The 55,471-nt window shown below is 60.2% G+C and carries 58 protein-coding genes (2 of these 58 only partly in view); 29 read left to right on the top strand and 29 right to left on the bottom strand.

The window, feature by feature from the left end:
- Both garD and KGB07_RS29395 read left to right on the top strand, forming a co-directional pair.
- A protein-coding gene (gene garD / locus KGB07_RS29400; protein ID WP_046040015.1) for a galactarate dehydratase crosses the window boundary here: on the top strand, nt 1–494 show its final stretch. The gene continues 1,060 nt to the left of window position 1, outside the view; the window shows 494 of its 1,554 coding nt (coding positions 1,061–1,554); the start codon falls outside the window, past its left edge; its stop codon occupies nt 492–494.
- Between the two features lie 160 nt (nt 495–654).
- A complete protein-coding gene (locus tag KGB07_RS29395; protein WP_046040017.1) occupies nt 655–1,596 on the top strand; it encodes an AEC family transporter in 942 nt (313 codons plus the stop codon).
- Between the two features lie 84 nt (nt 1,597–1,680).
- On the opposite strand, the gene KGB07_RS29390 is transcribed toward KGB07_RS29395, so the two are convergent.
- The 6 genes from KGB07_RS29390 to gatC form a co-directional block, all read right to left on the bottom strand.
- Nucleotides 1,681–2,061, bottom strand: a complete 381-nt coding sequence (locus KGB07_RS29390) for a carboxymuconolactone decarboxylase family protein (RefSeq protein WP_046040018.1) — start codon at nt 2,059–2,061, stop codon at nt 1,681–1,683.
- The gene (locus tag KGB07_RS29385; protein WP_046040020.1) at nt 2,058–3,119 is read right to left on the bottom strand and encodes a calcium/sodium antiporter; all 1,062 of its coding nucleotides are present in this window, start codon (nt 3,117–3,119) and stop codon (nt 2,058–2,060) included. Before KGB07_RS29385 ends, KGB07_RS29390 begins: the two co-directional genes overlap by 4 nt.
- 50 nt (nt 3,120–3,169) lie before the next feature.
- Nucleotides 3,170–3,544: a septal ring lytic transglycosylase RlpA family protein gene (locus KGB07_RS29380; RefSeq protein WP_046040022.1), complete on the bottom strand. Its 375-nt coding sequence runs from the start codon at nt 3,542–3,544 to the stop codon at nt 3,170–3,172.
- A 238-nt stretch (nt 3,545–3,782) separates the two neighbouring features.
- Entirely contained in the window at nt 3,783–5,228 is a 1,446-nt protein-coding gene (gatB, locus tag KGB07_RS29375) for an Asp-tRNA(Asn)/Glu-tRNA(Gln) amidotransferase subunit GatB (protein ID WP_223467494.1), read from the bottom strand.
- Nucleotides 5,229–5,238: 10 nt separating this feature from the next.
- Complete coding sequence (gene gatA / locus KGB07_RS29370) at nt 5,239–6,690, bottom strand: Asp-tRNA(Asn)/Glu-tRNA(Gln) amidotransferase subunit GatA (protein WP_223467492.1); 1,452 nt, start codon at nt 6,688–6,690, stop codon at nt 5,239–5,241.
- A 17-nt stretch (nt 6,691–6,707) separates the two neighbouring features.
- Nucleotides 6,708–6,995 (bottom strand): Asp-tRNA(Asn)/Glu-tRNA(Gln) amidotransferase subunit GatC, encoded by a 288-nt coding sequence (gatC, locus tag KGB07_RS29365; RefSeq protein WP_046040026.1) that lies wholly within the window; start codon nt 6,993–6,995, stop codon nt 6,708–6,710.
- A 211-nt stretch (nt 6,996–7,206) separates the two neighbouring features.
- On the opposite strand from gatC, the gene mreB reads away from it, so the two are divergent.
- From mreB to tldD, 8 genes are all read left to right on the top strand, one after another.
- Complete coding sequence (mreB, locus tag KGB07_RS29360) at nt 7,207–8,244, top strand: rod shape-determining protein MreB (protein ID WP_002555108.1); 1,038 nt, start codon at nt 7,207–7,209, stop codon at nt 8,242–8,244.
- A gap of 143 nt (nt 8,245–8,387) precedes the next feature.
- A complete protein-coding gene (gene mreC, locus KGB07_RS29355) occupies nt 8,388–9,518 on the top strand; it encodes a rod shape-determining protein MreC (RefSeq protein WP_223467505.1) in 1,131 nt (376 codons plus the stop codon).
- Nucleotides 9,518–10,009 carry a rod shape-determining protein MreD gene (gene mreD, locus KGB07_RS29350; protein ID WP_007970244.1) on the top strand — a complete coding sequence of 164 codons (492 nt, stop codon included), beginning with the start codon at nt 9,518–9,520 and terminating at the stop codon, nt 10,007–10,009. Before mreC ends, mreD begins: the two co-directional genes overlap by 1 nt.
- Nucleotides 10,010–10,041: 32 nt before the next feature.
- A complete protein-coding gene (locus KGB07_RS29345; protein WP_223467490.1) occupies nt 10,042–10,638 on the top strand; it encodes a Maf family protein in 597 nt (198 codons plus the stop codon).
- A gap of 57 nt (nt 10,639–10,695) precedes the next feature.
- Nucleotides 10,696–12,153 (top strand): ribonuclease G, encoded by a 1,458-nt coding sequence (rng, locus tag KGB07_RS29340; protein ID WP_008018726.1) that lies wholly within the window; start codon nt 10,696–10,698, stop codon nt 12,151–12,153.
- 75 nt (nt 12,154–12,228) lie between these two features.
- A complete protein-coding gene (locus tag KGB07_RS29335; RefSeq protein WP_223467488.1) occupies nt 12,229–16,032 on the top strand; it encodes a YhdP family protein in 3,804 nt (1,267 codons plus the stop codon).
- 69 nt (nt 16,033–16,101) lie between these two features.
- Entirely contained in the window at nt 16,102–16,956 is an 855-nt protein-coding gene (locus KGB07_RS29330) for a carbon-nitrogen hydrolase family protein (RefSeq protein ID WP_046040034.1), read from the top strand.
- A gap of 12 nt (nt 16,957–16,968) precedes the next feature.
- On the top strand, nt 16,969–18,411 hold the full coding sequence (gene tldD / locus KGB07_RS29325) for a metalloprotease TldD (protein WP_046040036.1): 1,443 nt from the start codon (nt 16,969–16,971) through the stop codon (nt 18,409–18,411).
- A gap of 48 nt (nt 18,412–18,459) precedes the next feature.
- Here tldD and yjgA read toward each other — a convergent pair whose 3' ends face one another.
- Nucleotides 18,460–18,984: a ribosome biogenesis factor YjgA gene (gene yjgA / locus KGB07_RS29320; RefSeq protein ID WP_008046139.1), complete on the bottom strand. Its 525-nt coding sequence runs from the start codon at nt 18,982–18,984 to the stop codon at nt 18,460–18,462.
- Between the two features lie 108 nt (nt 18,985–19,092).
- Between yjgA and pmbA the strand changes: the two genes are divergently transcribed.
- Nucleotides 19,093–20,439 carry a metalloprotease PmbA gene (gene pmbA, locus KGB07_RS29315; RefSeq protein WP_046040040.1) on the top strand — a complete coding sequence of 449 codons (1,347 nt, stop codon included), beginning with the start codon at nt 19,093–19,095 and terminating at the stop codon, nt 20,437–20,439.
- A 381-nt stretch (nt 20,440–20,820) separates the two neighbouring features.
- On the opposite strand, the gene KGB07_RS29305 is transcribed toward pmbA, so the two are convergent.
- The 10 genes from KGB07_RS29305 to KGB07_RS29260 form a co-directional block, all read right to left on the bottom strand.
- Nucleotides 20,821–21,093 (bottom strand): HPr family phosphocarrier protein, encoded by a 273-nt coding sequence (locus tag KGB07_RS29305; protein WP_046040042.1) that lies wholly within the window; start codon nt 21,091–21,093, stop codon nt 20,821–20,823.
- Nucleotides 21,094–21,108: 15 nt separating this feature from the next.
- The gene (gene rapZ / locus KGB07_RS29300; RefSeq protein ID WP_046040044.1) at nt 21,109–21,966 is read right to left on the bottom strand and encodes an RNase adapter RapZ; all 858 of its coding nucleotides are present in this window, start codon (nt 21,964–21,966) and stop codon (nt 21,109–21,111) included.
- Between the two features lie 2 nt (nt 21,967–21,968).
- Entirely contained in the window at nt 21,969–22,433 is a 465-nt protein-coding gene (gene ptsN / locus KGB07_RS29295; protein ID WP_008046148.1) for a PTS IIA-like nitrogen regulatory protein PtsN, read from the bottom strand.
- 12 nt (nt 22,434–22,445) lie between these two features.
- The gene (gene hpf / locus KGB07_RS29290) at nt 22,446–22,754 is read right to left on the bottom strand and encodes a ribosome hibernation-promoting factor, HPF/YfiA family (protein ID WP_007941242.1); all 309 of its coding nucleotides are present in this window, start codon (nt 22,752–22,754) and stop codon (nt 22,446–22,448) included.
- A 74-nt stretch (nt 22,755–22,828) separates the two neighbouring features.
- Nucleotides 22,829–24,322, bottom strand: coding sequence for an RNA polymerase factor sigma-54 (locus KGB07_RS29285; protein WP_015093497.1), 1,494 nt, complete (start codon nt 24,320–24,322; stop codon nt 22,829–22,831).
- A 245-nt stretch (nt 24,323–24,567) separates the two neighbouring features.
- Entirely contained in the window at nt 24,568–25,293 is a 726-nt protein-coding gene (lptB, locus tag KGB07_RS29280; protein WP_046040048.1) for an LPS export ABC transporter ATP-binding protein, read from the bottom strand.
- The gene (gene lptA / locus KGB07_RS29275; protein WP_046040049.1) at nt 25,293–25,841 is read right to left on the bottom strand and encodes a lipopolysaccharide transport periplasmic protein LptA; all 549 of its coding nucleotides are present in this window, start codon (nt 25,839–25,841) and stop codon (nt 25,293–25,295) included. Before lptA ends, lptB begins: the two co-directional genes overlap by 1 nt.
- Nucleotides 25,828–26,400 carry an LPS export ABC transporter periplasmic protein LptC gene (lptC, locus tag KGB07_RS29270; protein WP_046040050.1) on the bottom strand — a complete coding sequence of 191 codons (573 nt, stop codon included), beginning with the start codon at nt 26,398–26,400 and terminating at the stop codon, nt 25,828–25,830. The genes lptA and lptC overlap by 14 nt, the downstream gene beginning before the upstream one ends.
- Before the next feature lie 7 nt (nt 26,401–26,407).
- Entirely contained in the window at nt 26,408–26,932 is a 525-nt protein-coding gene (locus KGB07_RS29265; protein ID WP_007970265.1) for a KdsC family phosphatase, read from the bottom strand.
- Nucleotides 26,932–27,906, bottom strand: a complete 975-nt coding sequence (locus tag KGB07_RS29260; RefSeq protein ID WP_008046161.1) for a KpsF/GutQ family sugar-phosphate isomerase — start codon at nt 27,904–27,906, stop codon at nt 26,932–26,934. Before KGB07_RS29260 ends, KGB07_RS29265 begins: the two co-directional genes overlap by 1 nt.
- 275 nt (nt 27,907–28,181) lie before the next feature.
- On the opposite strand from KGB07_RS29260, the gene KGB07_RS29255 reads away from it, so the two are divergent.
- The 10 genes from KGB07_RS29255 (at nt 28,182) to hisC (ending at nt 36,144) form a co-directional block, all read left to right on the top strand.
- Nucleotides 28,182–28,991, top strand: a complete 810-nt coding sequence (locus KGB07_RS29255; protein ID WP_008001295.1) for an ATP-binding cassette domain-containing protein — start codon at nt 28,182–28,184, stop codon at nt 28,989–28,991.
- On the top strand, nt 28,991–29,788 hold the full coding sequence (gene mlaE / locus KGB07_RS29250) for a lipid asymmetry maintenance ABC transporter permease subunit MlaE (protein ID WP_046040051.1): 798 nt from the start codon (nt 28,991–28,993) through the stop codon (nt 29,786–29,788). Before KGB07_RS29255 ends, mlaE begins: the two co-directional genes overlap by 1 nt.
- Nucleotides 29,788–30,255 carry an outer membrane lipid asymmetry maintenance protein MlaD gene (gene mlaD / locus KGB07_RS29245; protein WP_007970271.1) on the top strand — a complete coding sequence of 156 codons (468 nt, stop codon included), beginning with the start codon at nt 29,788–29,790 and terminating at the stop codon, nt 30,253–30,255. The genes mlaE and mlaD overlap by 1 nt, the downstream gene beginning before the upstream one ends.
- 11 nt (nt 30,256–30,266) lie before the next feature.
- A complete protein-coding gene (locus KGB07_RS29240; protein WP_046040052.1) occupies nt 30,267–30,920 on the top strand; it encodes a phospholipid-binding protein MlaC in 654 nt (217 codons plus the stop codon).
- Nucleotides 30,917–31,222, top strand: coding sequence for a lipid asymmetry maintenance protein MlaB (locus KGB07_RS29235; RefSeq protein ID WP_046040055.1), 306 nt, complete (start codon nt 30,917–30,919; stop codon nt 31,220–31,222). Before KGB07_RS29240 ends, KGB07_RS29235 begins: the two co-directional genes overlap by 4 nt.
- Nucleotides 31,223–31,336: 114 nt before the next feature.
- Nucleotides 31,337–31,576 carry a BolA family protein gene (locus KGB07_RS29230; RefSeq protein ID WP_020796650.1) on the top strand — a complete coding sequence of 80 codons (240 nt, stop codon included), beginning with the start codon at nt 31,337–31,339 and terminating at the stop codon, nt 31,574–31,576.
- Nucleotides 31,577–31,598: 22 nt separating this feature from the next.
- A complete protein-coding gene (gene murA, locus KGB07_RS29225; protein ID WP_046040062.1) occupies nt 31,599–32,864 on the top strand; it encodes a UDP-N-acetylglucosamine 1-carboxyvinyltransferase in 1,266 nt (421 codons plus the stop codon).
- Nucleotides 32,865–32,989: 125 nt separating this feature from the next.
- Nucleotides 32,990–33,625, top strand: coding sequence for an ATP phosphoribosyltransferase (gene hisG / locus KGB07_RS29220; protein ID WP_008018703.1), 636 nt, complete (start codon nt 32,990–32,992; stop codon nt 33,623–33,625).
- Nucleotides 33,626–33,751: 126 nt separating this feature from the next.
- Nucleotides 33,752–35,089: a histidinol dehydrogenase gene (gene hisD / locus KGB07_RS29215; protein ID WP_046040064.1), complete on the top strand. Its 1,338-nt coding sequence runs from the start codon at nt 33,752–33,754 to the stop codon at nt 35,087–35,089.
- A gap of 2 nt (nt 35,090–35,091) precedes the next feature.
- Nucleotides 35,092–36,144 (top strand): histidinol-phosphate transaminase, encoded by a 1,053-nt coding sequence (gene hisC / locus KGB07_RS29210; protein WP_046040066.1) that lies wholly within the window; start codon nt 35,092–35,094, stop codon nt 36,142–36,144.
- A gap of 61 nt (nt 36,145–36,205) precedes the next feature.
- On the opposite strand, the gene algW is transcribed toward hisC, so the two are convergent.
- On the bottom strand, nt 36,206–37,366 hold the full coding sequence (algW, locus tag KGB07_RS29205) for a Do family serine endopeptidase AlgW (RefSeq protein WP_046040068.1): 1,161 nt from the start codon (nt 37,364–37,366) through the stop codon (nt 36,206–36,208).
- Between the two features lie 103 nt (nt 37,367–37,469).
- Between algW and KGB07_RS29200 the strand changes: the two genes are divergently transcribed.
- The 4 genes from KGB07_RS29200 to cysN all read left to right on the top strand — a co-directional run bounded on the left by KGB07_RS29200 (nt 37,470) and on the right by cysN (nt 41,748).
- Complete coding sequence (locus KGB07_RS29200; protein WP_046040070.1) at nt 37,470–38,228, top strand: Nif3-like dinuclear metal center hexameric protein; 759 nt, start codon at nt 37,470–37,472, stop codon at nt 38,226–38,228.
- A gap of 251 nt (nt 38,229–38,479) precedes the next feature.
- Nucleotides 38,480–39,397, top strand: a complete 918-nt coding sequence (gene cysD / locus KGB07_RS29195) for a sulfate adenylyltransferase subunit CysD (RefSeq protein WP_008046199.1) — start codon at nt 38,480–38,482, stop codon at nt 39,395–39,397.
- 57 nt (nt 39,398–39,454) lie between these two features.
- Nucleotides 39,455–39,796, top strand: coding sequence for a four helix bundle protein (locus tag KGB07_RS29190; RefSeq protein ID WP_046040072.1), 342 nt, complete (start codon nt 39,455–39,457; stop codon nt 39,794–39,796).
- 53 nt (nt 39,797–39,849) lie between these two features.
- Entirely contained in the window at nt 39,850–41,748 is a 1,899-nt protein-coding gene (cysN, locus tag KGB07_RS29185; RefSeq protein WP_046040073.1) for a sulfate adenylyltransferase subunit CysN, read from the top strand.
- 217 nt (nt 41,749–41,965) lie between these two features.
- Here cysN and KGB07_RS29180 read toward each other — a convergent pair whose 3' ends face one another.
- From KGB07_RS29180 to KGB07_RS29170, 3 genes are read right to left on the bottom strand one after another with little or no spacing between them, the layout of a single operon-like run.
- A complete protein-coding gene (locus KGB07_RS29180) occupies nt 41,966–42,871 on the bottom strand; it encodes an acyltransferase (protein WP_223467486.1) in 906 nt (301 codons plus the stop codon).
- Nucleotides 42,872–44,971 carry a phosphate acetyltransferase gene (gene pta / locus KGB07_RS29175; RefSeq protein ID WP_223467484.1) on the bottom strand — a complete coding sequence of 700 codons (2,100 nt, stop codon included), beginning with the start codon at nt 44,969–44,971 and terminating at the stop codon, nt 42,872–42,874. It lies immediately after the preceding gene.
- A gap of 60 nt (nt 44,972–45,031) precedes the next feature.
- Nucleotides 45,032–45,358 (bottom strand): DUF3565 domain-containing protein, encoded by a 327-nt coding sequence (locus tag KGB07_RS29170; RefSeq protein WP_116260359.1) that lies wholly within the window; start codon nt 45,356–45,358, stop codon nt 45,032–45,034.
- Here KGB07_RS29170 and KGB07_RS29165 point away from each other — a divergent pair.
- The 3 genes from KGB07_RS29165 to KGB07_RS29155 all read left to right on the top strand — a co-directional run bounded on the left by KGB07_RS29165 (nt 45,327) and on the right by KGB07_RS29155 (nt 47,748).
- A complete protein-coding gene (locus KGB07_RS29165; protein ID WP_007901600.1) occupies nt 45,327–45,812 on the top strand; it encodes a peptidylprolyl isomerase in 486 nt (161 codons plus the stop codon). The two genes, KGB07_RS29170 and KGB07_RS29165, sit on opposite strands and share 32 nt — an antisense overlap.
- A gap of 122 nt (nt 45,813–45,934) precedes the next feature.
- Nucleotides 45,935–46,417, top strand: a complete 483-nt coding sequence (locus KGB07_RS29160) for a glutathione peroxidase (protein WP_046040079.1) — start codon at nt 45,935–45,937, stop codon at nt 46,415–46,417.
- A gap of 227 nt (nt 46,418–46,644) precedes the next feature.
- On the top strand, nt 46,645–47,748 hold the full coding sequence (locus KGB07_RS29155) for an NADH:flavin oxidoreductase (RefSeq protein WP_223467482.1): 1,104 nt from the start codon (nt 46,645–46,647) through the stop codon (nt 47,746–47,748).
- A 64-nt stretch (nt 47,749–47,812) separates the two neighbouring features.
- On the opposite strand, the gene KGB07_RS29150 is transcribed toward KGB07_RS29155, so the two are convergent.
- Nucleotides 47,813–49,012: a glycosyltransferase family 4 protein gene (locus tag KGB07_RS29150; RefSeq protein ID WP_223467480.1), complete on the bottom strand. Its 1,200-nt coding sequence runs from the start codon at nt 49,010–49,012 to the stop codon at nt 47,813–47,815.
- Nucleotides 49,013–49,048: 36 nt separating this feature from the next.
- Nucleotides 49,049–49,801, bottom strand: coding sequence for a sulfate transporter CysZ (gene cysZ, locus KGB07_RS29145; protein WP_223467478.1), 753 nt, complete (start codon nt 49,799–49,801; stop codon nt 49,049–49,051).
- Nucleotides 49,802–50,116: 315 nt separating this feature from the next.
- Between cysZ and trxB the strand changes: the two genes are divergently transcribed.
- A complete protein-coding gene (trxB, locus tag KGB07_RS29140; protein WP_218429324.1) occupies nt 50,117–51,073 on the top strand; it encodes a thioredoxin-disulfide reductase in 957 nt (318 codons plus the stop codon).
- 173 nt (nt 51,074–51,246) lie between these two features.
- On the opposite strand, the gene KGB07_RS29135 is transcribed toward trxB, so the two are convergent.
- From KGB07_RS29135 to KGB07_RS29110, 6 genes are all read right to left on the bottom strand, one after another.
- Nucleotides 51,247–52,497 carry an aspartate aminotransferase family protein gene (locus tag KGB07_RS29135; RefSeq protein WP_223467477.1) on the bottom strand — a complete coding sequence of 417 codons (1,251 nt, stop codon included), beginning with the start codon at nt 52,495–52,497 and terminating at the stop codon, nt 51,247–51,249.
- A gap of 247 nt (nt 52,498–52,744) precedes the next feature.
- Nucleotides 52,745–53,083 (bottom strand): HopJ type III effector protein, encoded by a 339-nt coding sequence (locus tag KGB07_RS29130; protein WP_223467475.1) that lies wholly within the window; start codon nt 53,081–53,083, stop codon nt 52,745–52,747.
- Nucleotides 53,076–53,372: a DUF1244 domain-containing protein gene (locus tag KGB07_RS29125; protein WP_046040093.1), complete on the bottom strand. Its 297-nt coding sequence runs from the start codon at nt 53,370–53,372 to the stop codon at nt 53,076–53,078. The genes KGB07_RS29130 and KGB07_RS29125 overlap by 8 nt, the downstream gene beginning before the upstream one ends.
- A gap of 45 nt (nt 53,373–53,417) precedes the next feature.
- Nucleotides 53,418–54,164: a hypothetical protein gene (locus KGB07_RS29120; RefSeq protein ID WP_223467473.1), complete on the bottom strand. Its 747-nt coding sequence runs from the start codon at nt 54,162–54,164 to the stop codon at nt 53,418–53,420.
- Nucleotides 54,157–54,855: a dihydromonapterin reductase gene (gene folM / locus KGB07_RS29115; RefSeq protein WP_223467471.1), complete on the bottom strand. Its 699-nt coding sequence runs from the start codon at nt 54,853–54,855 to the stop codon at nt 54,157–54,159. Before folM ends, KGB07_RS29120 begins: the two co-directional genes overlap by 8 nt.
- A gap of 141 nt (nt 54,856–54,996) precedes the next feature.
- A protein-coding gene (locus KGB07_RS29110) for an antibiotic biosynthesis monooxygenase (protein ID WP_223467469.1) crosses the window boundary here: on the bottom strand, nt 54,997–55,471 show its 3' portion. It continues 95 nt past the right edge of the window; the window shows 475 of its 570 coding nt (coding positions 96–570); the start codon falls outside the window, past its right edge — the gene reads right to left on this strand; its stop codon occupies nt 54,997–54,999.

Genomic DNA, 55,471 nt, shown 5'->3' with positions numbered 1-55,471 from the left:
AGGCGGATCGCAGTGCCAACACCACGCCGGGCAACAAGAAGGGCGGGTTGTCGAACATTGTCGAGAAATCCCTGGGATCGATCGTCAAGTCCGGCAGCAGCGCGATCAACGGCGTGCTTGGCCCTGGCGAGCGTTTCAAGCGCAAAGGCCTGATCTTCTGTGCGACCCCGGCCAGTGACTTTGTCTGCGGGACGCTGCAACTGGCGGCGGGGATGAACCTGCATGTGTTCACTACCGGTCGCGGCACGCCTTACGGGCTGGCCATGGCGCCGGTCGTGAAGGTTTCGACCCGGACCGAACTGGCGCAACGCTGGCCGGACCTGATCGACATTGACGCCGGGCGCATTGCCACCGGCCGTGCATCGATCGAGGAGCTGGGCTGGGAGCTGTTCCACTACTACCTGGACGTGGCCAGCGGCAAGAAACAGACCTGGGCCGAGCAGCACAAGCTGCATAACGACATCACCCTGTTCAACCCGGCGCCGATTACCTGATACCGCGTTATCGTTCATCGCGAGCAATCTCGCTCCCATATTTGGAATGCATTCCCCTGTGGGAGCGAGCTTGCTCGCGATGGCGGTCGACCAGACGCCAACGTCCTTGGTGGCTTATCATTAGCCCCCTAACGACGCTCACCCCCAAGGTCCTCCCGGCATGCTGGCAATTTTCCTCGAAACCCTGAACATCACCGCGCCGGTGTTTGCCATGCTGTTTCTGGGTGTGCTGCTCAAGCGCATCGACTGGATCAACGACAACTTCATCCATACGGCGTCGGCCCTGGTGTTCAACGTCACCATGCCGGCGTTGCTGTTTCTAGGCATCCTGCATGCCGACCTGCACGCGGCATTGCAGCCGGCGCTGCTGATCTATTTCTCCCTCGCGACCCTGGTGTGTTTTGCCATCGCCTGGGGCTGGGCGATCTGGAAGTGCCCGCGGGAAGATCGGGGGATCTACACCCAAGGTGCCTTTCGCGGTAACAACGGGGTTATCGGCCTGGCGCTGGCGGCAAGCATGTATGGCGACTACGGGATTTCCCTCGGGGCGATCCTCGCGGCGCTGGTGATCCTGTTCTACAACACCCTCTCGACCATCGTGCTGGCGGTGTACAGCCCGGTGATCAAGTCCGATCCGTGGAGCATCTGCAAAAGCGTGTTCAGCAATCCGCTGATCATCAGTGTGATTGCGGCTGCACCCTTCGCCTATTTCAAGATCGGCTTGCCGGGCTGGCTGGAAACCTCAGGCCAGTACCTGGCGCAAACCACCTTGCCGCTAGCGCTGATCTGCATCGGCGGCACGCTGTCCCTGGCAGCACTGCGCAAAAGCGGCAGCATGGCGCTCAGTTCAAGCCTGGTGAAGATGATCAGCTTGCCGGTACTGGCGACACTGGGGGCGTGGTTGTGGGGCTTTCGTGGGGCGGAGTTGGGAATTCTGTTCCTGTACTTCGGCAGCCCGACCGCCGCAGCCAGTTTCGTCATGGCCCGGGCGGCGGATGGCAATCACGAGCTGGCGGCGGCGATTATCGTGATCACCACGCTGATGGCGGCGGTCACCACCAATGTCGGGATCTTCTTTTTGCAGTGGGGTGGGTGGATCTGACCCTGGAATTCGTGGAGTTCTTCAGGGCGCCATCGCGAACAAGCTCGCGATGGCGCCAGATCAGGCAGCCTGAATTTCAATGACTCACTCCGGCTTCTGGTAACTGTCGATCACTTCCTGCGCCGCCCGAAACGCATCGATCGCCGCCGGCACACCGGCATACACCGCGCAATGCAGCAGCGCCTCGCGAATCTCATCCACAGTGCAGCCGTTGTTCAGCGCACCGCGCACATGTCCTTTCAATTCCTGCGGGCACTTGAGTGCAGTCAGGGCGGCAAGGGTGATCAGGCTGCGGGTTTTCAGCGGCAGGCCTTCGCGATTCCACACGCCGCCCCAGGCGTGTTCATTGACGAAATCCTGCAGCGGCTGGGTGAATTCGGTGGCATTGCCCAGTGCGCGGTCGACAAAGGCGTCGCCCATCACTTGGCGGCGGACTTCAACGCCGGGTTTTTTATTCTCGGTCATGGGGCTTCCCTCTTATGGTGTTGGCGATGCCAGGCGCGTAGCGACGTAAACAGCAAAAACGCCACCAACGCCGGCAGGACGAAAAACAGCATCAAGTGTTCCAGCTTGCCGGCCAGTGGCATGCCGGTGGTGAACGACACCACGTGCAGCCCATACGCCAGGTACAAACCCAGAAACAGCAGGCCTTCGGCGCGGGTCACCCGGTAGCCGGAGTAGAACACCGGCAGGCACAGCGCCGCGACGCCGAGCATCACCGGCAGGTCGAAATCCAGGGCGTTGGGCGACACCGACAGCGGCGACGGCGCCACCAGCGCGGTAAAGCCGAGCACGCCCAGGAGGTTGAACAGGTTGCTGCCAATCACGTTGCCCACGGCAATCTCGCGCTCACCGCGCATTGCCGCGATCAACGAAGTGGCCAGCTCAGGCAGTGATGTGCTGACGGCGACGATGGTCAGGCCGATGATCCGCTCCGACAACCCAAGATCGGTGGCGACCGCAACCGCTGCACCCAGCAGCAAGTGCCCGGCGTACACCAGCATCGCCAGCCCGGCGATGATCATCAGCACGCTGCTCAGCCATGACGCTTGCACGGCGTGATCATGGCTCGATACCGGGCGTGCCGAGTGTCGTGACTGGCGCAGCAACAAGCCCAGGTAAATCGCCAGTGCTGTCAGCAACATCACGCCGTCGGCACGGGTCAGTTCTTCATTCCAGGCGAGTACGAACACCAACAGGCTGGCGCCGATCATCAATGGAATATCCAGGCGCACCAATTGCCGGGAAACCCGCAAAGGAATGATCAGCGCGGACAACCCGAGGGTGACGAGGATGTTGAAAATGCTGCTGCCGATCACACTGCCGACGGCGATGTCGGCATTGTGCGCCAGGGTCGCTTGCAGGCTGATCGCCATCTGCGGTGCGCTGCTGCCGAGGGCGACGATGGTCAGGCCGATGATCAGTGGTCGTACGTGCAACCGCGCGGCGATGCGTACGGCGGCGCGCACCATCAATTCGGCGCCGACAATCAGCAGGAACAATCCGCTGACTAATTCGATCACACTGATCAGGGGTAAATCGGCTAGTCCGAAAATGGTCGGGGCTCCATCGGTCAGTCGTCGAGGGCTTGCACGCGAACCCGTGCGGTGCCGCTGCTCAGCATGCCCAGGCGCTCGGCGGCTTCCCGGGACAGGTCGATCAGGCGGCCACGGGTGTGCGGCCCGCGATCATTGATGCGTACCACGCAGGATTTGTCGTTATTCAGATTGGTGACCTTCACCCGTGTACCAAAGGGTAGCTGGCGATGGGCGGCGGTCATGGAATTCATGTTGAAACGCTCGCCGTTGGCGGTGCGTTTGCCTTGGTGTTTGGCGCCGTAGTACGAAGCCACGCCGGTTTTATCGTAGCCGTGCGGATCGACGGTGTCGGTGCTGGCGCAACCGGCCAACAGAGAGAGCAGGGCGCAGGCGCCGAACAGACGTTTCATTCAAGGTTTTCCCGAAACAATTGTGGGATTAGAGCCAATGTGGCGAGGGGCTTGCCCCCGTTGGACTGCGCAGCAGTCCCAAAATTTCGAACACGATTTGTCAGATACAAACCGAATCCGGAAATTGGGGCCGCTTCGCGACCCAACGGGGCGATGCGGCGTTCCGACAAGCCCTCTCGCCACAAAAACTCGCTCCCACAGGGAATAGAGCCAGATTTTAGAGCTGGCTCCATTCCGGTCAGCCTTCGAGCTTGCTTTTGAGCAGTTCGTTGACCTGTTGCGGGTTGGCCTTGCCTTTGGAGGCTTTCATGGCCTGGCCGACGAAGAAGCCGAACATCTTGCCGCGCTTGACTTCGTCTGCCGCGCGGTATTGTTCGACCTGCTCGGCGTTGGCCGCGAGCATTTCGTCCAGCACCGCCGAGATGGCACCGGTGTCGGTCACTTGCTTGAGGCCGCGCTTGTCGATGATCTCGTCCGCGCTGCCTTCGCCGTTGGCCATCGCTTCAAACACTACCTTGGCGATCTTGCCGGAGATGGTGTTGTCCTTGATGCGCAACAGCATGCCGCCCAGAAGCTCTGCGGAAACCGGCGACTCTTCGATGTCCAGGCCTTGCTTGTTGAGCAGGCTGCCCAACTCGACCATCACCCAGTTCGCCGCCAGTTTGGCGTCGCCGCCGATGCTCGCGACTTTCTCGAAGTAGTCGGCTTGCTCGCGGCTGGTGGCCAGGACGCTGGCGTCATAGACCGACAGACCAAATTGCTCCTGGAAACGCTCGCGTTTTTGCGGTGGCAATTCCGGTAGGGTGGCGCGCACGTCGTCGAGGAACGAGTTCTCGATGACCACCGGCAGCAGGTCCGGATCGGGGAAGTAACGGTAGTCGTTGGCTTCCTCTTTGCTGCGCATCGGACGGGTTTCGTCCTTGTTCGGATCGTACAGGCGCGTCTGCTGGATCACCTTGCCGCCGTCTTCGATCAATTCGATCTGACGCTGGATTTCGCTGTTGATCGCCTTCTCGATGAAGCGGAACGAGTTGACGTTCTTGATCTCGCAGCGGGTGCCGAATTCGACCTGGCCTTTCGGGCGGATCGACACGTTGCAGTCGCAACGCAGCGAGCCTTCGGCCATGTTGCCGTCGCAGATGCCCAGGTAGCGCACCAGCGCGTGGATCGCCTTGACGTAGGCCACGGCTTCCTTGGCGCTGCGCATGTCCGGCTCGGAAACGATTTCCAGCAACGGCGTGCCGGCACGGTTCAGGTCGATGCCGCTGGCGCCGCTGAATTCTTCGTGCAGGCTCTTGCCGGCGTCTTCTTCCAGGTGCGCGCGGGTGATGCCGACACGTTTGACCGTGCCGTCTTCCAGGGCGATGTCCAGATGGCCCTTGCCGACGATCGGCAACTCCATCTGGCTGATCTGGTAGCCCTTGGGCAGGTCCGGGTAGAAGTAGTTCTTGCGGGCGAACACGTTGTGCTGGCCGATCTCGGCGTCAATCGCCAGACCGAACATCACCGCCATGCGCACTGCTTCCTGGTTCAGTACCGGCAGAACGCCAGGCATGCCCAGATCGATCAGGCTGGCCTGGGTGTTCGGCTCGGAACCGAACGTGGTGGAACTACCGGAAAAGATTTTCGACCGGGTGGTGAGCTGGGTGTGAATCTCCAGCCCGATCACGACTTCCCATTGCATGTGTGTCTCCTCAGAAGCCGGTTGGGGTGCGGGTGTGCCAGTCAGTGTTCAACTGGTACTGGTGCGCAACGTTGAGCAAGCGGCCTTCCTGGAAATACGGGGCGAGCAGTTGCACGCCGACCGGCAGACCGTCGACAAAACCTGCTGGCATGGACAGGCCCGGCAAACCCGCGAGGTTGGCGGTGATGGTGTAGACGTCTTCCAGGTACGCAGCGACCGGGTCGCTGTTCTTGGCGCCAAGCTTCCAGGCCGGGTTCGGCGTGGTTGGGCCGAGGATGATGTCGACCTCATTGAAGGCCGCCATGAAGTCGTTCTTGATCAAACGACGAATCTTCTGCGCCTTCAGGTAGTAGGCGTCGTAGTAACCGGCGGACAGCGCGTAGGCACCGACCATGATCCGGCGCTGTACTTCCGGGCCGAAGCCTTCGCCACGCGAGCGTTTGTACAGGTCTTCGAGGTTTTTCGGGTCTTCGCAGCGATAGCCAAAGCGCACGCCGTCAAAACGCGACAGGTTGGACGAGGCTTCCGCCGGGGCGATCACGTAGTACGCAGGGATCGCGTGCTGCATGTTCGGCAGGCTGATTTCCTTGATTACGGCGCCGAGCTTTTCCAGCTCCTTGACGCTGTTGTGGATCAGCTCGGCGATGCGCGGGTCGAGACCGGCGCTGAAGTATTCCTTCGGCACGCCGATGCGCAGGCCTTGCAGCGAACCGTTGAGGCTGGCGCCGTAGTCCGGCACGGGCTCATCGATGCTGGTTGAGTCGTTCGGATCGAAGCCGGCCATACCTTGCAACAATATTGCGCAGTCTTCGGCGGTGCGTGCCATCGGGCCGCCCTGGTCGAGGCTGGACGCGTAGGCAATCATGCCCCAGCGCGAAACACGACCGTAGGTCGGTTTCAGGCCGGTGAGGTTGGTCAGGGCCGCAGGCTGACGGATCGAACCGCCAGTGTCGGTGCCGGTGGCTGCCGGCAACAGACGAGCGGCAACCGCCGCAGCGGAGCCGCCGGACGAACCGCCCGGCACGTGTTCCAGGTTCCACGGGTTTTTCACCGCGCCGTAGTAGCTCGACTCGTTGGCCGAACCCATGGCGAATTCGTCCATGTTGGTCTTGCCCAGGGTCACGGCCCCGGCAGCGGCCAGCTTGGCGACGACGGTGGCGTCGTACGGTGCCTTGAAGTTGTCGAGCATCTTCGAGCCGCAGCTGGTGCGAATGCCCTGGGTGCAGAACAGGTCTTTGTGGGCGATCGGCGCGCCGAGCAGGGCGCCGCTCTCACCATTGGCCCGGCGGGCGTCAGCGGCTTTCGCCTGCGTCAGCGCCAGGTCTTCGGTGAGGCTGATGAAACTGTTGAGCTGTGGATCGAGCTGGACGATGCGCGCCAGCAGGACCTTGGTCAGCTCTTCGGAGGAAAACTTTTTATCGGCGAGTCCGCGGGCGATCTCGGCCAGAGTCAATTGATGCATTGCAGGCTCTTTCCCTATTAGTCGATGACTTTCGGAACCAGGTACAGGCCGTTTTCGACCGCTGGTGCGATGGACTGGTAGGCCTCGCGGTGATTGGTCTCGGTCACGACGTCTGCGCGCAGGCGCTGGTTGGCTTCCAGTGGGTGGGCCAGCGGTTCGATACCGTCGGTATTGACCGCCTGCATTTCGTCGACCAGCCCGAGAATGCTGTTGAGGGCCGAAGTGATGTGTGGAAGATCGGCATCATTGAGGCCAAGGCAGGCCAGATGAGCGATTTTTTCCACGTCGGAGCGTTCAAGCGCCATAGGGATTCTCCAGTGGAAAACAAAACGGACGGCGTCCGTGTGTTAGATTGTCGGAACACTACCGCACTTCTACGGTCATAAGGCCGCGATTGTGGGGCTTGGTGCACAGAAAAGCGGCCAATTTAACATATTGGCGCCTTGCCCAAAATCCCTGTCGTTGTTAGAGTTTGCCGCACTTTTTTACCCACGCGTTGCCTAGGGTCCCTTTCCCATGTTCAAGAAACTGCGTGGCATGTTTTCCAGCGATCTTTCCATTGACCTGGGCACTGCCAACACCCTTATTTACGTGCGCGAGCGCGGTATCGTCCTGAATGAGCCCTCCGTTGTGGCCATTCGGACACACGGTAACCAGAAAAGTGTCGTTGCTGTCGGCACCGAAGCCAAGCGCATGCTGGGCCGTACGCCGGGCAACATTGCTGCCATTCGTCCGATGAAGGACGGCGTGATCGCCGACTTCAGCGTTTGCGAAAAAATGCTGCAGTACTTTATCAACAAGGTTCACGAAAACAGCTTCCTGCAGCCTAGCCCTCGCGTGTTGATCTGCGTTCCGTGCAAATCCACCCAGGTTGAGCGTCGTGCCATCCGTGAATCGGCCCTTGGTGCCGGTGCCCGTGAAGTATTCCTGATCGAAGAGCCAATGGCCGCTGCGATCGGTGCCGGCCTGCCGGTAGAAGAAGCTCGCGGTTCGATGGTCGTGGATATCGGTGGCGGTACCACTGAAATCGCGCTGATCTCCCTGAACGGTGTGGTTTACGCCGAATCCGTCCGCGTTGGCGGCGACCGCTTCGACGAAGCGATCATCACCTACGTGCGTCGCAACTACGGCAGCCTGATCGGTGAGTCCACCGCCGAGCGCATCAAGCAGGAAATCGGTACCGCCTACCCGGGCGGCGAAGTTCGCGAAGTCGACGTTCGTGGCCGTAACCTGGCCGAAGGCGTTCCACGTGCATTCACCCTGAACTCCAACGAAGTGCTGGAAGCTCTGCAAGAGTCCCTGGCTACCATCGTTCAGGCCGTGAAAAGCGCCCTGGAGCAATCGCCGCCAGAACTGGCTTCCGACATCGCCGAGCGTGGCCTGGTACTGACCGGTGGTGGCGCCTTGCTGCGTGACCTGGACAAATTGCTGGCCCAGGAGACTGGTCTGCCGGTGATCGTTGCCGAAGACCCGCTGACCTGCGTTGCTCGCGGCGGTGGCCGTGCATTGGAAATGATGGATAAACACACCATGGACCTGCTTTCCAGCGAGTAAGTCGCCGGATTGCCTCTATGCTGTTGAGCGCGCAGGCGGCACTTTGCAGTGCTGCCTGTTCGCGTTTATCTTCTGTCAGTCTGCATCCAGGCCGGATTGCCGCCGTATGAATAAACAGAACATTTGCCTGGGAGGAGCGGCTTATTAAACCGCTTTTCACCAAGGGCCCTTCACTGGGCGTGCGCCTGTTGGTGCTGGTCGTGCTATCGGTCGCGCTGATGGTGGTCGATGCCCGTTTCAGTCTGCTCAAGCCTGCACGCAGCCAGATGTCGCTGGTGCTGATGGACGCTTACTGGATCACCGACCTGCCTGGACGATTGTGGGAAGGCGTTGCCAGTCAGTTTGGCAGCCGGACCGAACTCGTCGCCGAAAACGAAAAACTCAAGACCGAGAACCTGCTGTTGCAGGGGCGCATGCAGAAGCTGGCCGCCCTGACCGAGCAGAACGTTCGGCTGCGCGAGTTGCTCAACTCTTCGGCCCTGGTCAACGAGAAGGTCGAAGTGGCCGAGTTGATCGGCATGGACCCCAACCCCTTCACCCATCGCATCATCATCAATAAAGGTGAGCGCGACGGCGTGGTCCTCGGTCAGCCGGTACTCGATGCCCGTGGCCTGATGGGCCAGGTGGTCGAGTTGATGCCTTACACCTCCCGCGTCTTGCTGCTGACCGATACCACCCACAGCATTCCGGTGCAGGTGAACCGTAACGGTTTGCGGGCGATTGCCAGCGGCACCGGCAACCCGGAGCGTCTCGAGTTGCGGCATGTGGCCGATACCGCCGACATCAAGGAGGGCGACTTGCTGGTCAGCTCCGGCCTCGGTCAGCGTTTCCCGGCCGGTTATCCGGTGGCGACGGTCAAGGAAGTGATTCACGATTCCGGCCAGCCGTTTGCCATTGTCCGCGCCGTTCCGACCGCCGCCTTGAACCGTAGCCGTTACCTGCTGCTGGTGTTCAGCGACAACCGGACTGCCGAGGAGCGCGTCAACGCTGCCGCCCAGGCCCAGGAAAGCCTGGATGCACAGGGTGGTGGACCGATCATTCCGGCGACGGTTCCGAAACTGGTCAGCCCTGCGGTCCCCGCTGCACCGGCCGCCGCACCGGCGATTCCTGCCACGGCGGTGCCTGCGGCCACCGCGCCAGCCAAGCCAGCCAAGCCAGTCACCACGCCAGCCAAGCCTGCGGCAGCTAAACCGCCGGCGGCGCAACCCGCTGCCGCGAAGCCTGCCGCCAAACCGCCAGTCTCCGCGCCGGCCACTCCAGTGGGGAGAGAATAATGGGCGGTGTAAAAGCATCCCGAAACGGCTGGATAGTCTGGCTGACGTTTGCCGTCGGCCTGCTGCTGAGTGTTTCGCCTCTGCCGCAATTCATGGAAATCCTGCGCCCGCTGTGGCTGGCCTTGTTGCTGGCATTCTGGGCGTTGAACCTGCCGCAGACCGTCGGGATGGTGACGGCGTTTTGCCTGGGGCTGGCCGAAGACGTGCTCTACGGTACCTTGCTGGGTCAGAATGCCTTGATCCTGACGCTCATCACCTATCTGGTGCTGGCGCTGCAGCAACGTCTGCGGATGTTCCCGATGTGGCAGCAGAGCCTGGTGATCCTGGTGATCTTCGGCCTCGCCCAGCTGGTACAACTGTGGCTCAGTGCCTTGACCGGCAATCGTCAGCCGACGCTGGCGCTGGTGCTGCCGGCACTGGTCAGCGCATTGCTCTGGCCCTGGATCAGTTTCGGTTTGCGCGGACTGCGTCGACGCTACAAAATCAATTAATTCGCTCAGGCATTGGACAGGGAGAGGTCTTGATGAAACGGTTGTACCTCGCCTCTGGTTCGCCGCGTCGACGTGAACTGCTCACGCAGATCGGTGTTCCGTTCTCCGCCATCAGTGCGGATATCGATGAAACTCCTTTAGCTCAAGAATCCCCGTCGGCCTACGCCGAGCGCCTGGCGCGTGGCAAGGCCGAGATTGGGCGCGACAGCATCGTGTCTGACGAACCGTTCTGCGTGCTCGGCGCCGATACCGCCGTGGTGCTCGATGGAAAAATTCTCGGCAAACCAGTTGATCAAGCGGATGCGTGCGCCATGCTGATGATGCTGTCAGGGTGTGAGCATGAAGTCCTGACCGCGATTGCCGTGCTCGATGGCGAACGTTGCGAATCCCGGGTTGTCACCAGTCGCGTGCGTTTTCGGGATATCGGCCGTGAAGAAGCCGTGGCCTACTGGGCCAGCGGTGAACCGCGGGACAAGGCGGGCGGTTATGGCATTCAAGGACTGGGTGCGGTGTTTGTCGCCGGGCTCGATGGAAGTTATTCAGCGGTGGTCGGACTGCCGCTTTGCGAAACCGCGGAACTGCTCGGCCATTTCGGCATACCCTGTTGGCAACCCCGGAACGCGCTTTAAGCGTCTTCCTGAACAGATGCGGCCATTATCGTGAACATGCCTGAACGAGACCCTGCCATGAGTGAAGAGATCCTGATCAACATCACGCCGATGGAGTCGCGCGTGGCGGTGGTCGAAAACGGTGTCCTGCAAGAGGTCCACGTCGAGCGTACGCAAAAGCGCGGGATCGTCGGCAACATCTATAAAGGCAAAGTCGTGCGGGTATTGCCGGGAATGCAGGCGGCATTCGTCGATATCGGCCTGGACCGTGCCGCGTTCATTCATGCGTCGGAAATTTCCCTGCGTGAAGGCCCCGCGGTCGAGAGCATCAGTGCACTGGTGCACGAAGGCCAGAGCCTGGTGGTGCAAGTGACCAAGGACCCGATTGGTTCCAAAGGCGCACGCCTGACCACCCAGCTTTCGATTCCTTCGCGTTACCTGGTGTACATGCCGCGCACCGCTCACGTCGGCATTTCCCTGAAGATCGAAGACGAAGCCGAGCGCGAACGCCTCAAGCAAGTGGTCACCGACTGCGTGGCCAAGGAAGGGATCAAGGAGGCCGGCGGTTTCATCCTGCGCACGGCAGCCGAAGGTGCCGGTGCGGATGAAATCCTCATGGACATCCGTTACCTGCGCCGTCTTTGGGATCAGATCAACGCCCAGATCAAAACCATCAGTGCGCCTAGCGTGATCTACGAAGACCTCGGTCTGGCGCTGCGCACCCTGCGTGACCTGGTGAGCCCGAAAATCGAGAAGATCCGCATCGACTCCCGGGAAACTTTCCAGAAAACCACGCAATTCGTCGCCGAACTGATGCCCGAGATTGCCGACCGCCTGGAGCATTACCCGGGCGAGCGGCCGATTTTCGACCTGTATGGCGTCGAAGACGAAATCCAGAAGGCACTCGAGCGCAAGGTCCCGCTCAAGTCCGGCGGTTATCTGGTGGTCGATCCGGCAGAAGCCATGAGCACCATCGACGTCAATACCGGGGCATTTGTCGGCCATCGCAATCTCGAAGAGACCATCTTCAAGACCAACCTCGAAGCCGCGACGGCCATCGCCCGTCAATTGCGCCTGCGTAACCTGGGCGGAATCATCATCATCGACTTCATCGACATGGAAGATGAAGAACACCAGCGCCAGGTGTTGCGCACCCTCGAAAAGCAACTGGAACGCGATCACGCCAAGACCAACATCATCGGTATCACCGAGTTGGGCCTGGTGCAGATGACCCGCAAGCGCACCCGCGAAAGCCTTGAACAAGTGCTGTGCGAGCCGTGCAATGCCTGTCAGGGGCGGGGCAAACTCAAGACCCCGGAAACCGTCTGCTACGAAATCTTCCGTGAAATCCTGCGCGAGGCTCGCGCCTATCAGGCGGAAGGCTATCGTGTATTGGCAAACCAGAAAGTGGTGGACCGCCTGCTCGACGAAGAGTCGGGCAACGTCGCGGAGCTCGAAGGGTTTATCGGGCGTACCATCCGTTTTCAGGTCGAAACCATGTATTCCCAGGAACAATACGACGTGGTGTTGCTCTGAAGCATTTCGTTTTGATTGTTCGAGAAGGGCTGGCCTCAGCTTTTTGCAAAACTTTTGCCATGGGAGCCACCTGACATGGATCGTCTGACACGCATTTTGGCCGCACTGACCCGCTGGGGTCTGGGCCTGTGCGCGTTGGTTTTGGTGTTGATGGCGCTCTACGTCAGCCTGGGCCGGGAGCTGACGCCCTTAGTCGCCGAGTACCGTGCCGACATCGAAACCAAAGCCAGCGATGCCTTGGGCATGCCGTTGCAGATCGGCGAGCTCGAAGGCAACTGGAGTGGATTCGCCCCTATTTTGATTGCCCGCGACGTGACGGTCGGCGAGGGCGCCAATTCCTTGCGCCTGGATCAGGTGCGCGCGGTACCGGACCTTTGGGCCAGCCTGTTGGCCCGTCAGGTACGCATCGCTCATCTGGAATTCAGCGGCCTGAAGATCAACCTCAAGCAAGCTGAGGACGGTCAGTGGGCGCTGGAAGGTTTGCCGGTGCAGCAGGACCAGCCAACCGATCCGGAACAACTGCTCAATCGCATGCAGATGATCCAGCAACTGTCGGTGCTCGACAGCCAGGTGACCTTGCAGCCGTTTGGCGAATCGCCGCTGACCCTGACTTATGTCGGCCTGAATCTGAAAACCGGGGCGTCGCGGCAGCGGCTCGACGCGCGGCTGACCCTGCCTGACGGGCAACCGGTGGCCATGAGCCTGCGTACCCGTATTCGAGCCAGCGAATGGAAGGACGGTGAAGCCGAGGGCTACCTGAGCCTGCCGCAAAGCGACTGGTCGAAGTGGTTGCCTGAACGTCTGACCCAAGAGTGGAGTTTTTCCGAGATCAAGGCCGGCGGCGAGCTGTGGGTGACCTGGGGCAAAGGCACCTTGCAAAGCGCTGCAGTGCGATTGAACGCGCCACAACTCAAGGGCGCGTACGATGAGCGCAAGCCGATCCAGATCGATAACCTGGCGCTCAATGGATACTTCCAGCGCAGTGCCAAAGGCGCGTCGGTGACTCTGGACTCCCTGGCGATGAACCTTGGCGAGACCCGCTGGGAGACGCATTTGCAGCTCACGCAAAGCGCCGCCACTGATAAAACCGTAGAGCTCTGGCAGCTGCAAGCCGACCGGGTTGATCTCACTCCACTTACCCCGCTGCTCAACGCCCTGGCGCCGTTGCCAGAAGGTTTGGCCACGGTCGTCGAGCGGCTCAAAGTCACGGGTAGCCTGCGTAACGTGCTGGTCGACTTCCGCCCCAATGCCACTGACGACAGCAAGTTCGGGTTCGCCGCCAACCTTGATCAGGTAGGCTTCGACGCCTATCACGGTGCTCCGGCGGCGCGGAATGTCAGCGGCAGCATCAGCGGTGACCTGGGGCAAGGCGAGCTGCGCATGGACAGCAAGGATTTCATGCTGCACCTGGACCCAATTTTCGCCAAGCCGTGGCAGTACATTCAGGCCAATGCGCGGCTGACCTGGAAACTCGATAAAGAAAGTTTCACCCTGATCGCGCCGTATCTGAAAGTGCTGGGCGAGGAAGGCAAGATCGCCGGCGACTTCCTGATTCGCCTGCATTTCGATCACACCCAGGAAGACTACATGGACCTGCGGGTCGGCATGGTGGACGGCGACGGTCGCTACACCGCCAAGTACTTGCCGACGGTCCTCAGCCCGGCGCTGGACGAATGGCTGCGCACGGCGATTCTCAAGGGCGCGGTGGATCAGGGTTTCTTCCAGTATCAGGGGTCGCTCAACCACGGTGCCGCGGATGTCGATCGCAGCATCAGCCTGTTCTTCAAGGTTCACGATGCCGAACTGGCCTTCCAGCCGGGCTGGCCCCATGTCAGCAAGGTCAGCGGCGATGTGTTTGTCGAAGACAGCGGCGTGCGGATTCTGGCCAGCAAGGGCCAGTTGCTCGACACCCAAGTCAACGATATCTACGTCAATATTCCCCATGTGCCGGCCGGGCAGAACTCTCATTTGTTCCTCGATGGCGGATTTGCCGGCGGTTTGGGCGATGGCCTGAAAATCCTCCAGGAAGCGCCGATCGGCACCGGGGCAACCTTTGCCGGCTGGGAAGGCGAGGGTGACCTGCAGGGTAAGTTGAAGCTGGATATTCCCCTGGCAAAAGGCGAGGAGCCGAAGATCCTCGTCGATTTCAAGACCGCTAAGGCACGCTTGAAACTGGCAGAACCTGTGCTGGAATTGAGCCAGCTCAAAGGTGATTTCCGCTTCGATAGCGGCAAAGGCCTGAGCGGGCAGAACATCAGCGCCCGGGCGTTCGACAAGCCGGTCACTGCACAGATTTTTGCCGATGGCAGCCCGGGCAAGCTCAATACCCGGGTGGCCGCGTCAGGGCAGGTCGAGGTCAAGAAACTGACCGACTGGCTGAAGGTGACCCAGCCTCTGCCGGTGAGTGGCGTAATCCCTTATCAACTGCAACTGACCCTGGACGGCGCCGACAGCCAGTTGAGGGTCAATTCCAACCTCAAGGGAGTGGCCGTCGATTTACCTGCACCGTTCGGCATGACCTCCGAGGCTGGGCGCGACACGACGTTCCGCATGACCTTGCAGGGCGACGAGCGGCGCTATTGGCTCAACTACGGGGACCTGGCGAGTTTCATGTTCGCGGCCCCGGCCAACAATTTATCCGACGGTCGCGGGGACTTGTTCCTCGGTGGCGGCGAGGCCGTGTTGCCTGGCACCAAAGGCCTGCGGATACGGGGCGTGCTGTCGGAGCTGGACGTTGGCCCGTGGAAGGACCTGGTGGATAAATACGCCGGACAGGACCCCGGCGGCAGTGCCAAGCAATTGCTCAGCGGCGCGGATTTCAAGGTGGGCAAGCTCAGCGGTATCGGTACCACACTCGATCAGGCTTCGATCCAGCTGACGCGCAAGCCTTCCGCCTGGGCGCTGCAACTCGACAGCCAGCAGATCAAGGGCAGCGCCAGCCTTCCCGATTCGAAGGCCACGCCAATCACGATCAATCTGCAAACCGTGCGCCTGCCTGCACCGGACCCGACCGTGCTGGCCGATGAAAACTCGCCGGATCCACTGGCGTCGGTGGACCCGACGAAAATCCCCGCGATGGACATCATCATCAATCGGCTATTCCAGGGCCAGGATCTGGTGGGGGGCTGGTCGCTGAAGATTCGTCCGACGTCCAAGGGCATCGTGTTCAACTCCCTGGATTTGGGCCTCAAGGGCATGCTGTTGGTGGGCAGCGGTGGCTGGGAGGGTGTGCCGGGTGCCAGCAACAGCTGGTACAAGGGCCGCATCAGCGGCAAGAACCTGGCCGACGTGCTCAAGGGCTGGGGTTTTGCACCGAGCGTCACCAGCCAGGACTTCTATATGGATGTCGATGGCCGCTGGCCCGGCTCGCCGGCCTGGGTGGCGACCAAGCGTTTCTCCGGCTCGCTCGATGCGACGCTCAATCAGGGCCAGTTCGTCGAAGTTGAGGGCAGTGCCCAGGCGTTGCGGGTATTTGGCTTGCTCAACTTCAACTCCATCGGCCGGCGCCTGCGCCTGGACTTCTCCGACCTGTTCGGCAAAGGTCTGAGTTATGACCGGGTGAAGGGGCTGCTGGTCGGGACCAATGGTGTGTACGTCACCCGTGAGCCAATTCGGCTGACGGGTCCGTCGAGCACTATTGAACTCGACGGCACCCTGGACATGGTGGCCGATCAGATCGATGCGAAACTGATGGTGACCTTGCCGGTGACCAACAACCTGCCGATTGCCGCACTGATCGTCGGTGCACCCGCGGTCGGCGGGGCGCTGTTCCTGATCGACAAGCTGATCGGTGACCGCGTCTCCCGTTTCGCCAGTGTGAAGTACACCGTCCAGGGGCCGTGGAAAGAACCGAAAATCATCTTTGACAAGGCTTTTTGAGATCCTTTTGAAAAGGCGCTCGGCAAGTCTATGGAGTAGCATGGCCGCATACGATTCCAGGAGTGCGCCATGTCTGTAGCGGTGATTCAAATGGTCAGCCAGAGCGATGTGCTGGCCAACCTGGCCCAGGCCCGTCGGCTGCTCGAGCAAGCGGCCGTCGGTGGCGCGAAACTGGCCGTATTGCCGGAAAACTTCGCCGCCATGGGCCGGCGTGACATTGCCGACATCGGGCGCGCCGAAGCACTGGGCGAAGGCCCGATCCTGCCGTGGTTGAAACAGACCGCACGCGACCTCAAGTTATGGATTGTGGCCGGCACATTGCCGTTGCCGCCGGTGGATCAGCCAACGGCCAAAGTGCATGCCTGTTCGTTGCTGGTCGATGACCAGGGCGAAACGGTGGCGCGCTACGACAAGCTGCACCTGTTCGACGTCGACGTGGCCGACAATCGCGGCCGTTATCGGGAATCCGATGACTATGCTTATGGCAGTGGGGTCGTGGTGGCGGACACACCGGTTGGGCGGGTTGGCCTGACGGTCTGTTACGACTTGCGCTTCCCGGAACTGTACAGTGAATTGCGCGCGGCCGGCGCGGAGCTGATTACTGCCCCTTCGGCCTTCACGGCGGTTACCGGCGCGGCGCATTGGGATGTGCTGATTCGTGCGCGAGCCATAGAGACGCAATGTTACGTGCTCGCGGCTGCCCAGGGCGGGACGCATCCGGGGCCGCGGGAAACCTTCGGGCATGCCGCCATCGTCGACCCGTGGGGGCGTGTGCTGGCACAACAGGATCAAGGCGAGGCCGTGCTGCTGGCCGAACGCGACAGCAGCGAACAGGCGTCCATCAGGGCGCGGATGCCGGTGTCCAGTCACCGGCGCTTTTTCTCGCAGGGCGCCCAGCGACCTGCATCAGAACGACGAATTTAAGGCGTAAAGCATATGAGCGAGTTGTTGTCCTCAGTCAGTGAACACCTGCTGGCGCCCGGTGGCGTCACGATCGAGAGCCTGCAAGGCGTGCTCGGCGATCTGGCCGGGCCGGGCATCGATGCGGCCGACCTGTATTTCCAGGGGCAGATTTCCGAGTCCTGGGCGCTGGAAGACGGCATCGTCAAGGAAGGCAGCTTCAACCTTGACCAAGGTGTGGGCGTGCGCGCGCAATCGGGCGAAAAAACCGGCTTTGCCTACAGCAATGCCATCACCCTGGAAGCCCTTGGCGCGGCGGCGCGTGCCGCCCGTTCGATTTCCCGGGCCGGACAACACGGCACCGTACAGGCATTCACCAGCCAGGATGTCGCGCAGTTGTATGCGCCGGACAATCCCCTGGAAGTGCTGACCCGTGCCGAGAAGGTCGATTTGCTCAAGCGAGTCGACGCCGCGACCCGCGCCCTCGACCCGCGCATCCAGCAGGTCACCGTGAGCATGGCCGGTGTCTGGGAGCGGATTCTGGTGGCTTCCACCGACGGCGGCCTGGCGGCGGATGTGCGCCCGCTGGTGCGTTTCAACGTCAGCGTGATCGTCGAGCAGAACGGTCGCCGCGAGCGTGGCGGTCATGGCGGTGGTGGTCGGACCGATTACCGTTATTTCCTCGGCGAAGACCGCGCCATGGGCTATGCCCGTGAAGCGTTGCGCCAGGCGCTGGTCAATCTCGAAGCCATCCCGGCACCGGCCGGTACCTTGCCGGTGGTGCTCGGTTCCGGTTGGTCGGGCGTGCTGTTGCACGAAGCCGTTGGTCATGGTCTGGAGGGCGACTTCAACCGCAAGGGCAGTTCGGCCTACAGCGGGCGCATGGGTGAGATGGTTGCGTCGAAGCTTTGCACCATTGTCGATGACGGCACCCTGGCCGGTCGCCGTGGCTCGTTGAGCGTCGATGACGAAGGCACGCCGACCGAGTGCACCACGCTGATCGAAAACGGCGTGCTCAAAGGCTATATGCAGGACAAGCTCAACGCCCGCCTGATGGGCGTGGCGCGCACCGGTAACGGTCGTCGCGAATCCTACGCGCACTTGCCGATGCCGCGCATGACCAACACCTACATGCTAGCCGGCGAAAGCGACCCGGCGGAAATCATCGCCTCGGTGAAGCGCGGCATCTACTGCGCCAACCTGGGTGGCGGTCAGGTGGACATCACCAGCGGCAAGTTCGTGTTCTCCACCAGCGAGGCGTACCTGATCGAGGACGGCAAGATCACTGCTCCGGTCAAAGGCGCGACGCTGATCGGCAACGGGCCGGAAGCCATGAGCAAGGTGTCTATGGTTGGTAATGATCTGTCGCTGGACAGCGGCGTGGGCACGTGTGGCAAGGATGGGCAGTCGGTGCCGGTGGGTGTCGGCCAGCCAACGCTGAAGATTGATGCGATCACCGTGGGTGGCACGGGCTCGTAAGAGGTGAGGCTGCGGGTGAGCTGCGAGGCAGCTCACCCGATTCGAGAATTAACGCAGACCGCGTTGAGTCTCGTCCAGCTCACGGATGTACTTGAAGATTTTACGGCTGGAAGCAGGAGGCTTGTTTTGCGCAAGCTCATGCTGGGCCTGACGGATCAGGGAACGCAATTGCTGGCGGTCCGCGTCCGGGTAGTCGACGACGAATTTTTCCAGAACGGCATCGTCGCCGGCGATCAGACGATCGCGCCAGCGCTCCAGGTTATGGAAGCGTTCGTTGTATTGACGGGTGGAGGCATCGAGTTGATCGAGCAGAACCAGAATGGCGGCAGTGTCCTGATCGCGCATCAGTTTGCCGATGAACTGAAGGTGCCGTTTACGCGCGATGTTCGCGGTGTGCTTGGGCGCATCGGCCAGAGCCCGACGCATTCCGTCGGTCAAGGGCAGTTTTGCCAGCAAGTCAGGCTTGAGTGTTGTAAGGCGCTCGCCAAGGTCAACCAGAGCATGCAGCTCGCGTTTAACCTGGGATTTGCTTTTTTCTCCCGTATCGAGGGAGTCGTCGTAAGAATCAACCATGGTGGCCGTCCGCAAAGAAACGCCGCCATGATAACCAGTCGGGGGCCGCTTGTCCGGCCCGGTCGCTCGATGACCGTTACCGAAAGCAGAATTTGAGTGGAGAACAGCATGAGTGCAGTTGAAAGCGTCGGCCCACAAGCGTTGCCGGCACTGCAGGAACAAGTCGAGCAGATCATCGCTGAAGCCAAACGCCAGGGCGCCAGTGCCTGTGAAGTGGCAGTGTCCCTGGAGCAGGGCTTGTCGACCACGGTGCGCCAGCGTGAAGTCGAAACCGTTGAATTCAACCGCGATCAGGGTTTCGGCATCACCTTGTACGTTGGCCAGCGCAAAGGCTCCGCCAGCACCTCGGCCAGTGGACCGGAGGCGATTCGCGAAACAGTCGCCGCTGCACTGGCCATCGCCAAGCACACCTCGGAAGACGAAGCCTCGGGCCTTGCGGATGCCGCGCTGATGGCGCGGGATATTCAGGATTTCGACCTGTTCCACCAATGGGACATCACTCCGGAACAAGCCATCGAACAGGCCCTGGCCTGCGAAGCCGCGGCGTTTGCCGCCGACAGCCGGATCAAGAACGCCGACGGCACCACCCTTAGCACCCATCAGGGCTGCCGCGTTTATGGCAATAGCCACGGGTTTATCGGCGGTTACGCGTCGACTCGTCACAGCTTGAGCTGCGTGATGATCGCCGAGGCCGATGGCCAGATGCAGCGCGATTACTGGTACGACGTGAACCGCCAGGGCAATCTGCTGGCCGACCCGGTCAGCATCGGCCAGCGCGCTGCTCAACGGGCGGCAAGCCGTCTGGGCGCACGTCCGGTGCCGACTTGCGAGGTGCCGGTGCTGTTTTCCGCAGAGTTGGCCGGGGGGCTGTTCGGCAGTTTCCTGTCGGCGATTTCCGGCGGCAGCCTGTATCGCAAGTCTTCGTTCCTTGAGGGCACACTCGGGCAGAAGCTGTTTCCGGAGTGGCTGACCATCGACGAGCGTCCGCATCTGATGCAGGCATTGGGCAGTGCGGCGTTCGATGGCGATGGCCTGGCAACCTACGCCAAACCGTTCGTCGAAAAAGGCGAGTTGGTGTCGTACATCCTCGGCACCTATTCCGGCCGCAAGCTCGGCATGCCGAGCACGGCCAACGCCGGCGGCGTGCACAACCTGTTCGTCACCCATGGCGACGAAGACCAGGCCGCCTTGCTGCGGCGCATGGGGCGCGGTTTGCTGGTGACCGAATTGATGGGGCAGGGCCTAAACATGGTGACCGGCGATTACTCCCGTGGTGCGGCGGGTTACTGGGTCGAGAACGGTGAAATCCAGTTTGCGGTGCAGGAAGTGACCATCGCCGGGAACATGCGCGACATGTTCAAACAGATCGTTGCCGTGGGTAATGATCTTGAGTTGCGCAGCAACATTCGCACCGGTTCGGTGCTGATCGAGCGGATGACGGTGGCGGGCAGCTAAGCCAGGGCCGCTGTACAAAAAGGCGCGCTACCCAATGGGAGCGCGCCTTTTTTATTGACCACAACACAGGTCCTCCTGTGGGAGCGAGCTACTGGCGGGGGGCGATACTGCTGGGGGGGCGCGAAGTCAGTCCCGAATCGCGCGGCAATGGTCATGACCAGCTTGCCAGCCTTGGGCTGCTGATGGGGTTCTGTTTGATGATGGTGATGGATACGGCGCTGGCTTTATTTGTGGCAAAGAGCCTTTGTGGCGAGGGGGTTTACCCCCGTTCGGCTGCGTAGCAGTCGTAAATCCGGCGAACACAGGATCCACGTTGAATCTCGATTGCAGTTTTTTGGGGCGGCTTCGCCACCCAACGGGGGCAAGCCCCCTCGCCACAGGTTACTCGCCTTCGTCGAAGAAATTGTTGATCAACGCCACCAGCGCATTCAGCGCTTCCTGTTCCTGCTCGCCTTCTGTGCTCAAGTGGATCGTGGTGCCTTTGCCGGCGGCCAGCATCATCATCGCCATGATGCTTTTGCCATCGACCATGGACTCTGGCGTACGGCCGGCCCGGATCTGGCACGGGAACTGACCCGCCACCCCAACGAATTTTGCAGAAGCGCGAGCGTGCAGGCCCAACTTATTGATGATTTCGATTTCCAGAGCAGGCATCGCGATGTGAATCCTTTAGCTGAGGTCGCGGTGGCGGACCTGGACGTTCTTCAGGGTTTTTTGCAGCGCCTGCCCCAGACGCTCGGTCAGGTAGACGGAACGGTGATGTCCGCCAGTGCAGCCAATGGCAATGGTGACGTAGGCGCGGTTGCTGGCGGCAAAACGAGGCAGCCACTTTAGCAGGTATGTGGAAATGTCCTGGAACATCTCTTCGACATCCGGCTGTGCAGCCAGATAGTCGGCAACCGGTTGGTCGAGCCCGGACTGCTCGCGCAATTCCGGTTTCCAGTAAGGGTTGGGCAGGCAGCGCACATCGAACACCAGGTCGGCGTCCACCGGCATGCCACGCTTGAACCCGAAGGACTCCACCAGGAACGCAGTGCCCGGCTCGGGCTGATTCAGCAGACGCAGTTTGATGGCGTCACGCAACTGGTACAGGTTCAGGCTGGTGGTGTTGATCTTGAGATCGGCGAGGTCGGCAATCGGCCCGAGCAGGTCGCTCTCGACGCTGATGGCTTCGGCCAGCGAGCGGTTGGCGTTGCTCAGTGGGTGACGTCGGCGGGTTTCCGAGAAGCGCTTGAGCAGGGTTTCTTCGTCGGCGTCCAGATACAGCACATCGCACTGGATGTGGCGGCTGCGGACTTCTTCGAGCAGCTCGGGGAATCGTGACAGGTGGCTGGGCAGGTTGCGCGCGTCAATGGAAACGGCGACCAGCGGCTGTAACAGCTCGGTATGAACCAGGGCGCGTTCGGCCAGCTCCGGCAGCAAGCCGGCTGGCAAATTGTCGATGCAGTAGTAGCCGTTGTCCTCAAGAACGTCGAGGGCGGTACTTTTACCTGAGCCGGAACGGCCACTGACGATGATCAAGCGCATGATTACTGACCGTTCTGCTCGTCCAGGACAACCTGATACAGGGCTTCGTTGCTTGCAGCACTACGCAGCTTTTCGCGAACTTCCTTGCGGTCGAGCATGCTGGCGATCTGTCGCAGCAGCTCAAGGTGCGCATCGGTGGCGGCTTCCGGGACCAGCAGCACGAACAGCAGGTCAACCGGCGCGCCATCGATGGCGTCGAAATCGATAGGGGCGTCCAGGTGCATCAATGCACTGATGGGCGAAACACAGCCCTTGAGACGGCAATGTGGAATGGCGATGCCATTGCCAAACCCGGTGGAGCCGAGTTTTTCACGGGCAATCAGTGCCTCGAAGACATCTTGCATCTCCAGGGCCGGCACTTCGCGGGCGATCAGATTGGCAATTTGTTCGAGGGCTTTCTTTTTACTGCCTCCCGGCACGTTCACCAGGGAACGGCCGGGGGTCAGGATACTTTCAAGTCGGATCATGGGTAGGGAGTGTTAACGACCGGTTGCGCCCTGGAGGAGGCTCTGGGTCTTTTCCTTATGCTTTTTGAGTTGTTTATCCAGCTTGTCGGTGAGTGCGTCGATCGCGGCGTACATATCGGTATGCTCCGCGTTGGCGACCACTTCATTCCCGGGAATATGCAGCGTGGCTTCGATTTTCTGCTTCAGTTTTTCGACGGTCATCGTGACCTGCACATTAGTGATCTTGTCGAAATGTCGCTCCAATCGTTCGAGTTTTTCGCCGATGTAGGTGCGAAGAGGTTCGGTCACTTCCAGTTGGTGTCCACTGATGTTGACTTGCATACAGCTTCTCCTTCGTTGCCAGTGCATAAAGCGGTAGATCAGATGATCTACCACTGGAACGCTGTGGCGTGGCTCTACATCAACCGCTTGCGTTCGCTCGAAGGCGCGATCCCGAGGGATTCGCGGTACTTGGCGACGGTGCGGCGAGCCACCTGAATGCCTTGTGCCTCCAGTAAACCAGCGATCTTGCTGTCACTCAACGGCTTTTTCTGATTTTCCGCGGCAACCAGTTTTTTGATGATCGCCCGGATCGCCGTGGACGAGCATTCGCCGCCTTCGGAGGTGCTTACGTGACTGGAGAAAAAGTACTTCAGTTCATAAATGCCCCGGGGGGTGTGCATGAACTTCTGGGTGGTCACCCGTGAAATCGTCGATTCATGCATGCCGACCGCTTCGGCGATGTCATGCAGGACCAGCGGCTTCATGGCTTCGTCGCCGTACTCCAGAAAGCCGCGCTGATGCTCGACGATCTGGGTGGCAACCTTCATCAGGGTTTCATTGCGGCTTTGCAGGCTCTTGATGAACCAGCGGGCCTCCTGCAACTGATTGCGCATGAAGGTATTGTCGGCGCTGGTGTCGGCGCGGCGCACGAAACCTGCGTACTGGGCGTTGACCCGCAGCCGTGGCACCGACTCCTGATTGAGCTCCACCAGCCAGCGCTCGTTGTCCTTGCGCACGATGACGTCAGGAACGACGTACTCGGCTTCAGTGGACTCGATTTGCGAGCCCGGGCGCGGGTTGAGGCTCTGGACCAGTTCGATGACCTGGCGCAGCTCGTCTTCCTTGAGCTTCATGCGACGCATCAACTGGCTGTAATCGCGGCTGCCCAGCAGGTCAATGTAATCGGTGACCAGGCGCTTGGCCTCGGCCAGCCAAGGGGTCTTGGCAGGCAACTGGCGCAATTGCAGCAGCAGGCATTCGCCCAGGTTGCGGGCGCCGATGCCGGCGGGCTCGAATTGCTGGATGCGGTGCAGGACGGCTTCGATTTCGTCCAGTTCGATGTCCAGTTCCGGGTCGAAGGCTTCGAGGATTTCCTCTAGGGTTTCGTCCAGGTAGCCCTGATTGTTGATGCAGTCGATCAGGGTCACGGCGATCAGGCGATCGGTGTCGGACATCGGGGCCAGGTTCAGTTGCCACAGCAAATGGCTCTGCAGGCTTTCGCCGGCCGAAGTGCGGGTGGTGAAGTCCCACTCGTCATCATCATTGCTGGGCAGGCTGCTGGCGCTGGTCTGGTAAACGTCTTCCCACGCGGTGTCGACGGGGAGTTCGTTTGGGATACGCTCGTTCCAGTCACCTTCATCGAGGTTATCAACCGTCGGGGCGCTTTCCTGGTAGGAGGGCTCCTGGATGTCAGTGTTGGGCTTTTGTTCGGCGTTGTCGGCCAAGGGGTCGGAATTGTCGAAGTCGTCGCCTTCTTCCTGGCGTTCGAGCATCGGATTTGACTCCAGGGCCTCCTGGATTTCCTGTTGCAGGTCCAGGGTCGACAATTGGAGCAGGCGGATGGCCTGTTGCAGCTGCGGTGTCATCGTCAGCTGCTGGCCCATTCTCAAGACTAGCGATGGTTTCATGGCTGGGGCTTAACACCTTATTCGCCGGCGCACATGCGCCATCCACTACAGGGCGCCGGGGCGCCAAACTTAAGCAAATTATATGCCTGAAACTAAAGGGTTTGCCTAGAGCGCTGTAACAATAAAAAACTATAAAGCTGTGTTGCTGCGCTGCCCTTGTTGAGGGCTGACCACGCTTGTCGGCACGAGGCGCCGGTGAGTGGCTGGTCAGGTGCCCGGGCAACTGCCCGGGCACGGCTCAGCGATTACAGGCGGAACTCGTGGCCCAGGTACACTTCCTTGACCAGGTTGTTGGCCAGGATGGTCTCTGCGTCGCCTTCGGCGATCAGTTGGCCGTCATTGACGATATAGGCGGTTTCACAGATATCCAGGGTTTCACGAACGTTGTGGTCCGTGATCAGCACGCCAATGCCTTTGGCCTTGAGGTGGTAAATGATCTGCTTGATGTCGCCGACCGAAATCGGGTCCACGCCGGCGAAGGGTTCGTCGAGGAGGATGAATTTCGGGTTGGTGGCCAGGGCGCGGGCGATTTCCACGCGACGGCGCTCGCCACCGGACAGGCTCATGCCCAGGTTGTCGCGGATGTGGCTGATGTGGAATTCCTGCAGCAGGCTTTCCAGCTCCTTGCGACGACCTGCCTTGTCGAGTTCCTTGCGGGTCTCGAGGATGGCCATGATGTTGTCGGCCACCGACAGTTTGCGGAAGATCGATGCTTCCTGCGGCAAGTAGCCGATACCGGCCTTTGCGCGACCGTGCATCGGCTGGTGGCTGACGTCCAGGTCATCAATCAGGACGCGGCCCTGGTCGGCTTGCACCAGGCCGACGATCATGTAGAAGCAGGTGGTCTTGCCGGCGCCGTTCGGGCCAAGCAGGCCGACGATCTGGCCGCTGTCGATGGACAGGCTGACATCACGCACGACCTGGCGGCTCTTGTAGCTCTTTGCCAGATGCTGAGCTTTCAGAGTTGCCATTACTGGGCCTTTTTCTCGTCGGTTTTCTTCTTCGGCTGGATCACCATGTCGATACGCGGGCGCGCCTCGGTGACCTTGCTGCCTGTGGCGCGACCGGCGCTGGCGAGCTTCTTGTTCGTGTCGTAGACAATTTTCTCGCCTTGGGTGACGTTGTTGTCCTTGTCGACAACTTTGGCCTTGTCGATCAGTACGACGCGATTTTGCGCGGCGTGATACTGGATCGTCACGCCCCAACCCTGAACAGGCTTGGTATCGCCAGCCGTTTGCAACTGCTCGAAGTACGCCAGGTTGCCCACCGAGGTCACTACGTCAATGTCGCCAGTCGGGGTGCGGGTGATGGTAACGGTGTTGCCTGTCACCTTCATCGAACCTTGGGTGATGATCACGTCACCCTTATAGGTAGCAATACCTTGCTTGTCGTCCAGTTGGGCGTCGTCGGCCTGAATGCGGATAGGCTGCTGTTGATCTTCCGGCAGAGCCCAGGCGCTCACGCTTCCCAGTGCTGCGCCCAGACTGAGCAAAATCGGGAGGGTTTTAACGAGCCTCATACTGTCCTCTTACGTTCGATAGCAGGTGTATCCTGCTTTCTTTCAAATACGCTTTCATTCCCTTGCCAGTCGATACACCGCCAGCGCCGTCGATTCTAACGTCTTGCTCGGTCTGCGCATATTGCTGCTGCGGGAACACGGTCATGCGGGTGCTGGTGATCAGGGTTTTACGGTTTTTCTCGTCGAAGCGCGTGATGCGCACGTCATCGATCAGTTCGACCTGTGTGCCATCAGGATTGACCTCGCCGTGCAAGCTCTGGACGTGCCACGGAAATTCAGTGCCGCGGAACACGTTCAGGTCGGGGTTGGTCAGCAATGTCACCTCGGTCGCTTTCAGGTGCTCGACCTTGTCGGACACCAGATCATATTGCAGCTTGCCGTCGGGCAGGTACTGCACGCTGTGAGCGTTGATGGCGTAATAGTCGATCGCGCTTTCATCGACCGGCGTTACCGGCTTGTCGAGGAAGCGTTCCGGGCTGATGTTCCAGTAGCCAACCGCGGCGAATATCGCTGCGATGCAACTGTACATCAGGGTGTTGCGAAACTTTTTGCTCAGCATAATGGGCTCACAGGTACGCCGCATTGGCCGCGTCGAGGCGGTCCTGGGCGCGCAGGATCAATTCGCAGAATTCGCGAGCGGCACCTTCACCGCCACGGGCGAGGGTGATGCCGTGAGCGTGTTCACGCACGAAGCTGGCGGCATTGGCCACCGCCATGCCCAGGCCGACGCGGCGAATCACCGGCAGGTCCGGCAGGTCATCGCCGAGGTAGGCCACCTGTTCATAGCTCAGGTTGAGTTGGGCCAGTAGCTCGTCGAGTACCACCAGTTTGTCTTCGCGTCCCTGATACAGATGCGGGATTCCGAGATTTCTGGCTCTCCGTTCGACCACCGGGGTCTTGCGGCCACTGATGATGGCCGTCTGCACGCCGGCAGCCATCAGCATCTTGATGCCCTGGCCGTCGAGGGTGTTGAACGTCTTGAATTCGCTGCCGTCTTCGAGGAAGTACAGGCGCCCATCGGTCAGCACGCCATCGACATCGAACACCGCCAGCTTGATCTGTTTGCCGCGTTGCAGCAGGTCCGCACTCATTACATTACTCCTGCACGCAGCAAGTCGTGCATGTTCAAGGCACCGACCGGGCGGTCTTCGCGGTCGACCACGACCAGCGCGTTGATTTTATGATCTTCCATGATTTTCAGCGCTTCGGCGGCGAGCATCTCGGCGCGGGCAGTCTTGCCGTGTGCAGTCATGACCTGGTCGATGGTGGCGCTATGGATGTCGATGCTACGGTCCAGCGTGCGACGCAAGTCACCGTCGGTAAAGATCCCGGCCAGCTTTCCATCGGCTTCCAGGATCACGGTCATGCCCAGGCCTTTGCGGGTCATTTCCATTAGCGCGTCCTTCAGCAGGGTGCCGCGCTGTACTTGCGGCAACTCTTGCCCTGCGTGCATGACATTTTCCACCTTCAGCAGCAGGCGTCGGCCCAGGGCGCCGCCGGGATGGGAAAATGCGAAGTCTTCGGCGGTAAAGCCACGGGCTTCCAGCAGCGCGACAGCCAGGGCGTCGCCCATGACCAGGGCGGCAGTGGTCGACGAGGTGGGGGCGAGGTTCAATGGACAGGCTTCGTGCTCGACGTGAACATTCAGGTTGACCTCGGCGGCCTTGGCCAGCGGCGAGTCAGGGTTGCCGGTCACGCTGATCAACTGAATGCCCAGGCGCTTGATCAGTGGCAGCAGGGTCACGATTTCATTGGTGGAGCCCGAATTCGAGAGCGCCAGAATGATGTCGTCGCGGGTAATCATGCCCATGTCACCGTGGCTGGCTTCAGCCGGGTGCACAAAAAACGCCGTGGTGCCGGTGCTGGCCAGGGTCGCGGCAATCTTGTTGCCGATGTGCCCCGACTTGCCCATGCCGACCACGACCACGCGACCTTTGCTGGCCAGAATCATCTCGCAAGCGCGTACGAAATCTGCGTCGATATGGGGTAGCAGGCCTTGCACGGCTTCTACCTCGAGGCGGATGGTGCGTTGTGCTGATTGAATCAGGTCGCTGGATTGGCTCATGTCAGAAATCGTATAGCCTGATGAAAAGGCGGCGATTATAGCGGTTATGATCGAATCCCTCACGCTTGTTCGTAGCGCATTGTCATCCTTGTTGCCGGAAACCTTCTAAACGGGGCTTTCTACCTGTGATGCAGTTGAACATGACCTGGCTTTGGTCTTGGGCGCGCAGCCTTTGCAGTGATATAGTTCGCCGCCAGTTCGGCCTGCCCGGGAGGTATGTGCTTTCGTGAGAAAGCCAGGCGTCCGAGTGAGAGGCTGCATCGCAAGGAGTTTAGATGAGTGCCGATAACGCCTACGCGGTCGAGCTGAAGGGACTGTCCTTCAAGCGCGGTGCGCGCAGCATTTTCAATAATGTCGATATCCGTATCCCGCGCGGCAAGGTCACCGGCATCATGGGGCCTTCCGGGTGTGGCAAGACCACGCTCTTGCGTCTGATGGGCGCCCAGTTGCGGCCCACCAAGGGCGAAGTCTGGGTCAACGGTCAGAACCTGCCGAAGCTGTCGCGCAGCGACCTGTTCGATGCGCGCAAGCATATGGGCGTGCTGTTTCAGAGCGGCGCACTGTTTACCGACCTCGATGTTTTCGAGAACGTCGCGTTTCCGCTACGGGTTCATACGCAACTGCCGGAAGAGATGATCCGCGACATCGTTCTGCTCAAACTGCAGGCCGTGGGCTTGCGCGGAGCCATCGAACTGATGCCCGACGAGCTTTCCGGCGGCATGAAACGCCGTGTTGCGCTGGCTCGGGCGATTGCGCTCGACCCGCAGATCCTCATGTACGACGAGCCCTTTGTCGGCCAGGACCCCATTGCAATGGGCGTTCTGGTGCGGCTCATCCGGTTGCTCAACGATGCGCTGGGCATCACCAGCATCGTGGTATCCCACGACCTGGCCGAGACCGCGAGCATTGCCGATTACATTTATGTGGTGGGCGATGGTCAGGTGTTGGGGCAGGGTACGCCGGACGAATTGATGAACTCGGATGAACCGCGCATTCGCCAGTTCATGACCGGTGAACCCGACGGCCCGGTTCCGTACCACTTTCCAGCGACGGATTACCGCGCAGATCTTCTGGGGAAGCGCTGATGCGCAGAATTTCATTGATAGAACGCGTTCGTCGCTTCGGCCAGGCCGGCATCGATGTGTTGGCGGTGTTCGGGCGTTCGAGCTTGTTCCTGTTCCATGCCTTGCTTGGTCGGGGCGGCATCGGTGGCGGTTTCGGGCTGCTGGTCAAGCAGTTGCATTCGGTGGGCGTGATGTCCCTGGTGATCATCGTGGTCTCCGGGGTGTTCATCGGCATGGTGCTGGCGCTGCAGGGCTTCAACATTCTTTCCAGCTATGGTTCAGAGCAGGCTGTCGGGCAGATGGTTGCCCTGACGCTGCTGCGTGAACTTGGGCCGGTGGTGACCGCCTTGCTGTTCGCCGGGCGCGCAGGTTCGGCGTTGACCGCCGAAATCGGCAACATGAAGTCCACCGAGCAGTTGTCCAGCCTGGAAATGATCGGGGTCGACCCGCTCAAGTACATCATCGCGCCACGCTTGTGGGCCGGTTTCATTTCCCTGCCGGTGCTGGCGATGATTTTCAGCGTGGTGGGGATCTGGGGCGGCTCGTGGGTGGCGGTCGACTGGCTGGGAGTCTACGAAGGTTCCTACTGGTCGAACATGCAGAACAGTGTGACGTTCACCGATGACGTGCTCAACGGGATCGTCAAAAGCATTGTCTTTGCCTTTGTGGTGACCTGGATCGCCGTATTCCAAGGCTATGACTGCGAACCCACTTCCGAGGGGATCAGTCGTGCCACTACCAAGACCGTTGTGTATGCCTCGTTGGCAGTACTCGGCCTGGACTTTATTCTGACCGCCTTGATGTTTGGAGATTTCTGATGCAAAACCGCACCCTGGAAATCGGTGTCGGCCTTTTCTTGCTGGCTGGCATCCTGGCTTTGCTCCTGTTGGCGTTGCGGGTCAGTGGCCTGTCCCCGACTCCGAGCACCGACACATATAAACTTTACGCCTACTTCGACAATATCGCCGGTTTGACGGTCAGAGCAAAGGTGACCATGGCCGGTGTGACCATCGGCAAGGTCACGGCCATCGATCTGGATCGCGACAGTTTCACCGGTCGGGTGACCATGCAGCTGGAAAAACGCATCGATAATCTGCCGGCGGACTCCACTGCATCTATCCTGACTGCTGGCCTGTTGGGCGAGAAGTACATCGGTATCAGCGTGGGCGGGGAAGACACCCTGCTCAAGGATGGTGGAACCATCCATGACACGCAGTCATCGCTGGTGCTCGAAGACCTGATCGGTAAATTCCTGCTCAATACCGTTAGCAAAGAAGCTAAATGAGGAACAGTTAAATGATCTCTACCTTGCGACGTGGCCTGTTGGTAATGCTCGCGGTGTTTCCGTTGGTGTCCCATGCCGTAGCGGCGCCTTCGGCGCACGATCTGGTGCAGGACACAACCAACCGTATGCTCGCGGACCTGGCGGCAAACAAAGAGAAGTACAAGCAGGACCCGCAGGACTTCTATACGGCGCTGGACAACATCGTCGGGCCGGTTGTGGATGCCGAGGGTATTTCCAAGAGCATCATGACGGTCAAATACTCGAAGAAAGCTACGCCTGCGCAGATGAAAACCTTCGAAGTAAACTTCAAGAAGGGCCTGTTCCAGTTCTATGGCAATGCCTTGCTTGAGTACAACAACCAGGGCATCACCGTTGAACCGGCCAAAGACGAGTCGGGCGACCGTACCAGCGTTGGCATGACCGTCAAGGGCAGCAGCGGCGCGATCTACCCAGTGTCCTACACGCTGGAAAAGATCAACGGCGAGTGGAAACTGCGTAACGTCATCATCAACGGCATCAACATTGGCAAGCTGTTCCGCGATCAGTTCGCCGATGCGATGCAGCGCAATGGCAACGACCTGGACAAGACCATCAATGGTTGGGCCGGGGAAGTCGCCAAGGCCAAGGAAGCCACCGACAAGAAGCCAGAGCAGTCAGCCCAATGAGTGAGTCGGCAGTCCAGATGGACGAAGCGGGCGAGCTGCGACTCAGTGGTGTGCTGGATTACCGCACCGGCCCTGGCCTGCGCGAGCAGGGCAAGGCGCTGATCAAGGCCAGCAAGGCTGCGGCGCTGGTGGTCGATTGCTCGGCGGTGACCAAGTCCAGCAGTGTCGGTTTGTCGTTGCTGCTGTGCTTTATCCGCGATGCACAGGCGGCCGGCAAGGCCCTGAGCATCCACGGGATGCCGGAAGACATGCGTGAAATCGCTCAGGTCAGTGAGCTGACCGAGCTGTTGGCGCATCCCTAACCCGCATCTATGAACAAGCCCCCCGTCCGAGTCCTGCTTGGCGGGGTTCGCAGGCGCGGGGCTTTTTTGTATGATGTCCGACCCGCGCGCACAGGGCGCCGATTGAGGTTGAGCATGCAGGCCAACGAAGTTAAGAGCTTTCTTGAAGGAAAGCTGCCCGGAACGAAAGTAGAAGTCGAGGGCGAAGGCTGCAATTTCCAGCTGAACGTGATTAGCGATGAACTGGCGGCATTGAGCCCGGTCAAGCGTCAGCAGCAGGTCTATGCCCATTTGAACCCGTGGATCACCGATGGCAGCATCCATGCGGTCACTATGAAATTTTTCAGCAGCGCGGCCTGGGCCGAGCGCACCTGAGCCCAAGGGCGTCGAGATTCTTATGGATAAATTGATTATTACTGGTGGTGCTCGTCTTGACGGCGAAATCCGCATCTCCGGGGCAAAGAACTCTGCCCTGCCGATCCTGGCCGCCACTTTGCTGTGCGATGGCCCGGTGACCGTGGCCAACCTGCCGCACCTGCACGACATCACCACCATGATCGAGCTGTTCGGGCGCATGGGCATTGAGCCTGTGATCGACGAGAAACTCTCCGTCGAAATCGACCCGCGCACCATCAAGACCCTGGTCGCACCGTACGAACTGGTTAAAACCATGCGTGCGTCGATTCTGGTGCTCGGTCCGATGGTTGCCCGTTTCGGTGAAGCCGAAGTCGCCTTGCCTGGCGGTTGCGCCATCGGTTCGCGTCCAGTTGACCTGCACATCCGTGGCCTGGAAGCCATGGGCGCAGTCATCGACGTCGAAGGCGGCTACATCAAGGCCAAGGCGCCTGAAGGCGGCCTGCGCGGCGCGCACTTCTTCTTCGACACCGTCAGCGTGACCGGTACCGAAAACATCATGATGGCCGCGGCCCTGGCAAAAGGCCGCAGCGTCCTGCAAAACGCCGCTCGCGAGCCTGAAGTGGTCGACCTGGCGAACTTCCTGAACGCCATGGGTGCCAAGGTTTCCGGCGCCGGTACCGATACCATCACCATCGATGGCGTCGAGCGACTGCACACCACTACTTATAAAGTAATGCCCGACCGTATCGAAACCGGCACCTACCTGGTGGCGGCGGCGGTGACCGGTGGTCGCGTGAAGGTCAAGGATACCGATCCGACCATCCTCGAAGCCGTTCTGGAAAAACTCCGTGAGTCCGGTGCCGAAATCACCTGCGGCGAAGACTGGATCGAGCTGAACATGCACGGCAAGCGTCCGAAAGCCGTCAATGTGCGGACCGCTCCGTACCCGGCGTTCCCGACCGACATGCAGGCGCAGTTCATCTCCCTCAACGCCATTGCCGAAGGCACCGGTGCTGTGATCGAGACGATCTTCGAAAACCGCTTCATGCACGTCTACGAACTGCACCGCATGGGTGCCAAGATCCAGGTTGAAGGCAACACCGCCATCGTCACCGGCACCGAAAAACTCAAGGGCGCGCCAGTGATGGCGACCGACCTGCGTGCTTCGGCCAGCCTGGTGATCTCGGCCCTGGTCGCCGACGGCGACACGCTGATCGACCGCATCTACCACATAGACCGTGGCTACGAGTGCATCGAAGAAAAACTGCAGATGCTGGGCGCCAAGATCCGTCGCGTTCCGGGCTAGTACCTGCTGCATGGGCATAAGGACATGCCCGTTGATTTGTTGAAGTCGAGCCGTTTTCGGCTCGATGTGTGTCCGGCGCCATTTGCGACCGGGCATGAGTACCTTGATAAGGACTGACGTTTCCCATGTTGACCATCGCACTGTCCAAGGGCCGCATCCTTGACGACACCCTGCCGCTTCTGGCTGAAGCGGGCATCGTGCCGACCGAGAATCCGGACAAGAGCCGCAAGCTGATCATTCCCACGACCCAGGAAGATGTACGCCTGCTGATCGTGCGTGCTACCGATGTGCCGACCTATGTCGAACATGGTGCTGCCGACCTCGGTGTCGCCGGTAAAGATGTGCTGATGGAATATGGCGGCCAGGGCCTGTACGAGCCACTGGACCTGCAAATTGCCCAGTGCAAGTTGATGACGGCCGGCAAGGTCGGTGCGGTCGAGCCCAAGGGTCGCCTGCGCATCGCCACCAAGTTCGTCAACGTTGCCAAGCGTTATTACGCCGAACAGGGTCGTCAGGTCGACATCATCAAGCTGTACGGCTCGATGGAGCTGGCACCGCTGATCGGCCTTGCCGACAAGATCATCGACGTGGTCGACACCGGTAACACGCTGCGGGCCAACGGCCTGGAGCCACAGGATTTCATTGCTGCCATCAGCTCCCGGCTGATCGTCAACAAAGCTTCGATGAAGATGCAGCACGCCCGTATCCAGGCGTTGATCGACACCCTGCGCAAGGCAGTGGAGTCTCGACACCGCGGCTGATTCACCTGCGCGACGTTAAGTCGCGCCCGTCTATCCGCCTCATAGCCAGAATTCTCAGGTGCCCAAGCGGAAACGACTGCTAAGTTAGGGCGCCTGAGTTTTTGCCATTCCTATGAGGCTCTCGCTATGACCGCACCGACTGCAATTCGCCGACTCAACGCTGCTGACCCGGATTTCGCGCATCATCTGGATCATCTGCTGAGCTGGGAAAGTGTGTCTGACGACTCGGTCAATCAGCGGGTGCTGGACATCATCAAGGCCGTGCGTGAGCGTGGCGACGCGGCACTGGTGGACTTTACCCGCCAGTTCGACGGTCTGGACGTGAAGTCCATGGCCGACCTGATCCTGCCGCGCGAGCGTCTGGAACTGGCGCTCACCCGCATCTCCGTGCCTCAGCGTGAAGCCCTGGAAGTCGCTGCGGCTCGTGTGCGCAGCTACCACGAAAAACAGAAGCAGGATTCCTGGAGCTACACCGAGGCCGACGGCACCGTGCTGGGCCAGAAAGTCACGCCGCTGGATCGCGCCGGTCTATATGTGCCAGGCGGCAAGGCATCGTACCCGTCGTCGGTATTGATGAACGCGATTCCGGCCAAGGTCGCCGGCGTCACCGAAGTGGTCATGGTGGTACCGACCCCGCGGGGTGAAATCAACGAGCTGGTGCTGGCCGCTGCTTGCATCGCCGGTGTCGACCGCGTGTTCACCATCGGTGGCGCTCAAGCCGTTGCTGCGTTGGCTTACGGCACCGAAAGCGTGCCGAAGGTCGACAAGGTCGTCGGTCCGGGCAACATTTATGTCGCCACCGCCAAGCGCCACGTGTTTGGCCAGGTCGGTATCGACATGATCGCCGGTCCCTCCGAGATCCTCGTGGTGTGCGACGGCCAGACCGATCCGGACTGGATCGCCATGGACCTGTTCTCCCAGGCCGAGCACGACGAAGACGCCCAGGCGATTCTTGTCAGCCCCGACGCCGAGTTCCTCGACAAGGTCGCCGCCAGCATCGCCAAGCTGATGCCGACCATGGAGCGCGCCGCGATCATCGAAACCTCGATCAATGGCCGTGGTGCACTGATCAAGGTTCGCGACATGGAGCAAGCCATCGAAGTGGCCAACCGCATCGCGCCGGAGCACCTCGAATTGTCCGTTGCCGATCCACAGGCCTGGCTGCCGAAAATCCGCCACGCCGGCGCGATCTTCATGGGGCGTCACACTTCCGAAGCCCTGGGCGACTACTGCGCAGGTCCTAACCACGTATTGCCGACTTCCGGTACTGCGCGCTTCTCTTCGCCGCTGGGTGTGTACGACTTCCAGAAGCGTTCGTCGATCATCTTCTGCTCTGAGCAGGGCGCGTCCGTACTGGGCAAGACCGCTTCCGTGCTGGCCCGTGGCGAGTCGCTGACCGCCCACGCTCGCAGTGCCGAATATCGCATCGTTGACGAGCTCTTTAATGAAGAGCAGGGGGAGTGAGCATGAGTAAATTCTGGAGCCCGTTCGTCAAGAATCTGGTGCCTTACGTGCCGGGCGAACAGCCGAAACTGGCGAAACTGGTGAAGCTCAACACCAACGAAAACCCGTACGGTCCATCGCCGAAAGCCTTGGCTGCGATGCAAACCGAACTCAATGACAATCTGCGCCTGTACCCGGACCCGAACAGCGACCTGCTCAAGCAAGCCGTTGCCAGGTACTACGGCGTACAGAGCAATCAGGTGTTCCTCGGCAACGGTTCCGATGAAGTGCTGGCGCACATCTTCCACGGTTTGCTGCAGCACGATCAGCCGCTGCTGTTCCCGGACATCAGCTACAGCTTTTACCCGGTCTACTGCGGGTTGTACGGCATCACCTTCGACGCGGTGCCGCTGGACGAGCAATTCCAGATCAACCCGGCGGACTACGCCAAACCGAACGGCGGGATCATCTTCCCTAACCCGAACGCACCGACCGGCTGCCTGTTGGCGCTGGAGGCGGTGGAGCAGATTCTCAAGGCCAGCCCGGATTCGGTGGTGGTGGTCGACGAGGCCTACATCGACTTCGGCGGCGAGACGGCAATCACCCTGGTGGACCGCTATCCGAACCTGCTGGTGACCCAGACCCTGTCCAAGTCCCGTTCCCTGGCCGGTCTGCGGGTAGGCCTGGCGGTGGGGCATCCGGACCTGATCGAGGCGCTGGAGCGGATCAAGAACAGCTTCAACTCCTATCCGCTGGATCGTATGGCGAATGTCGGCGCTGCCGCAGCGTTCGACGATCGCGAGTATTTCGACAAGACCTGCGCGTTGGTGATCGAGAATCGCGAGAAGGTCGTTGCACAGCTAAAGGAGAAGGGTTTTGAAGTGCTGCCATCGGCGGCGAACTTCATTTTCGCCCGTCACCCCCAGCACGATGCGGCGGGGCTTGCGGCGAAGTTGCGCGAGCAAGGCGTGATCGTCCGGCACTTCAAGCAGGAGCGGATCGCCCAGTTCCTGCGGATCTCCATCGGCACGCCAGAGCAGAATCAGGCGCTGATCGACGGCCTCGGCGACCTGTAAACCACCGCTGCCCCCTGTAGGCGCGAGCAAGCTCGCTCCTACAAGGGTTTGTATTAGCCGCTTACTCTTCTTCTTTATCCTTGACCGGAGCCGGCGGTGGGCGCAGGCCGACTTCCGCCGTCAGTTTGAGCTCCTTGCCGTTGCGCATCACCTGGATCGCGACCTTGTCGGTCGGCTTGATCCGCGCCACCTGATTCATCGAGCGACGGCCATCACCGGCCGGTTCGCCATCGATGGAAAGAATCACATCACCCAGTTGCAGGCCGGCCTTCTGTGCCGGACCATCGCGGAAAATCCCCGCCACGACAATGCCAGGGCGTCCGGACAAACCGAACGACTCGGCCAGTTCCTGGGTCAGCGGCTGCACTTCGATACCCAGCCAGCCACGAATCACCTGGCCGTGCTCGATGATCGACTTCATCACTTCCATCGCCAGCTTCACCGGGATCGCGAAACCAATGCCCTGGGAGCCCCCGGACTTGGAAAAGATTGCCGTGTTGATGCCGGTCAGGTTGCCGATGGCATCCACCAGCGCACCACCTGAGTTGCCGGGGTTGATCGCCGCATCGGTCTGGATGAAGTCTTCGTAGTTGTTCAGGCCCAGTTGGTTGCGCCCGGTGGCGCTGATGATGCCCATGGTCACAGTCTGGCCGACGCCGAACGGGTTGCCGATGGCCAATGCAACGTCGCCGATGCGGATGTTGTCGGAACGCCCCACGGTGATCGATGGCAGGTTTTTCAGGTCGATTTTCAGAACCGCGAGGTCAGTCTCCGGGTCGCTGCCGATCACCCGTGCCAGGGTTTCCCGGCCGTCCTTGAGGGCCACCACGATCTGGTCGGCACCGCTGGTCACGTGGTTGTTGGTCAGGATGTAGCCTTCCGGGCTCATGATCACGCCGGAACCGAGGCTCGACTCCATACGTTTCTGCTTGGGCGAATTATCGCCGAAGAAGCGACGGAACTGCGGATCTTCGAACAACGGATGGTTGGGTTTGTTGATGACTTTGGTGGTGTACAGGTTCACCACCGACGGCGCCGCGGTGGATACCGCTTCGGCATAAGACACCGGGCCCTGCTGCATGCTGGTGGTTTGCGGCGCTTGTTGCAGATTGACGTCGAGGCTCGGGAGCCCGACCCACTGCGGGTAACGCTGGATTATCAAAAGAGCGACAAGCACGCCGGCCAACAGCGGCCAGCCGGAAAAACGCAGCGCCTTGAGCATTAAGCAGTTCCTGAGAGAGTTGCAGGCGGTATGAGACCGCTCATAATGACGCGCATTATACGAGGCCGCACGCGCCTCTGAACGGGATATTTAGGAGTCTTTTATGGCCGTCGCCCTGTGCACCCTGGTCGAAGAAGCCGACCGCTACCTCAACAGCGCCAGAATCGCTGATTACTGCCCCAACGGCCTGCAGGTCGAGGGGCGGCCGCAAGTGATGCGCATTGTCAGCGGCGTCACCGCCAGCCAGGCCTTGCTCGATGCGGCCGTGGAAGCCAATGCCGACCTGGTGTTGGTGCATCACGGCTACTTCTGGAAAGGCGAGAACCCGTGCATCACCGGCATGAAGCAGCGCCGCTTGAAGACCCTGCTCAAGCACGATATCAGCCTGTTGTCCTATCACCTGCCGCTGGACCTGCACCCGGACGTCGGCAATAACGTGCAGCTCGCACGGCAGCTCGACATCACCGTCGAAGGCCCACTGGACCCGGACAACCTGAAGATTGTCGGCCTGGTTGGCTCGCTGAATGAGCCGATGATGCCCCGGGATTTCGCTCGCCGCGTCCAGGAAGTGATGGGGCGTGAGCCGCTGTTGATCGAAGGCAATGCCATGATCCGCCGCGTCGGCTGGTGCACCGGTGGTGGCCAGGGTTACATCGATCAAGCCATTCTGGCAGGCGTCGATCTGTACCTCAGCGGCGAGGCCTCCGAGCAAACCTTCCACAGCGCCCGGGAAAACGACATCAGCTTCATCGCCGCCGGTCACCATGCGACCGAGCGCTACGGCGTTCAGGCGCTGGGGGATTATCTGGCCCGTCGGTTTGCGCTGGAGCACATCTTCATCGATTGCCCGAATCCGATTTGAGAACGCCATACATTTCCTGTGGGAGCGAGCTTGTTCGCGATAGCGGTGTAACACTTGATGTAAATGTCGAATGTGAGTCCGTCATCGCGAGCAAACTCGCTCCCACAGGGGGCTGGGGTGCCCAAACAGGCAGGCATATTCATATGCTCTTTCGATCTAGTTAGCGTCCTGATTAGAAGAGGTCGCTGTGCTAGGATCCCCGCTCGAACACGGCCCGCTGGCCGTTCATAAGAAAGCTTTCGTGAGTAGCCATGGTCGACAAACTGACGCATCTGAAACAGCTGGAGGCGGAAAGCATCCACATCATCCGCGAGGTGGCCGCCGAGTTCGATAACCCGGTGATGCTGTACTCCATCGGTAAAGACTCCGCCGTGATGCTGCATCTGGCACGCAAGGCGTTCTTCCCGGGCAAGCTGCCGTTTCCGGTGATGCATGTCGACACTCGCTGGAAATTCAAGGAGATGTACAGCTTCCGCGACAAGATGGTCGCCGAGCTGGGCCTCGACCTGATCACCCACGTCAACCCGGACGGCGTGGCGCAGGACATCAACCCGTTCACCCACGGCAGCGCCAAGCACACCGACATCATGAAGACCGAGGGCCTCAAGCAGGCACTCGACAAGTATGGTTTCGACGCAGCATTCGGCGGCGCCCGTCGCGATGAAGAGAAATCCCGCGCGAAAGAGCGTGTGTACTCGTTCCGCGACAGCAAGCACCGCTGGGATCCGAAAAACCAGCGTCCCGAGCTGTGGAACGTCTACAACGGCAAGGTCAACAAGGGCGAGTCGATCCGCGTCTTCCCGCTGTCGAACTGGACCGAGCTGGACATCTGGCAGTACATCTACCTTGAAGGCATCCCGATCGTTCCGCTGTACTTCGCCGCCGAGCGTGAAGTCATCGAGAAGAACGGCACGCTGATCATGATCGACGACGAGCGCATCCTCGAGCACCTGAGCGATGAAGACAAAGCGCGCATCGTCAAAAAGAAAGTGCGTTTCCGTACCCTTGGTTGCTACCCGTTGACGGGCGCGGTGGAGTCCGAGGCCGAAAGCCTCACGGACATCATTCAGGAAATGCTCCTGACGCGAACTTCCGAGCGCCAGGGCCGTGTCATCGACCACGATGGCGCCGGCTCGATGGAAGACAAAAAACGTCAGGGTTATTTCTAAGAAGCAGTTGCAAGCTTCAAGCGGCAAGCTGCAAGCGAATCAAAAGCGGGTTTCGAAATGGATTTCGAGAAACTGATTGTTTGGCAAAGAGCCAAAGCATTGGCAGTCAACCTCTACAAGGAACTGGCTGAGTGCAGTGATCTGGCCTTTAGAAGTCAGATCACTCGTTCAGGGCTTTCGATTCCCAGCAATATTGCCGAGGGAATGGAACGTTTCACTGCAGAAGAAAAATGTCGGTTTCTGTCGATAGCTAAGGCCTCCTGCGGGGAGCTGCGGACACAGATAATCATTGGCAGTGAAATTGGTTACATCAGAGAACCGTTGGCGGCACTTTGGATTTCAGAATCTCGCGAGCTTTCAAAAATGCTTAGCGGGTTGATCAATAAAATTTCTGACTAGCTGTACGCCGACAAGCTTGCCGCTTGAAGCTTACAGCTTGGAGCTTGAATGCAATGAGCCACCAATCTGATTTGATCAGCGAGGACATCCTCGCCTACCTGGGCCAGCACGAACGTAAAGAGCTGCTGCGCTTTCTGACCTGCGGTAACGTCGACGACGGCAAGAGCACCCTGATCGGGCGCCTGCTGCACGACTCCAAGATGATCTACGAAGATCACCTGGAAGCCATTACCCGCGACTCGAAAAAAGTCGGCACCACCGGTGAAGACATCGACCTGGCATTGCTGGTCGACGGCCTGCAGGCCGAGCGTGAGCAAGGCATCACCATCGATGTCGCGTACCGCTATTTCTCCACCGCCAAGCGCAAATTCATCATCGCCGACACCCCGGGCCATGAGCAGTACACCCGCAACATGGCCACCGGTGCCTCCACCTGTGACCTGGCGATCATCCTGGTCGACGCCCGTTACGGTGTGCAGACCCAGACTCGTCGCCACAGCTTCATCGCCTCGCTGCTGGGCATCAAGCACATCGTTGTTGCCATCAACAAGATGGACCTCAAGGACTTCGACCAGGGCGTGTTCGAGTCGATCAAGGCCGACTACCTGCAGTTCGCTGAAGGCCTGAAGCTCAAGCCGACCAGCATGCACTTCGTGCCGATGTCGGCTTTGAAGGGCGACAACGTGGTGAACAAGTCCGAGCGTTCGCCGTGGTACACCGGCCAGTCGCTGATGGAAATCCTCGAGACCGTGGAAGTGGCGGGCGATCGCAACTTCACCGACCTGCGTTTCCCGGTGCAGTACGTCAACCGTCCGAACCTGAACTTCCGTGGCTTCGCCGGTACGCTGGCCAGCGGCATCGTCAAGAAAGGCGACGAAGTCGTCGTGCTGCCGTCGGGCAAGAGCAGCCGGGTGAAGTCCATCGTCACCTTCGAAGGTGAACTGGAGCACGCGGGTCCTGGTCAGGCAGTCACGCTGACCATGGAAGACGAAATCGACATCTCCCGTGGCGATCTGTTGGTTCACGCCGACAACGTGCCGCCGGTGACCGACAGCTTCGAAGCGATGCTGGTATGGATGGCTGAAGAGCCGATGCTGCCGGGCAAGAAATACGACATCAAACGCGCCACCAGTTACGTGCCGGGCTCCATCGCCAGCATCGTCAACAAGGTCGACGTGAACACCCTGGAAGAGGGGCCGGCCAGCGCGTTGCAGCTGAACGAAATCGGCAAGGTCAAGATCGCGCTCGATGCGCCGATTGCCCTCGACGGTTACGACAGCAACCGCACCACCGGCGCCTTCATCATCATCGACCGCTTGACCAACGGCACCGTTGGCGCGGGCATGATCGTCGCCCAGCCTTTGGCCCATGGCACCAGCACGCACCACGGCAAACTGGCTCACGTCGCCACCGAAGAACGCGCACAGCGCTTCGGCCAGCAACCGGCCACCGTGTTGTTCAGCGGCTTGTCGGGCGCGGGCAAAAGCACCCTGGCGTATGCGGTTGAACGCAAGTTGTTCGACCTGGGTCGCGCGGTGTTCGTACTCGATGGCCAGAACCTGCGTCACGATCTGAACAAAGGTCTGCCACAGGATCGCGCCGGGCGTACCGAGAACTGGCGTCGTGCCGCCCACGTCGCGCGTCAGTTCAACGAGGCCGGTCTGCTGACCCTCGCTGCGTTCGTTGCCCCGAATGCCGAAGGCCGTGAACAAGCCCGGGAACTGATCGGCAAGGAGCGTCTGCTGACGGTCTACGTCCAGGCTTCGCCGACGGTCTGCGCCGAGCGTGATCCGCAAGGTTTGTACGCGGCGGCCGGGGATAACATCCCGGGCGAGTCCTTCCCGTACGACGTGCCGCTGGATGCCGACCTGGTGATCGACACCCAGTCCGTGTCGCTGGAGGAAAGCGTCAAGCAAGTGCTGGGTCTGCTGCGTGAGCGTGGGGCGATCTAAGGCAATAGCAGCGACAAGCTTCTAGCTTCAAGCTGCAAGGAAAAGCCCGCAGACAAGTGATTGTCTGCGGGCTTTTTTGTGTCTGTTCCGACGCTTTCGCGGGCAAGTCGGATCGCCGCACCGCCGCTCCCACAGTTTTTGGGTTGTTCATGCCATTTGTATACGACGCGAATCCTGTGGGAGCGGGCTTGCCCGCGAAGAGGCCGGTACAGGCACCTCAAGACTTCGCTGGATACTCGCGATGCATCTGTTCCAGCAACGCATCCTTGTCCTGCCACAACTGGTTGATCCAGCCCTGAAACTGCAGGCGGTATTCGCCGTCCTGGTCGTAGTTCTTGCCAATGAACTGCGGCGGAATCTTCAGCTCTTCAAGGTGCACCACGACGTCCGCAACGTTCCCGCACAACAAATCCAAAAAACCAGGACGCCCGGCTGGGTAGTGGATGGTCACGTTGACCAGGGATTCAAGCTGCTCGCCCATCGCATCCAGCACAAAGGCAATGCCGCCGGCCTTGGGCTTGAGCAGGTACTTGAAGGGTGACTGTTGTTGCTTGTGCTTGCCCTCGGTGAAGCGTGTGCCTTCGACGAAGTTGAAAATACCCACCGGGTTGTCGCGGAATTTCGCACAGGTCTTGCGGGTGGTTTCCAGGTCCTTGCCTTTCTTCTCCGGGTGCTTCTCCAGATAGGCCTTGGAGTAGCGTTTCATGAATGGAAAGCCCAGTGCCCACCAGGCCAGACCGATCACCGGGACCCAGATCAGCTCCTGCTTGAGAAAGAACTTCAGCGGTTGAATGCGCCGGTTGAGCACATATTGCAGTACCAAGATGTCGACCCAGCTCTGGTGGTTGCTGGTGATCAGGTACGAGTGCTGATAGTCGAGACCTTGCAGGCCGCTGATGTGCCAGCGCGTGCGGCGCACCAGGTTCATCCAGCCTTTGTTGAGGCTGATCCAGGCTTCGTGGGTATGACTCATCAGCCAGCCCGCGAGGCGCTGGGTGAGGGCGAACGGCAGTACCTTGACGAGCGCCACGCAGAACAGGAACGAGCAGAGAAGAATCGTGTTCAGTGCCAACAGCAGCGAGGCGATCACGCCCCGCAGCGGAGCAGGTAGGAAGTCCAGCATTTACACATCCATAGGTCGGTTGGCAGCTTGAATCGCGGTCAACGCGATGGTGTAGACGATGTCATCGACCTGCGCGCCGCGCGGTAAATCATTCACCGGTTTGCGCAAGCCTTGCAGCATCGGCCCGAGGCTGACGCAGTCGGCGCTGCGCTGTACGGCCTTGTGCGTGGTGTTGCCGGTGTTGAGGTCGGGGAACACGTACACCGTGGCACGACCGGCCACCTGACTGTTCGGCGCCAATTGCCGGGCCACGCTTTCGTTGGCGGCGGCGTCGTACTGCAAGGGGCCGTCGATCAGCAGCGAGTGCTGTTGTTCATGGGCGAGCAGGGTCGCCTCGCGGACCTTCTCGACTTCTTCGCCGCTGGCCGACTCGCCGCTGGAGTAGCTGATCATCGCCACCCGTGGCGTGATGCCGAAGGCGGAGGCCGAATCAGCGCTTTGCAGGGCGATCTCGGCCAGTTCGCTGGCACTCGGGTGCGGGTTCATCACGCAGTCGCCGTAGACGAGCACCTCTTCCGGGAACAGCATGAAGAACACCGACGACACCAGGGTGCAGCCCGGCGCGGTTTTAATCAGCTGCAGGGCCGGGCGGATGGTGTTGGCGGTGGTGTTGATCACGCCCGACACGAGGCCGTCGACTTCATCCAGGGCCAGCATCATGGTGCCGATCACCACGGTGTCTTCCAGTTGTTGCTCGGCCATCGGCGCGTTAAGGCTTTTGCTTTTGCGCAGCGCGACCATGGGCTCGACATAGCGCTCGCGGATCAAGTCCGGATCGATGATTTCCAGGCCCGGTGGCAACTCGATGCCCTGGGCGCGGGCGACGGCTTGCACGTCCTCGGGCTTGGCCAGCAACACACAGCGAGCGATGCCCCGGGCCTGGCAGATCGCGGCGGCCTGCACGGTCAGCGGCTCGCTGCCTTCGGGCAGGACGATGCGCTTGTTGGCCGCCTGGGCGCGCTGGATCAATTGATAGCGGAAAACCGCTGGCGACAGGCGCATCTCCCGTGGCGTGCCGCAGCGCTGATGCAACCAGTTGGCATCGAGATGACCGGCGATGAAATCGGTGATGATTTCTGCGCGCTCGCGGTCGTCGATGGGGATTTCCTTGTTCAGGCCATTGAGCAGGTTGGCGGTGTCATAGGAGCCGGTGCTCACCGACAGCACCGGCAACCCGGCCTGCAGGGCGCCGCGGCACAGGTCCATGATGCGTGGGTCGGGCAGGGTGTCGCTGGTCAGCAGCAGGCCGGCCAGCGGCACGCCGTTCAAAGCCGCGAGGCTGACGGCGAGGATGATGTCGTCGCGGTCGCCGGGGGTCACCACCAGCACGCCGGGCTTGAGCAGCTCCACGGTGTTGCGCATGGTGCGGGCGCAAATGATGATTTTGGTCATGCGCCGGGTTTCGTAATCACCGGCGTTGAGCACTTGCGCGCCCATCAGGTCGGCGACGTCGCGGGTGCGCGGGGCGTTCAGTTCCGGCTGGAACGGAATGCATCCGAGCAAGCGGAAATCACCGCTGCGCAGCAACGGCGAATGTTCCTTCAGGCGCGTTGCGAAGGCCTCCATGCTTTCCTCGGTCTTGACCTTGTTGAGGATCACACCGAGGACTTTCGGGTCTTTCGGGCCGCCGAACAATTGCGCCTGCAATTCGACGCGGCCGGAGAGTTCGGTCAGCACTTCGTTTTCCGGCGCCGAGACCAGGATCACCTCGGCGTCGAGGCTCTTGGCCAGGTGCAGGTTGACCCGCGCGGCGTAACTGGCGCTGCGGGTCGGCACCATGCCTTCGACGATCAGCACGTCCTTGCCGATGGCCGCCTGCTGATAAAGGGCGATGATTTCTTCGAGCAGCTCATCGAGCTGACCATCGCCGAGCATACGCTCGACATGGGCCAGGCCCAGGGGCTTGGGCGGTTTCAAACCGTGGGTACGCGCCACCAGCTCGGTGGAACGTTCCGGGCCCGTGTCGCCTGGATGCGGCTGGGCAATCGGTTTGAAGAAACCGACCTTGAGCCCGGCCCGCTCAAGGGTACGCACCAGCCCGAGGCTGATGGAGGTCAGACCCACACCAAAATCGGTGGGCGCGATAAAAAAAGTTTGCATGCGGATTCTCTAAAGGTGCATGGCAATGGTGAAAGCCTATATCTGGCCAACTACCGAAATTCAGTCGCCAAGGTTATCGCTAACCGAGCCTTGTGCGCACCAACCGCAGGCAAAGGGTTGGCCTATTTTTTCCTGGCGCTGCGCAGGGTCCATGACCCAAGCGCGGGATTGCCAGGGCGGCTGGTGCCGCAGGTGCTGGGTGTGGCCGCAGGAAAGCTCGGCCACCCAGTGTCCGTCCTCGTCCTGGTGGAAGCCTGTGATCGTCGAATCCCGTCTGTCCGGGTTGTGTTCGCTTTCGGACGATTGCTTCGCTAAACTTGGCCTTTCAATCTTCTTATGCAAAAGGTCTCGCCCCATGCTGATCGCCGCCAATAAGGCTGTCTCCATCGACTATACCCTGACCAACGACGCTGGTGAGGTCATCGACAGCTCCGCCGGCGGCGCGCCGCTGGTCTACCTGCAAGGCGCAGGCAACATCATCCCGGGCCTGGAAAAGGCTCTGGAAGGCAAGGCTGTCGGCGACGAGCTGACTGTAGCCGTAGAACCTGAAGACGCTTACGGCGAATACGCTGCTGAACTGGTCAGCACCCTGAGCCGCAGCATGTTCGAAGGCGTCGACGAACTGGAAGTGGGCATGCAGTTCCACGCTTCCGCTCCGGACGGCCAGATGCAGATCGTGACCATCCGTGATCTGGACGGCGACGACGTTACCGTTGACGGCAACCACCCGTTGGCTGGTCAACGCCTGAATTTCCAGGTCAAGATCATCGACATCCGTGACGCCAGCCAGGAAGAAATCGCTCATGGCCACGTCCATGGCGAAGGTGGCCATCACCACTGATTTCTGCGCTAAGCTCAGATAACTGGAGAGGCGCCCTGTGGGCGCCTTTTTAGTCTGCGGCCGTCCCTGACGACACCGCCAAGTGGCTGTTTCGAGAAGAACACGGGAATCTGGAGTACGCCATGAGTGCTTTTCACGACCTTAAATTGACAGCCCTGGATGGACAGGAGCTACCTCTGGCGCCTTTCAAAGGCCAAGTCGTATTGGTGGTCAACGTCGCCTCCAAATGCGGCCTGACCCCGCAGTACGCGGCGCTGGAAAACCTCTACCAGCAATTCAAGGCCAAGGGCTTCAGCGTCCTGGGCTTGCCGTGCAACCAGTTTGCGGGGCAGGAACCGGGCACCGAACAAGAGATCAAGGATTTCTGCAGCCTCAACTATGGCGTGACCTTTCCGTTGTCCAGCAAGCTGGAAGTCAACGGGCATGACCGTCATCAGTTGTACCGCTTGCTGGCGGGCGAGGGCGCGGAATTTCCCGGCGACATCACCTGGAACTTCGAGAAGTTCCTGCTGGGCAAGGACGGCCGTGTACTGGCTCGGTTCTCGCCACGCACGGCACCGGATGATCCGACCATCGTTCATGCGATTGAAAAAGCGCTGAGCTGATTCCCCCCTGTAGGAGCGAGCCTGCTCGCGATGAACCTGAGAGCGCCGCGGTGTGTCTGGCTTGCTACGTTATCGTTGACGAACATCGCGAGCAGTCGAGCGTCGACCGGCTGCTCCTACAGTACTCCTGCCTTTTGACCCTTAATCACGCTGATCAATAATGCTGTTCAAGGCGTCAGACTCTCCATATTATCGCCGTCATAAAATTACTTCCCGTGGAGCGTCCCATGCCCGTCAAAGCCCTGTTCAAACCGTTCCACCTCGGCACCCTCGAACTGCCGACCCGCGTTGTCATGGCGCCGATGACCCGTTCCTTTTCCCCGGGCGGCGTGCCTAATTCCAAAGTGATCGAATACTACCGTCGTCGCGCCGCTGCGGGCGTTGGCCTGATCATCACCGAAGGCACCACCGTCGGTCACAAGGCATCCAACGGCTATCCGAACGTTCCGCATTTCTACGGTGAAGCGGCCCTGGCCGGCTGGAAGAAAGTCGTCGACGCCGTTCACGCCGAAGGCGGCAAGATCGTTCCGCAGCTGTGGCACGTGGGCAGCGTGCGCCGTATCGGCACCGAGCCGGACGCCAGCGTGCCGGGTTATGGCCCGTCAGAAAAAGTGAAGGAAGGTCAGGTCGTGGTGCACGGCATGACCAGACAAGACATCCAGGACGTGATCGCCGCATTCGCCCAGGCCGCCAAGGATGCCCAGAGCATCGGCATGGACGGCGTGGAAATTCACGGCGCCCACGGTTACCTGGTGGACCAGTTCTTCTGGGAAGGCAGCAACCAGCGTACCGACGAATACGGCGGCAGCCTGGCCAATCGTTCGCGCTTCGCCATTGAATTGATTCAGGCCGTGCGTGCCGCGGTCGGTGAAGGTTTCCCGATCATCTTCCGTTTCTCCCAGTGGAAGCAGCAGGACTACACCGCACGTCTGGTGCAAACCCCGGAAGCCTTGGGCGAGTTCCTCAAGCCGTTGGCCGACGCGGGCGTGGATATTTTCCACTGCTCGACCCGCCGCTTCTGGGAGCCGGAGTTCGATGGTTCCGAGTTGAACCTGGCCGGCTGGACCCGCCAACTCACCGGCAAGCCAACCATCACCGTGGGCAGCGTCGGCCTGGATGGCGAGTTCCTGCAGTTCATGGTTAATACCGACAAGGTCGCGCAGCCCGCCAGCCTGGAGAGACTGCTGGAGCGCTTGAACAACGATGAGTTCGACCTGGTGGCGGTCGGTCGTGCCTTGCTGGTGGACCCGGACTGGGCGCAAAAAGTGCGCGACGGCCGTGAGGAAGACATTCTGCCGTTCAGCCGTGAGGCGTTGATGACGCTGGTTTAAGCGGCGTCTGCATCGACGCCATCGCCGGCTTGCCGGCGATGGCAATCTCAATGACACCAAGGATTCAAGGTACGGTGGGTGCATTCGGCACCACCATCTCCCCGGCACACGCCCCGCGCAACTGTCCCTCGAACTGTTCGATGATCGTCGCCCAGCCCTGGCGACTTGCATGCTGGCGCGCATTGAGCCGCACATTGCGCAAGGCTTCCCTTTCCTCCAGCAGCCATGCCGCTGCATCGCAAAACGCTTCTTCATCCCCCGGCATCGCCAGCACGCCGTTGTAGCCATGACGAATATGCTGGGCGGCTGCCGCCTGGTCGTAGGCCACCACGCCAAGCCCCGAAGCGAGTGCTTCAAGCACCACATTGCCGAAGGTTTCAGTCAGGCTCGGAAACAGAAACACGTCGCCCGAGGCATAGTGACAGGCCAGGGCTTCACCCCGTTGCGCGCCGCAGAAAATCGCCTCGGGCATTTCGTTTTCCAGTTCCTGGCGCTGCGGGCCATCGCCGACCACGATCAGTTTCAGCGTGCGCTGGGGATAACTCGCCTTGAGGGTATTGAAAGTGCGTTTGAGCAGGCCAAGGTTTTTTTCCGGGGCCAGGCGCCCGACATGAATGACGGCGATGTCTACCTCGGCCAGTCCCCATTGCTCGCGCAGGGCATTCAAGCGTTTGGTCGGGTGAAACAATTCGCTGTCGACCCCACGGGACAGCAACGCCAGCCGCTCGAAATGACGTCGCTCCAGTTCCAGGCGCTGGCTGACGCTGGGCACCAGGGTCATGGTCGAACGATTGTGGAACCAGCGCAGGTAGTGAGTCAGCAGGCGCGTGAGCAAACCAAGCCCGTACTGGTTGGAGTACTGCTGGAAATTGGTGTGGAAACCGCTGACCACGGAAATTCCCAGTCGCCGTGCCGCACGCAACGCAGAGAGGCCCAGCGGGCCCTCGGTGGCGATGTAGAGCACATCCGGGCGGTGACGCGTCCAGCGCCGCAGCAGTTTGTGCATCGACGACTGACCCCATTGCAGGCCGGGATAGCCCGGCAGTGGCCAGCCGCGGCACAGCAGCAATTCATCGTCGCTGCCCAACTGCTGGTCGCAGCCCTGACGCGGTCGCACCAGCTCCACTTGATGCCCGCGTGCGCGCAATCCATCGCACAAGCGACCCAGGGTATTGGCCACGCCGTTGATTTCCGGTGGGAAGGTTTCGGTGATCAGGGTGATATGCAGAGCTGTCGTCATGACCCCAGTGTCGGCTGGGGCCATGTCGTCAGTGTGACGTCAGGATGATGGATTTGTGACTTAGCGCTGGGTCACCAGGTTTTCCGCCCCACGTTCACGCACCCAAAACAACGTCGCGCCAGCCACGGCCGCCGGCATCATCAGGATGTTGACCACCGGGATCAGCAGCACCAGGTACACGCTGCCGCCGAAGCTCATGCTCTGCCAGCGCTTCTGTCGCAGCCAGGCGAGCATTTCGTTCCAGCCCAGCTTGTGGTTGTCCGCCGGGTAGTCGATGTACTGGATTGCCATCATCCACACCCCGAACAACAGCCACAGCGGCGCGGCGATGATGTTCACCACCGGGATGAACGAGAGGATGAACAGCCCGATTGCCCGGGGCAGAAAGTAGCCGAGCTTGCGCATTTCCCGGGCCAGGGTGCGCGGGATCATCGCAATCAGCTCGCCCCAGCTGAAGGCCGGGAAGTCATCGGTGCCGCGCACCACCACTTCGACTTTTTCCGCGAGGAAGCCATTGAACGGCGCGGCAATGACGTTGGCGAGCATGGTGAAGGTGAAGAACACCATCAGCACGACGAGCACCACGAACAGCGGCCAGAGGATGTAGCTGAGAAAACCCAGCCAGTCGGGCAGGGACGGCATCAAGGTGTCGACCCACAGGCTGAATTGATGGCCGGCCAGGTAGATCAATCCGACGAACAGCACCAGGTTGATTGCCAGCGGCAACAGCACAAACAAACGCAGGCTGGGGCTCAGCACCAGCTTGAGGCCTTCGCGCAGGTATTGCGGGCCGGACAGAACAGGGGCGGGCATAAGAGGCTCCGTGCAGAGGGAAAACGCGCCGACCTTACCGGCTTTGCTTCACAGGCGAAAGCGCGATGGTGGTATCGACATTCACTGTAACAAAGACGTCGATATCATCGGCGAGATGGCATAGAGACCACCTATGAGCTGGATTGTTAAACCGTATTTCCTTAATCTTCGCCCCCTCGATACGCTGCACCCAATCTTTTTACAGGACGGTCGGGTTCAAGCCTTCCCCAAGTGCTTTCAACCGTTCTTTTTTATTCCAGCCGGCAATCCGGCGTTCCGAGCCAGGTATTCCGGGCCGGTCAACAGGAGCAGGTCATGTCTGAAGTCCGTCATTCGCGAGTGATTATTCTCGGTTCCGGCCCTGCCGGTTACAGCGCCGCGGTCTATGCCGCCCGTGCCAACCTCAAGCCACTGCTGATCACTGGCATGCAGGCCGGCGGTCAACTGACCACCACCACCGAAGTCGACAACTGGCCGGGCGACGTCCACGGCCTGACCGGCCCGGCGCTGATGGAGCGGATGCGCGAGCACGCCGAGCGCTTTGAAACCGAGATCGTTTTCGATCACATCAATGCCGTGGACTTCGCTGCCAAGCCTTACACCCTGACCGGCGATAGCGCGACTTACACCTGCGACGCACTGATCATCGCCACCGGCGCCAGCGCTCGTTACCTGGGCCTGCCATCGGAAGAAACCTTCATGGGCAAAGGCGTTTCGGCCTGCGCGACCTGCGACGGTTTCTTCTACCGCAACAAGCCTGTGGCTGTGGTCGGCGGCGGCAACACCGCTGTTGAAGAAGCCCTGTACCTGGCCAACATCGCCAGCAAGGTCACCCTGATCCACCGTCGCGAGACCTTCCGCGCCGAGAAGATCCTGATCGACAAGCTGAATGCCCGTGTTGCCGAAGGCAAGATCGAGCTGAAGCTGAACGCGACCCTGGACGAAGTGCTGGGTGACAACATGGGCGTGACCGGTGCCCGCCTGAAGAACAACGACGGCAGCTTCGACGAAGTAAAAGTCGACGGCGTGTTCATCGCCATCGGCCACACCCCGAACACTTCGCTGTTCGAAGGCCAACTGACCCTGAAAGACGGTTATCTGGTTGTGCAGGGCGGCCGTGACGGCAACGCCACTGCGACCAACCTCGAAGGTATCTTCGCCGCCGGTGACGTGGCTGATCACGTGTACCGTCAGGCCATCACCTCCGCTGGCGCCGGTTGCATGGCGGCACTGGATGCCGAGCGTTACCTCGACGATCTGCAGAACGCTTGATTCTGCTTTCGTCGAAATGAAAAAACCGGCTTCGGCCGGTTTTTTTGTGCCTTCGAAAAATGCGATGACCTTGTAGGAGCGAGCCTGCTCGCGATTGCGGTGATTCAGTCGACATCAATCTTGAATGAAAAATCGCCATCGCGAGCAGGCTCGCTCCCACAGGGATTGTGCGTTCAAATCAGTTTTGCCAGGCACGCCTCAAGGATATCCAGGCCTTCCTCCAGTACCGCAGCCTCGATGGTCAACGGCGTCAGCAAGCGAATGATGTGCCGCGATTTTCCGCTGGGCATCAGTAGCAGGCCCGCATCCCGCGCCAGAGCCAGCAGTTGGGTCAATTGTGCCGGTGCGGGCGAGCCATCGGCGTTGATCAACTCGATACCCCGCATGGCGCCGACGCCGGTCAGGCGTCCCAGGTATGGCGTCAGGTTGTTCGCGCGCCAGGTTGCATGGCGGCCGACAATCGCTTCTTCCTGTTGGGTGCCCCAGGCATGCAGGTTGGCATCGGTCATTTCGTCCAGGGTTGCCAGTGCCGCTGCGCAGGCGATGGGGTTGCCGGAGTAAGTGCCACCGAGTCCGCCCTTGGGCAAGTTGTCCAGCAGCGACTTGCGCCCGACCACCGCACCCAGCGGCACACCGCCGGCGATGCTTTTGCCGAGCAGGATCAGGTCCGGCTCGATGCCCAGTCGCGAGAACGCGAAGCGCTGGCCGGTACGGCCGAAACCGGACTGGATTTCATCGGCAATCAGCACAATGCCCTTGTCGTCGCAGAACTTGCGCAGCGCCTGGGCGAACTCGACCTCCATGGCCAGGAAGCCCGCTTCGCCCTGCACCGGTTCGACGATAAAACAGGCGACGTCTTCGACATCAATCTCGACGCTGAACAGGCGCTCCATGGCTTTGAGGGCCTCGGCACAGGTGACGCCGTTGTCCTGGCTAGGGAAGGGCAGGTGAAACACCGGCCCCGGCAGCACGCCGACTTTCTGTTTGTACGGCGCGACTTTGCCATTGAGGTTGAGGGTGGCCAGTGTGCGACCGTGGAAAGCGCCGTCGAAGGCGATGACCGCGCTACGGCCGGTGGCGCCACGGACGATCTTCAGGGCGTTTTCCGCCGCTTCCGCGCCGCTGTTGGTGAGCATGCCGCTGACCGGGTAATCCACCGGGATGAACGTGCTCAGGCGATCCATCAGCTCGAGGTAAGGCACATGGGGAGCAGCGTTGAACGCGTAGTGGGTCAGTCGGGTGGCTTGTTCGCGAATGGCCTCGACGATGCGCGGATGGCAATGGCCGAGGTTGAGTACGCCGATGCCACCGACGAAGTCGATGTAGCGTTTTCCATCGGTGTCCCAGACCTCGGCGTTTTTGCCGTGGCTGAGCGTGACAGGGTGAACGATGTTGATCGACTGGCTGATGGTTTCGCTGCGCATGAATGACCGGCTCGGAAGAAGGAGGGCTTCTTTTTATCTAAGCCGTGAGCGGCGCTACGGGGCAAACGAAATAAAGTTGCCGGGTCAATCTTAAAAGTCGGGTTGTGTTTCTGATCAGTTCCGCGCCGTGAACGCAGAACCTGTAGGAGAGAGCCTGCTCGCGATGGTGGTGAACGATTACGCGTAAACCAGAGGCCCAGCAGTGCTCTTGAGTTTTTCGCGAGCAGGCTCGCTCCTACAATTTGAATCAGCGGCGGGTCAGCGGCGGCTGAGCGAACTTCACGCCAGCCAGTCCATGGGTAATCAACGCCCGGATGTTGCCGTGATCGCTGCCTTCAGGTGTGGCAACAACCGAACGGTAATGCTCGCCAAAAGCCAGCAGCGCTTCTTCATCGCTCAAGCCTTCGAGCAGCGCCAGACCCAATGTCTTGCACGAGCCTTCGTTCTGCCCGGCCGCGTTTTCGACTCCACCGTTGTTGAAGGCCTGGGGCTGGTAGTCGTAACCGGCGGCGATGAAGGCCAAAGTGTCGGCGAAGGCATGTTCGCCGGTCTTGAGGCTGGCGCGCAGGGTGTTCAAATCACTCATTGGGTTTTCCTTTGGCGAACGCCGCTTGCTGGTCGGCGCTGGCTTCTTGCTGATATTGGGCTTTCCATTCGGCGTACGGCATGCCGTAAACCACTTCGCGGGCTTCGTCGAGGCTGACCTCGATCTGGCGGTCGTCGGCCGCCGCCTTGTACCACTTGGACAGGCAGTTGCGGCAAAAACCCGAGAGGTTCATCAGGTCGATGTTCTGCACATCCTTGCGGCTGTCCAGGTGGGCCACCAGCCGGCGAAAGGCGGCGGCTTCGAGTTCCAGGCGTTGTTGATCGGTCATGGGGGCTCTCGCACGCTATGAGGCAAAGTTATTGAAAGGACGGGACTATAAAGGCGCGGGGTCGGCGTCGGTAAAGATGTTCACCGAGTTGCGTTCGGCAGTCCGGATGAACGACTGCGTCATCATTGCGATGTCCTGAATGATGAACAGTTTCTTATCCGGACTGTTGAGCAGGTCAGTGGAAATGTTAGTGCCATCCTGCATACCTGGCCATGTGCACCAGATGGACAGCACTTGCTCGCCGGAGTTTTTGATAGTGGCTTGCTCGAAATTGACTTTGTAACCCACCGACTCTGCACCGCCGAAGGTGTACTGGAAGATGTCCTTGATGGTCTCTACCGACTCAGTGGTTTTCAGGAAGTAGGCAACGATGATCCGGTCAACATTGAAACCGACCCACATTTTGGTTTTGGTATTTTTGTTGTGCAGACGATAGTTGGCACCAAAGATGTTGTTGATCGCAGATACCGCGACTTCAAGTTTTTGCCCATGCGAATCTTCGATGTTAGCCAGGGTTTTCGGCATGTTTTTGAGCAGCAGCGTTTCGGTCTTGCTGATCAGGTAGTGCAGGTTGGCCTCGCGCTCGCCAAAAATCAGTATCAGGCTGATGACCAGTGCGGTGGCTGCCAGTTGTGCCAGCGACAAGGACAACAGGATCCAGTCGCTGTGATCGGGAACACCGACAAAGGACAAAGACACATAAACCGCGGCCAACAGACACAGCGTCAACGCTGAAACAATGATCATTTTTATCCAGCGCGGCAGATAGATCAGCTTTTTCGAGTCAATCATTGATGATTCCTTTCTTGATGTGGCGCCCGCCATTAATGACGACGCTGGTTCCAGTGCTGTAGTTGGTGTTGAGCAAGAACATGACGGCGTCGATCAACGGTTGTGCGCCGGGCTCAAATTCGAGAAGGGCTTTCTTCAAGGTCCGCTGGGAGTATTCCTGAGTGCTGTTTTCCTTGAGGATGAGCAGTCCGGGAAGAATGGCGTTCACCCTGATCGTGGGGGCGTATTTCTCTGCGAAAGACAACACCATGTTTTGCAGTGCCGACTTGGTGGCCGCATATCCGATATGGCTCTTGCTACCCCGTGATGAGGTTTCGTCGCAGATATGGATGATGTCGGATCTTTCCAGCCGCAGCAGATGCTCGCCAAGTTCCAGGTTCAAATGATAGGGCGCCTCGACATGAAGCTTGAACATGCTGTTCAGATTTTCCAGGCCATCGTCGAGCCACAGAGACGCGTTGTGGATCACCGCCCGCAAACTGTCGAAATTGGTCTTGATGTATGCGATCAGCGCCTCGCGATCGCTCTGGAGCTCAAGGTTTGCTTGGAACGGCAACATGTTCGGGTGCGGTGTCACTGGGTTTAAGGAGCGGCTGACGCAGATAACGGTATTGCCGGCCTCCGCCAGAGTAGTGGCAAGTTGGAGGCCGACGCGCTTGCTGGTACCGGTGACAAGTATTGGACTATTCATAGTTGTGCGATCAGCTTCAGTAGGTCTATGCACGGGCTAAATGCGTGCAGCATAACTGAAGTTTTCCCGCTAGCGGCCAGCTTCTCCCGCCCGTTGCGATCCCGATGTTATCGGTCTGTAGATCGATGAACGAAAGAAACGCTAGTGATCGCTGACCGAATTGACCGTCAATGAGGGTGATTGGGTTTTTTTATGCAGCCAGTCTGCAAGCGCATGGGTCGACAGGGGGATGAAGAAATACACCATCAACGGCGTCAGGCACAGGGTGCTGACGAACACGCGGGGCAGCAGCGCCATCTCGCTCAGCAGCGGCCCCAGCACAAAGTTGAACAGCAGCGAGACCGGAAAGAACGCCAGCCAGATTGCCACGGCCTGTTTCCAGCGCGGCGGGCGTTGACCGACGGCACCGAACCAACCCTCGATACCGCTGACCCGATGTTCTGTCGGGTGGGCGAACAGGTCGCTGCCGCGTCCGAGCCAGGCGCTGCGCGAAGCGGAATGCTCCCAGGCGTGCAGGGTCTGCTCGTCGGCGAAGCGGAAGATTATCTGGAATTCGTCATCGCCGGGCGGCGGTGCGAGTACGCCGGAGCCGAGGTAGCCGGGAAAGTCGGTGGCC

The sequence above is a fragment of the Pseudomonas sp. GL-RE-26 genome, from assembly GCF_019956275.1.
GTDB lineage: Bacteria > Pseudomonadota > Gammaproteobacteria > Pseudomonadales > Pseudomonadaceae > Aquipseudomonas > Aquipseudomonas grandcourensis.
The sequence above is the reverse complement of the archived record's forward strand: the minus strand, read 5'-3'. Positions and strand labels throughout refer to the sequence as shown.

Bases quoted from the DNA above. Each gene is read 5' to 3' on its own strand.
- KGB07_RS29395 (WP_046040017.1), top strand. From the start codon at position 655: ATGCTGGCAATTTTCCTCGAAACCCTGAACATCACCGCGCCGGTGTTT.
- KGB07_RS29390 (WP_046040018.1), bottom strand. From the start codon at position 2,061: ATGACCGAGAATAAAAAACCCGGCGTTGAAGTCCGCCGCCAAGTGATG.
- KGB07_RS29380 (WP_046040022.1), bottom strand. From the start codon at position 3,544: ATGAAACGTCTGTTCGGCGCCTGCGCCCTGCTCTCTCTGTTGGCCGGT.
- gatB (WP_223467494.1), bottom strand. From the start codon at position 5,228: ATGCAATGGGAAGTCGTGATCGGGCTGGAGATTCACACCCAGCTCACC.
- gatA (WP_223467492.1), bottom strand. From the start codon at position 6,690: ATGCATCAATTGACTCTGGCCGAGATCGCCCGCGGACTCGCCGATAAA.
- gatC (WP_046040026.1), bottom strand. From the start codon at position 6,995: ATGGCGCTTGAACGCTCCGACGTGGAAAAAATCGCTCATCTGGCCTGC.
- mreB (WP_002555108.1), top strand. From the start codon at position 7,207: ATGTTCAAGAAACTGCGTGGCATGTTTTCCAGCGATCTTTCCATTGAC.
- mreD (WP_007970244.1), top strand. From the start codon at position 9,518: ATGGGCGGTGTAAAAGCATCCCGAAACGGCTGGATAGTCTGGCTGACG.
- KGB07_RS29345 (WP_223467490.1), top strand. From the start codon at position 10,042: ATGAAACGGTTGTACCTCGCCTCTGGTTCGCCGCGTCGACGTGAACTG.
- rng (WP_008018726.1), top strand. From the start codon at position 10,696: ATGAGTGAAGAGATCCTGATCAACATCACGCCGATGGAGTCGCGCGTG.
- KGB07_RS29335 (WP_223467488.1), top strand. From the start codon at position 12,229: ATGGATCGTCTGACACGCATTTTGGCCGCACTGACCCGCTGGGGTCTG.
- KGB07_RS29330 (WP_046040034.1), top strand. From the start codon at position 16,102: ATGTCTGTAGCGGTGATTCAAATGGTCAGCCAGAGCGATGTGCTGGCC.
- tldD (WP_046040036.1), top strand. From the start codon at position 16,969: ATGAGCGAGTTGTTGTCCTCAGTCAGTGAACACCTGCTGGCGCCCGGT.
- yjgA (WP_008046139.1), bottom strand. From the start codon at position 18,984: ATGGTTGATTCTTACGACGACTCCCTCGATACGGGAGAAAAAAGCAAA.
- pmbA (WP_046040040.1), top strand. From the start codon at position 19,093: ATGAGTGCAGTTGAAAGCGTCGGCCCACAAGCGTTGCCGGCACTGCAG.
- KGB07_RS29305 (WP_046040042.1), bottom strand. From the start codon at position 21,093: ATGCCTGCTCTGGAAATCGAAATCATCAATAAGTTGGGCCTGCACGCT.
- rapZ (WP_046040044.1), bottom strand. From the start codon at position 21,966: ATGCGCTTGATCATCGTCAGTGGCCGTTCCGGCTCAGGTAAAAGTACC.
- ptsN (WP_008046148.1), bottom strand. From the start codon at position 22,433: ATGATCCGACTTGAAAGTATCCTGACCCCCGGCCGTTCCCTGGTGAAC.
- hpf (WP_007941242.1), bottom strand. From the start codon at position 22,754: ATGCAAGTCAACATCAGTGGACACCAACTGGAAGTGACCGAACCTCTT.
- KGB07_RS29285 (WP_015093497.1), bottom strand. From the start codon at position 24,322: ATGAAACCATCGCTAGTCTTGAGAATGGGCCAGCAGCTGACGATGACA.
- lptB (WP_046040048.1), bottom strand. From the start codon at position 25,293: ATGGCAACTCTGAAAGCTCAGCATCTGGCAAAGAGCTACAAGAGCCGC.
- lptA (WP_046040049.1), bottom strand. From the start codon at position 25,841: ATGAGGCTCGTTAAAACCCTCCCGATTTTGCTCAGTCTGGGCGCAGCA.
- lptC (WP_046040050.1), bottom strand. From the start codon at position 26,400: ATGCTGAGCAAAAAGTTTCGCAACACCCTGATGTACAGTTGCATCGCA.
- KGB07_RS29265 (WP_007970265.1), bottom strand. From the start codon at position 26,932: ATGAGTGCGGACCTGCTGCAACGCGGCAAACAGATCAAGCTGGCGGTG.
- KGB07_RS29260 (WP_008046161.1), bottom strand. From the start codon at position 27,906: ATGAGCCAATCCAGCGACCTGATTCAATCAGCACAACGCACCATCCGC.
- KGB07_RS29255 (WP_008001295.1), top strand. From the start codon at position 28,182: ATGAGTGCCGATAACGCCTACGCGGTCGAGCTGAAGGGACTGTCCTTC.
- mlaE (WP_046040051.1), top strand. From the start codon at position 28,991: ATGCGCAGAATTTCATTGATAGAACGCGTTCGTCGCTTCGGCCAGGCC.
- mlaD (WP_007970271.1), top strand. From the start codon at position 29,788: ATGCAAAACCGCACCCTGGAAATCGGTGTCGGCCTTTTCTTGCTGGCT.
- KGB07_RS29240 (WP_046040052.1), top strand. From the start codon at position 30,267: ATGATCTCTACCTTGCGACGTGGCCTGTTGGTAATGCTCGCGGTGTTT.
- KGB07_RS29235 (WP_046040055.1), top strand. From the start codon at position 30,917: ATGAGTGAGTCGGCAGTCCAGATGGACGAAGCGGGCGAGCTGCGACTC.
- KGB07_RS29230 (WP_020796650.1), top strand. From the start codon at position 31,337: ATGCAGGCCAACGAAGTTAAGAGCTTTCTTGAAGGAAAGCTGCCCGGA.
- murA (WP_046040062.1), top strand. From the start codon at position 31,599: ATGGATAAATTGATTATTACTGGTGGTGCTCGTCTTGACGGCGAAATC.
- hisG (WP_008018703.1), top strand. From the start codon at position 32,990: ATGTTGACCATCGCACTGTCCAAGGGCCGCATCCTTGACGACACCCTG.
- hisD (WP_046040064.1), top strand. From the start codon at position 33,752: ATGACCGCACCGACTGCAATTCGCCGACTCAACGCTGCTGACCCGGAT.
- hisC (WP_046040066.1), top strand. From the start codon at position 35,092: ATGAGTAAATTCTGGAGCCCGTTCGTCAAGAATCTGGTGCCTTACGTG.
- algW (WP_046040068.1), bottom strand. From the start codon at position 37,366: ATGCTCAAGGCGCTGCGTTTTTCCGGCTGGCCGCTGTTGGCCGGCGTG.
- KGB07_RS29200 (WP_046040070.1), top strand. From the start codon at position 37,470: ATGGCCGTCGCCCTGTGCACCCTGGTCGAAGAAGCCGACCGCTACCTC.
- cysD (WP_008046199.1), top strand. From the start codon at position 38,480: ATGGTCGACAAACTGACGCATCTGAAACAGCTGGAGGCGGAAAGCATC.
- KGB07_RS29190 (WP_046040072.1), top strand. From the start codon at position 39,455: ATGGATTTCGAGAAACTGATTGTTTGGCAAAGAGCCAAAGCATTGGCA.
- cysN (WP_046040073.1), top strand. From the start codon at position 39,850: ATGAGCCACCAATCTGATTTGATCAGCGAGGACATCCTCGCCTACCTG.
- KGB07_RS29180 (WP_223467486.1), bottom strand. From the start codon at position 42,871: ATGCTGGACTTCCTACCTGCTCCGCTGCGGGGCGTGATCGCCTCGCTG.
- pta (WP_223467484.1), bottom strand. From the start codon at position 44,971: ATGCAAACTTTTTTTATCGCGCCCACCGATTTTGGTGTGGGTCTGACC.
- KGB07_RS29165 (WP_007901600.1), top strand. From the start codon at position 45,327: ATGCTGATCGCCGCCAATAAGGCTGTCTCCATCGACTATACCCTGACC.
- KGB07_RS29170 (WP_116260359.1), bottom strand. From the start codon at position 45,358: ATGGAGACAGCCTTATTGGCGGCGATCAGCATGGGGCGAGACCTTTTG.
- KGB07_RS29160 (WP_046040079.1), top strand. From the start codon at position 45,935: ATGAGTGCTTTTCACGACCTTAAATTGACAGCCCTGGATGGACAGGAG.
- KGB07_RS29155 (WP_223467482.1), top strand. From the start codon at position 46,645: ATGCCCGTCAAAGCCCTGTTCAAACCGTTCCACCTCGGCACCCTCGAA.
- KGB07_RS29150 (WP_223467480.1), bottom strand. From the start codon at position 49,012: ATGGCCCCAGCCGACACTGGGGTCATGACGACAGCTCTGCATATCACC.
- cysZ (WP_223467478.1), bottom strand. From the start codon at position 49,801: ATGCCCGCCCCTGTTCTGTCCGGCCCGCAATACCTGCGCGAAGGCCTC.
- trxB (WP_218429324.1), top strand. From the start codon at position 50,117: ATGTCTGAAGTCCGTCATTCGCGAGTGATTATTCTCGGTTCCGGCCCT.
- KGB07_RS29135 (WP_223467477.1), bottom strand. From the start codon at position 52,497: ATGCGCAGCGAAACCATCAGCCAGTCGATCAACATCGTTCACCCTGTC.
- KGB07_RS29130 (WP_223467475.1), bottom strand. From the start codon at position 53,083: ATGAGTGATTTGAACACCCTGCGCGCCAGCCTCAAGACCGGCGAACAT.
- KGB07_RS29125 (WP_046040093.1), bottom strand. From the start codon at position 53,372: ATGACCGATCAACAACGCCTGGAACTCGAAGCCGCCGCCTTTCGCCGG.
- KGB07_RS29120 (WP_223467473.1), bottom strand. From the start codon at position 54,164: ATGATTGACTCGAAAAAGCTGATCTATCTGCCGCGCTGGATAAAAATG.
- folM (WP_223467471.1), bottom strand. From the start codon at position 54,855: ATGAATAGTCCAATACTTGTCACCGGTACCAGCAAGCGCGTCGGCCTC.